Below are 57,671 nucleotides of genomic sequence, written 5' to 3'. Positions count from 1 at the left end.
ACCGGTGGCGCGGCTCAGCGGATGGCCGTGGCCCTCATGGCCGAGGATGTACTCGACGGTCACCTTCGAGCAGTCGATCGGGTTGTCCTCGGCGTCGGTCACCTCGACCTTGAACGGGACCATGTCGCCGAAGCTGAACACGCTGCCGTTGAGCGGCGTCTTCAGCGTGACCACCGGCGCGGTGTTGCCGACGGTGACCACCACGCTCGCCGAACCGGTCAGCCCGGTGGAGTCGGTGACCGACAGCTTCGCGGTGTACTGGCCGTTCGCGGCGTAGGTGTGGGAAACCGGGGTGGCCTCGGTGGAATCGGTCGTGCCGTTCCCGTCGAAGTCCCAGGCGTAGGTGAGCGCTCCGCCGTCGGGATCGTTCGTCCCGGCCGGGTCGAACTTGACGGTCAGCGGCGCCTGGCCCGACGTCTTGTCCGCGGCCATCTTGGCGACCGGCGTGCGGCGGCCCTTGGTGTAGTCGACGCGGTAGACGGCGGATTCCTTGGAGCCGCCGAAGTAGCCGGTGCCGTAGTCGAGGACGTAGAGCGCGCCGTCCGGGCCGAATTCGAGGTTCATCGGGCGGACGAGGTCCATCGAGTCGAAGAACGGCTTGATGGCGCCGCGTTCACCGTTCGGTCCGACGGTGATCTCCTTGATCCAGCCGCGTTCCCATTCGTAGGCGAAGGTCTTGCCGTTGAAGTACTCCGGGAACTTGGTCTGCGACGGGTTCTTCGCGTCGAACTGGTAGACCGGGCCGCCCATCGGCGACTCGGGACCGGTGCCGAACTCCGGCAGCGAACCGCCGTCGTAGGGGATCCACGCCTTCTCGACCGGCGGCAGATCGGTCAGCCCGGTGTTGCGCGGGCTGGTGTTCTTCGGCTTGGCGCAGTCGAACGCGGCGCCGGACTGCTTGGTGGCGAAGTCGTAGTCGATGAACGGCTGGTTGTCACCGATGCAGTACGGCCAGCCGAAGTTGCCGGGCTTCTTGATCAGGTTGAATTCGACCGTGCCGCCGGGACCGCGCTTCGGGTCGGCCGCGCCGGCGTCGGGACCGTAGTCGGCCAGGTGGATCCAGCCGGTCTTGCGGTCGACGGCGAACCGGAACGGGTTACGGAAGCCCATCGCGTAGATCTCGGGCTTGGTCTTGGCCGTGCCGCGCGGGAACAGGTTGCCCTTGGGGATCGTGTACTTGCCACCCGCGCCGACCTTGATCCGCAGCACCTTGCCGCGCAGGTCGTTGGTGTTGGCCGAGGTGCGCTGCGCGTCGTAGACCGGGTTGCGGTCGGCGCGTTCGTCGATCGGGGTGAAGCCGTCGGAGGCGAACGGGTTGGAATCGTCCCCTGTGGACAGATACAGGTTGCCCTGCGCGTCGAAGTCGATCTCGCCGCCGGCGTGGCAGCAGATCCCGCGTTCGGCCGGGACCTGCAGGATCTTCTGCTCGCTCGCGAGGTCGAGCTTGTTGTCCGTGCCCAGCTTGAACCGCGAGAGCTGGTTGTAGCCCTTGAACGGCTCGAAGTCGGCCGGGGTGCCGTTTTCCGGCGCGTCACCGGCCGGGGTGTTCAGCTTGGGCGCGTAGTACAGGTAGACCCAGCGGTTCTTGGCGAAGTCCGGGTCGATGGCGACACCCTGCAGGCCGTCCTCGTCGTGGTTGTACACGGGGATCTGCCCGGCCAGCGTCGTCGTCGCCGACGAACTGGTGTACCAGACGCGGCCGTCGCGCGACGTGTGCAGGACGTCGCGGTTGGGCAGCACGGACAGCGCGATCGGCTCGCCGGTCTTCTCCTCGCCCTTGGCCAGGGTGATCTGGTCGAAGTCCGCGTCGACCGGGTCTTCCTGGGTCTTGGCGCAGCCCGCCTCGCTCAGCTTGGTGGCGTACTTGATACCGCCGGCCAGATGCTTGAGGAAGGCCGGTTCGGCGTAGGAGGCCTTGGTGTGCCCGCCGCCGGTGTACCAGGAGCGGCCGCCGGAATTCTCATGGCACCAGGCGATCGGATGGTCGCCCATCGCGCCGTCGCCGGGCTGGTAGCTCTTCTCGTCGAGGCTCGCGAGCACGTGGACTTCACTCCGCGGGTTCTCGCGGTAGTTGTACCACTCGTCGGTCCGCGGCCAGGTCTCCGGAAGATCCACTGTGGACACGTGCTCGTGGTCCTCGACCTTGACGTTCGCCTGCTGGATCTGCGGGTGGGACTTGAAGTACGCCCCGACCAGCTCGCCGTACCAGGGCCAGTCGTACTCGGTGTCGGAGGCGGCGTGCACGCCGACGTACCCGCCGCCTCCCTTCACGTACCGCTCGAACGCGGCCTGCTGGTCCGCGTTCAGCACGTCACCGGTGGTGGAAAGCCAGACCACCGCGTTGAAACGCTTGAGGTTCGCGTCGGTGAAGGCCGCCGCGTCCTCGGTGGCCTCCACCGCGAAGTGGTTCTGCGCACCCAGTTCCTTGATCGCCTTGATGCCGTCGGGGATCGAATCGTGCCGGAAGCCCGCGGTCTTGGAGAACACGAGCACCGTCGCCGCTTCGTGCGCCGATGCGGTCCGCATCGGTAGCGCGACGCCTGTCAGAGCCGTGACCATGGCTGTGACGAGCACACCCAATCGTCGTTTCAAAGACATAGCAGTAGCGATCCTTTCGATGAGCGACAGCGATCAAGGAACGGAAGCCGGTGAAACGCGCCTTTCTATTTGAGGCCCTGCAGCGACAACAACAGCGGATGCACGTCGGTCGCACCGACGCGACCGGACGGCTGGAAGGCCGGATCCGAACAGAGCAGCACGGGACCGTCCTCCGCGGAATCCGGTAGCCGTCCGTGCGAGCCGCGCACCCAGCGCGGATCGGTGGGGACGACGTCCATCGCGTACCGGAGCCCGGCGAACTTCTTCGCCAGGTTGAGCCCGGCCCGCGCCTTGGCGAACTTGTCCTCCGGGTCGAAGAACAGTTCGGCGGGGTCGTAGCCCGGTTTGCGGTGGATCTCGACGCCGCGGGCGAAGTCGGGCTTCCGCGCGTCGTCGAGCCAGTAGTAGTAGGTGAACCACGAGTCCGGCTCGGCGACCGCGACGAGTTCGCCGGCGCGTTCATGGTCGATCCCGTAACGAGCCTGCGCCTCGCGGTCGAGCACCTCGTCGACGCCGGTCAGCTCGCCGACGACTCCGCGCACCCGTTCGATGTCGGCCGGGTCGCGGACGTAGACGTGCGCGACCTGGTGGTCGGCGACGGCGAACGCGCGGGACGCCCATGGGTCGAGGTATTCCATACCCGCCTGGGTGTAGACCTCCAGCAGGCCCTCGCGCCGCAGCGCCCGGTTGATGTCGACCGGCCGGTGCACGTTGGTGATCCCGTATTCGCTGAGCGCGACCACGGTCGCCCCGGCGTTGCGGGCGTCGTCGAGCAGCGGCGCGAGCGCGTTGTCCAGTTCCCGTGCCGCTTTCCGAGCCTGCGGCGCGTCGGGGCCGAAGCGCTGCAGGTCGTAGTCGAGATGCGGGACGTAGGTCAGCAGCAGATCCGGCCGCTTCTCGCGCAGGATCTGCCGCGACGCCCCGATCACCCATTTGCTCGACTTGAGCGAAGCCGTCGGGCCCCAGTACTGGAAGAGCGGGAACTCCCCCAGCGCGCCGGTCAGCTGATCGTGCAACTCGGGCGGGCGCACGTAGGCGTCCGGCGACTTGCGGCCGTCGGCGTGGTAGATCGGCCGCGGGGTCACCGTGACGTCGGTGCTCATCCCCATCGCGTACCACCAGCACACGTTCGCCGACGTGTAGCCGGGGTGCGCCGCCCGCGCGGTCTCCCACAGCTTCTCCCCGCCGACGAGCCGGTTGTGCTGGCGCCACAGGAAGATCTCGCCGAGTTCGCGGAAGTACCAGCCGTTGCCGACGATCCCGTGTCGCGCGGGCATGAGCCCGGTGAGGAAGGTCGACTGCGCGCTGCAGGTGACGGCGGGCAGCACCGTGCCCAGTTCGGCCTGCCAGCCGTCGCGGGCGACGGCGGACAGTTTCGGCATGTCCCGCAACGCCTTCGGGGTCAGCCCGACGACGTCGATGACGACCAAGGGTTTCACGCGGACACCCCTTCCTTGACGAGGTTCGCCTGTGCCCATTCGAGTTCGGCGGCGATCCCGCCGACGAGGTCGCCCGCGTCCGGGAGCACGCTCCAGGTGTAGGTCTCGACTTCGATATGCGGTTCGCCGGGCAGCCCGGCGGCGACGGTGCGCAGGACGTCGGTCGTGGTGGACAGCGGCGCGGCCGGGGCCTGGTGCAGGGGCATGTGGAAGTGCACGCGCCACGGCCCCTCCCCCGGCAGGTCGGTCCACGCCCCGGGCAGGTCGTCGGCCTTGTGCACGACGCCACCCGAGAACTCGCGGACCTGGTGCAGGTACCGCGGTTCGGCGAACGCCGCCAGCGCGTCACGGGCTTCGGCCGGGTCTTCGACGTGCAACGCGGCGGAAGCCTGCACCTTCACGATGTCCACATCGGACTCGGCGATCGCCTTGAGGGTCTCCGCCGGATCGGCGAACGACACCGCGAGGTGACAGGTGTCCAGGCACAGCCCGACGTACTCCGGGTCGACGCGACCGGACAGCCAGCCGAGCGCGTCGGCCACGGTGTCGAGCACGCAGCCGGGTTCGGGTTCGACGGCCAGTTTGATCGGCCGGTCACCGATCGCGCGGACGACCTGACCGAAGGCCTCGGCCGCCCGGCGGTCGTCCTGTTCGTCCCACGGTTCACGCCAAGCCAACGGCAGCGTCGATATGCTGCCGTAGGAAGCATCCTCGGCGAGCAGGTCGGAAAGCACGTTCACGCAGTCGATCGTGTACGCGACCCGATCCGGGTGTGTCCACTCAGGACGGTAGACCGCGTGCTTGACGACGTCGTCGTGGAAGCCGCCGTACGGGAAGGCGTTGAGCGTGTACACCGACAGCCCGCGGGCGTCGAGTTCGGCACGGAAAAGCTTGCGCGCCTCGATGTCTTCGGCGAGCCCGCGCGCGACCGGCGCGGAAAGCCACAGTCCGACGCCGAGTTTGTCGGCGCCCAGCCGCTCACGCACCGGGAGCGCGTACCGCTCCAGCTGCGTGACGATGCCGTCGACGTCTTCGGCCGGGTGGACGTTCGTACAGTAGGAGATCATTTGCGGGCACCTCGCAGCACCGAATTGCCCTCGAAGGTCACGGCTTCGCCGGTGAACCCGGGCAGCGGGTCGAGCGTGAGCCTGCCGCTGAGCCCGTAGAAGTCGACAGGGTTCTGCCACAGCACCTTGTCGACGTCGGCCTCGGTGAACCCGCCGTCGAGCATCGCCTGCCCGGTTTTGGCGGTCTTCAACGGATCGGACCGGCCCCAGTCGGCGGCCGAGTTGACGATCATCTGCTCCAGCCCGTACTGGCGCAGGATCTCGACCATCCGGTGCTCGTCCATCTTGGTGTCCGGGTAGATGGAGAACCCCATCCAGGCGCCGGAATCCTTGACCAGCTTGACGGTGACCTCGTTGAGGTGGTCGACGACCACGCGCTCCGGTGCGACGCCTGCCTCACGCACGACGTCGAGGGTGCGCTTGGTGCCTTCCAGCTTGTCGCGGTGCGGGGTGTGCACCAGCACCGGGAGGTCGTGCTCCAGCGCCATCGCCAGCTGCTGGGAGAAGACCTCGTCCTCTTCCTTGGTCATCGAGTCGTAGCCGACCTCGCCGACCGCGACCACGCCGTCCTTCGCCAGATACCTCGGGAGCACGTCGAGCACCTCGCGGCAGCGGGGGTCGTTGGCCTCCTTGGGGTTCAGCGCGATCGTGCAGTGGTGCCGGATGCCGAACTGGGCGGCGCGGAAGCGTTCCCAGCCGATGAGCGCGTCGAAGTAGTCGGTGTACGAGCCGACGCTGGTACGCGGCTGCCCCAGCCAGAACGCGGGCTCGACCAGCGCGCGGACACCGGCCGCGTACATGGCTTCGTAGTCGTCGGTGGTCCGGGAGGACATGTGGATGTGGGGATCGAAGATACGCACGGTCAGCGGCCTTCCTTGAGCAATGAGAGGGCGTCGGCGGGTACGTCACGTCCGGCCGCCCTGCGTTCGTCGGCGAAATCGGCGAGCATTCTTCGAAGCTCGTCGTCCGCGCGGGAAGTGAGGTCCGCGACGGCGGCCAGCGGCACACCGACGAAGACGCATTTGAGGACGCCGTGGCGCCACGTGTGGTCGTCCAGGAACCGGGCGAAGGCACCCATGGCGGCGGCGACCAGCCTGATGTCATTGGCACGCAAGGCGTCTTCGACCAGTTTGATCCCGGCGTCGGTGACTTCGGCGCCCGGCGACTCCAGCGTGGAGAGCGCCCGCAGGACCCCGCGCCGCTCGGCGTCGTCGCCGTAGCGGTAGAGATCGCGCAGTTCCGCGGCCAGTGCGGCGTCGTCGAGGACGTCGGCCAGGACCGACACGAGCCGGACCCGCGCCCGGTCGTCGACCGTGCCGTGGACCAGCCCCCGCGGATCGGTGTCCGGGTGCAGCGCTTCACGACCGACTTCGCGGCCGACGGCCGGGAAGATCGCGCCGATCACCGACGGCTTCTCCCGGATCCGGCGTTCCGCCTTGGCCTGCCACGTCTGCGGCATCGCCGCGGTGAGCGCCTCGAAGGCCCGTCGCGCGGTGTCCGGCGCGGCGTGGCTGTGCCGGGGCAGTTCGACCGCGGCCAGCCCGGTGTAGCCGATCTCCGCCAGCGCGGCGAGCGTCCCCGGCAGATCCAGATGCCCGTCGCCGAACTCCAGATGCTCGTGGACCCTCGGCAGCATGTCGTCCAGCTGCACGTTCCACAACAGCGGACCGGCGAGGCGGACGCATTCGGCCGCGTTCACCGGCTCGACCGCGACACAGTGCCCGACGTCGAGCGTGACCCCGAACAGCTCCGGTTCACCGAGTTCCTTGCGCAGGTCCAGGACCTGGCCCAGATGCTGCACGAGGTGGCCGGGCTCGGGTTCCATCGCCAGCCGCACGTTCAGCCGCGCGGCGTGCTCCAGTACCGCCGCGACCCCTTCACGCAACCGGGACCAGGCCAGGTCGTTGTCCACTGTGGACACGCCGGACCAGAACGACACGCAATCCGCTCCGAGGTCCCCGGCGATCCGCAAGGCCCGCGCCAGGAAATCGATCCGCAACGCGGGGTCGTCCGAAAGCAGCGTCGGCGAGTGCTTGCGCCACGGGTCGAGCAGGTACCGGGCGCCCGTCTCGATGACGACCCGGTTCAGGCCGAGCGCCGAAAGCCGGGAGGCCACGTGGTCGACCTGCCGGGCCAGATCGTCGGCGAACGGGTCGAGGTGGTCGTGGTCCAGCGTCAGCGCCACCCCGGTGTACCCGAGGTCGGCGATCACCGCGAGCGCGTCGTCGAGGCGGTGGTTGGAGAAGCCGTTGGTGCCGTATCCCAAGGAGAACGTCATGTGGGGCTCACCTTCCTCGAAAGCCTGCGGGCGATCGGCAGCGCGGCCGCGACCAGCGCCGCCCCCAGTACGGAGCCCTTCGCCGTGACCGCCGCCTGCAGCGGGACCATGCCGTGGATGCCGTTCTTGGTCGCCGACCGCACGGACTTCGCCGACGGGTCACGGACGGCGTCCGCCTGCGCCCTGCCGACGAGACCCGCGTAACCCGAACCGGCGGCCATCGAGGCGGCGCGGTGCCAGCCCCCACGTGCCGGTCCGGTCAATGCCAACGTTGTCGCCGCGCAGCTGGTGGCCAGTGCGGCGCGGGCGGTCGCCGGGTTCGCGCCGTGGACCTCCCCGGTGGAGAGCACTGTGACGCCGAGTGTGTGGACGCCGACAGCCGCCGCGGCGGTGGCCGCCTTCTTCGGTGAGTCACCGGCGCCCAGCAGGACGTCGAGCGTGCGGCACGCCGCCATCGCCACCGGTCCGGCCGGGGTCGGCTTGAGCACGGTGTCGTAAGCCCACACCGACGCCGCGAGCGGGACCGCGACGCGTATCGCCCGGCGGCCGCCACCGAGCGCTGCCAGGCCAAGTCCGGCAGCGGTCAGCGCGGCCCCGGTGGTGAGCGCCGCGCCGGCACTCACCCGCCCGGACGGGATCGGCCGCTCGGGACGCTCCACGGCGTCGAGCTTCCGGTCCGCCCAGTCGTTGAGGGCCATCCCGGCCCAGTAGAAGGCGACCGAGGACAGCGGCAGCAGCAGCCGTCGCCCGGTCATCTTGAGCCCGGCCGCGGCGGATCCGGCGACCGTGTCGCCGAGCACCGTCAGCGCCGCGGGCGCCCGGACGAGTTCCACGTAAGCCTTCACAGGTCGGCCGCCCAGGCGACCAGGCGGGCGGTCTGCTCGGCGAAGCGGTGTTCGTCGCTGCCCAGCGGATCCTTGAAGAAGAACCCGAGTTCGGTCAGCGCGCCGCTCTGGCCGCCGGCGTGCGCCGCAGTCACCAACCTCGCGAGGTCCAGGATCAGCGGCGCCGCGAGCGCGGAGTCGTAACCGGTCCAGGTGAACTGCAGGCTCATGCGCGCGCCGAGGAAACCCTCGAACGACACGTGGTCCCACGCGGTCTTGATCTCGCCGAGGTCGGGCACGTTGTCGATGTGCAGCGGCGCGGTGACATCCTCGCCGAGCAGCGCCGCGAGCCCGCGCGCCTTGGATTCCAGCTTGCTGTTCGCGGTCACCGGGTCGGCGAGGGTCTCGCCGTCGCCGCCGCCCAGCAGGTTGGTGCCCGCCCAGGAGCGGACCTTCAGCGCCCGCGCGCTGAACATCGGCGCGAGGACGGTGCGCAGCAGCGTCTCACCGGTCTTGCCGTCGCAACCCGCGTACGGCAGGCCTTCCCGCTCGGCGAGCTTCCGCAGCGCGAGCAAGGTGATTCCGGCGGACGGCGTGAACTCGACGTACGGGCTTCCCGCCTTCAAGGCCGCGTAGGCCGACAGGGAACTCGACGGGAGCACCGCCCGCGCGGGGTCGGCGAGCGCCGCTTCGAGAGCGTCGAGGTCGTCGTGTTCGGGCAGGTGGGGGCACGGGGCCTCGGTGGAGGACACGTTGACCACCACGACCCTGGCGAGGTCGTGCCGGTCGGCGAAAGCTCGGATGTCCGCCGTGAGCCGGGCGGCCGCGTCGGCCTGGGCACCGGTATGCGTCGCCGGGTGGTAGCCGTCGCGGATCTCGGCGTCCACTTCGGCCAGACCGGACCGGACCGCGGAGAACACCGAGTGCCCGAAGACCCCGGCGTGCGCCAGCTGTTCGGCGCGCTTCTCCAGCGGGGTGTGCACGATGTCGTGCCCGCCGAGGACCAGATCGTCCCAGCCCGGCAACGGAACCCCGGCGAACGCGGGCAGCTCGGTGACACAGCCGCCACCGCCGGCCACCCCCGCGCGCAGCGCGAGGAGCCCTACCGCGGCGGTAGTGGCGACAGACCCCCTCGCCCCGGTCAACCAGATGCCCGTACGCTCGTGAGCAGGCATTTCTCCACCTTTCAAGAACCCGAGAACCCCGACCTCCGATGGTCGGATGTTTCGGATCGAACCAAGTCGCAGTGATAGCCGTCATGCGACTTTCGGCTGGATCTCCACAGCCGTTACCACTCCGCCTCGTCCTCGATCTTCTCCAAGTCCTCAGCTACTTCCCTTCGCGGTGACACCGGGCACAGTGGTCCATCGCGCCTCGTCGGACGCGCTGCGCTCGACCGCGTCCAAGACCTGCTGAACCCTCAACCCGTCCTCGAAGGACGGTTCGGGATCCTTGCCTTCGCCGATCGCGGTGAGCAGATCGGCGACCTCGTTGGTGAAGGTGTGCTCGTAGCCGAGGAGGTGGCCCGGCGGCCACCACACCCCGACATACGGGTGCTCGGGTTCGGTGACCAGGATCCGGCGGAACCCGGCCTCGGTGGCGGGCTGGCCACCGTCGAAGAAGGACAGTTCGTTCATCGACTCGAAGTCGAACGCGAGGCTCGCCTTCGATCCGTTGATCTCCAGCCGCATCGCGTTCTTGCGGCCCAGCGCGAACCGGGTCGCCTCGAAACTCGCCACCGCCCCGCCGCTGAACCTGCCGAGGAACAGCGCGGTGTCGTCGACCGTCACCCGCCCGGTGCCGCCGTCGCCGTCCGGCCGCTCCTTGACGAAGGTGTCGGTCAGCGCGGAAACCCCGGTGATCGTGTCGCCGGTGACGAACTGGGCGGCGTCGACGATATGCGCGCCGAGGTCGCCCAGCGCGCCGGAGCCCGCCTTGTCCTTGTGCAGCCGCCAGGTCATCGGCGCCTGGGCGTCGGACAGCCAGTCCTGCAGGTAGACCGACCGCACGTGGCGGATCTCGCCGAGCGCCCCGCTCGCGACCAGTTTCCTGGCGTGCGCGAGCGCGGGCACCCGGCGATAGTTGAACGCCACCATGGACCGGACGCCGTTGGCCCGTGCCTTCGCCGCCGCCTGTGCCATCGCTTCGGCCTCGGCGAGGGTGTTGGCCAGCGGCTTCTCGCACAGCACGTGCTTGCCCGCTTCGAGCGCGGCGATCGCGATCTCGGCGTGGCTGTCGCCCGGCGTGCAGATGTCGACCAGGTCGACGTCGTCACGGGCGATCAGCACGCGCCAGTCGGTCTCGACGTCTTCCCAGCCGAACCGTTCCGCCGCGGCCTTCGCCCGCACCTCGTCACGGCCGCCGAGCACGGCGAGTCGCGGGATCAGCGGTGGCGTGAAGAACCGGTGCACGCTGCGCCAGGCGTGCGAATGCACCGCACCCATGAACGCGTGGCCCACCATGCCGATCCCGATCGTTTCCGTTGCCGTGCTCAATACCCCTCCTATGTCTCCGCTTGCGTGTGTCGGGTACGCGGGTCTACGAGTCGAAGCCGACGTCCATGTACTTGTCGACGTTCTCCTTGGTGACCACCGCGGAGTACGTGGTGATCTCGGCGGGGATCTCGTGCTCGGCGAAGTCGCCGGCGCCCTTGCCCTGGCCGAGCAGGCGCGCGAGCGAGATCGCCGAGGACGCCATCGACGGGCTGTAGAGCACCGTCGCCTTCAGCGGTTCGGCGTCGGACTTGATCAGGTTCATCGCGTTCTTCGATCCCGCGCCGCCGACCATCAGGAAGTTCTTGCGGTTGGCGTTGTTGATCGCCGCGATGACGCCGACCCCCTGGTCGTCGTCGTGGTTCCACAGAGCGTCCAATTTGGACGCCGACTGCAGCAGGTTCGAGGTCTGCTGCTCGCCCGACTCCGGGGTGAACTGCGCCGAGACGCGCGGTCCGACCGTGAAACCCTGACGGGTCAAGGCGTCCTTGAAGCCCTTGCTGCGTTCCTGGGTCAGCGGCAGCGAGTCGATACCCGCGACCTCGCCGATCACCGGACTGGCGATGTTCTTCGCCTTCATCTGCTGGGCGATGTAGTTGCCGGCATTGACACCCATGCGGTAGTTGTCGCCGCCGATCCAGGTGCGGTACGCGAGCGGGGTGTCGAAGACCCGGTCCAGGTTGATCACCTGGATACCGGCGTCCATCGCCTGCTGGCCGACCGCGGTCAGTGCCTTGCCGTCGAACGGCAGGATCACCAGCACGTTGACCTTGGCGTTGATCAAGGTCTCCACCTGGGAGATCTGCTGGTTGACGTCGTTGGTGCCCTCGGTCGCGTTGAGCGTGACCTCACTGAACTTCTGCGCCTGCGCGCGGGCGTTCTTGGTGATGGCCGCCATCCAGCCGTGGTCCGCGGCGGGAGCTGAAAACCCAATTGTCACTGGACTTCCGGGCTGCGAGTTCGCTCCGGCGTTGGCCACGTTGGCCGCGTTGTTCTGCGCCGGTGCCTCGTTCGAGGTGCACGCGGTCAGCAGCGCACCCGCTCCGACGGCCGCGCCTCCCAGCAGGAAACGGCGGCGATGCAGGGATTGTTCGGTCATGACGACTCTCCATCCACGGTGACGGGGGTGACCACTAAGTACTCGTCTTGGTTTTCTTTACGGAGCGGAACTGCAGCAGCGCGGCCAGCACGATGATCACGCCCTTGGCGATGTTCTGGATGTCGGTGTCCAGGTTGTTGAGCGTGAAGATGTTGGACAGCACGGTGAAGATCAGCACGCCGATCAGGGTGCCGATGAGCGAGCCGCGGCCACCGGTGAGCAGGGTGCCGCCGATGACGACCGCCGCGATGGCGTCGAGTTCGTAGAGCATGCCGTTGGTCGAGGCGCCCGCGGTGGTGCGGGCGACGACCATCAGCGCCGCGATACCGCAGCACAGACCGGCGACTCCGTAGACGAGTGCGGTGTGCCGTTTGACGTTGATGCCCGCCAGCCGCGACGCCTCGGCGTTGCCGCCGACGGCGAAGGTGCGCCGGCCGAACGTGGTGCGGTTCAGCACCACCCAGCCGACCGCGAACACCAGCGCGAACATCCAGATCAGCACCGGGATGCCGAGCAGGTCACCGCGGAAGAAGTCCAGGAAGCCTGCCTCCGACACCACCTGCGTGCGGCGGCCGCTGATACGTTCCGCGAGACCGCGGGCCGAGACGTACATCGCCAGTGTCGCGATGAACGGCACGATCTTCCCGTAGGAGACCAGGATCCCGTTGATCAGCCCGCAGCCGAGGCCGACCAGGAGTCCACAGAGGATCATCACGAACGGGCCGTAGGACTGGGTGGCCAGGGTGGTCAGCCAGACACTGGACAACGCCACGATCGACCCGACCGAGAGGTCGATGCCGCCCGCGATGATCACGAACGTCATCCCGACGCTGACCACCCCGATGGCCGCGGCGAGCCGCAGGATCGTGGAGATGTTGCCATCGGTGAAGAACTGGTCGGGCCGGGTGACCTGGCCGACGACGCACAGGATCACCAGCACCCCGGTCAGCCCGAGCAGCCGGGGATCGGCGGTGAACTTGAAGCCTGTTTTCTTGCGAGGTAAGGGTTCCGCGGCGCTCTCCGTACGCACCGATTCGGCTTGGTCGGTCACGCCGCACTCCCTTCGAGAATCACGTCGAGCACTTCCGCCTCTGTCAGCTCCGCGGACGGCTTTTCAGCCAGGACACGTCCTTCACGCAGCACCAGCACCCGGTCGGACAGGCCGAGCACTTCGGGGATCTCGCTGCTGACGAGCACGATCGCGACGCCGGTCGCGGCCAGTTCCTCGATCAGCCGGTACAGCTCCGCCCGCGCGCCGACGTCGACCCCTCGCGTCGGCTCGTCCAGCAGCAGGACCCGGCAGCCGCGGACCAGCCAGCGCGCCAGCACCGCCTTCTGCTGGTTGCCGCCGGACAGCGTGCGGATGATCCGGTGCGGGTCGGCGGGCCGGAGATCGAGGCGCCGCAGGCTTTCCCCGGCGTCGTCGAGCTCCCTGCCCCGCTCGGTGAACCCGAACGTCGCGTACTTGCTCAAACTCGCCAGGGTCACGTTCTGCACGACCGGCAGGTCCAGCAGCAGCCCCTGGCTCTTGCGTTCCTCCGGCGCCAGGCCGATCCCGGCCTTGACCGCCGCGGACACGCTGCCCGGCCGGACCGGCTCGCCGTCGACCGACACCGAACCCGTGTCCTGTTTGCGCGCGCCGAAGATCGTCTCCAGCAGTTCGCTGCGGCCCGAGCCGACGAGACCCGCGATCCCGACGACCTCGCCGGCGTGCACGGTGAAGTTCACGTTCTCGAACTCGCCGACGGTGGTCAGGTTCTCCACCTTGAGGACCTCGTTGTCCGGGTCGACGTGTTCCTGGTGGCGCGGGCCGAACACGGTCTCGACCTTGCGGCCCGCCATCAGCGCGACGAGGTCGGCGGTCGGCGTCTCCTTGGCGTCGAGTCCGGTGGACACGGTCTTGCCGTCCTTGAGCACGGTGACGCGGTGGCCGATCCGGCGCAGTTCTTCGAGCCGGTGGGAGATGTAGACGATCGCGACACCTTCGGCGGTCAGCTCGCCGACGATGCGGAACAGGTTGTCGACCTCTTCGCCCGCCAGAGCCGCGGTGGGTTCGTCCATCACGAGCAGCTTCGCGTCGTAGGCGAGCGCCCGCGCCATCGAGACCAGCTGCTGACCCGCGGCGGACAACTTGCCGACCTCGGTCGACGGCGCGATCTCGGGATGCCCGAGCCGCGCCATCAGCTTGGCGGCCTTGTTCCGGGACTCGCTGATCCGCGTGAACCCGAACGTCGCCCGCTCGCGGCCGAGGAAGATGTTGTCCGCCACGGAAAGCCCGGGCACGAGGTCGAGTTCCTGGTACATGGTCGCGATGCCGATCTTCAGCGCGGCGACCGGCGAGGGCAGCGTGACCGGCTCGCCCTGCCAGAAGATCTCGCCACCGTCGGGACGGTGGGCTCCGGCGAGCGTCTTGATCAGCGTGGATTTGCCCGCGCCGTTCTGGCCGAGCAGGCAGTGCACCTCGCCGGGTTCGACGTCGAAGTCGACCCCGTCCAGCGCACGCACCCCCGGGAACGTCTTCACGATCCCCCGGACGGATAGCAGGGTCATGCCGGAGCCTCCTCGGCCGAGTTGGGAACTAGCGTCGGATCGGCGAAAAGCCGTTCGGTGGCGAGATGTGCGGCGCCGCGCAGCGGGGCGGTGGTGCCCAGCGGCGACGGCTCGACGCGGCAGGCGGGCTCGTGCCCGAGCGGACGCGCGGACAGTTCGCGGCGCACCGGCTCGACCAGCCATTCGCCCAGTTCGGCGAAATAGCCGCCGAGTACGACGACGTCCGGGTCGAGCACGTCGACCACGGTGGACACCGCGATGCCGAGCGCGACCCCGAGTTCGGAGACCGCCGCGACCGCGCGCTGGTCACCGCGCTGCACGCGGTGCTTGAGCAGCCCGACCCGGCCGTCGACGCCGAGCGCGGGATCGTGCAGCGGGTCACCGGGCGAGGCGGCACCGCGCAGGACGGCGTTGAGCCCGGCCTTGGTCTCCAGGCAGCCGACCCGGCCGCAGGGGCACTGCTCGCCCGACGGGTCGACGGTGATGTGCCCGACTTCGCCCGCGAAACCCCTGGCGCCGCGCAGGATCGCGCCGCCGGACACGAGTCCGCCGCCGACGCCCGTCCCGCCACTGAGGTAGAAGAGCTCCCGCACGCCGCGGCCTGCTCCGGCGACCGACTCGCCGACCGCGCCGAGGTTGGCCTCGTTGTCGACCGTGATGGCCCCGACCGGCAGGCCGAGCCGGGCGGCGAGGAGGTCGGCGATCTCGGCGTCGCGCCAGCGCAGGGTCGGCGCGAACCGGAGGACGGCGGCGGCCGAATCGACCAGGCCGGGCACCGAGACGGTGACCCCGACGGGCTGGTCGTCGAGCAGCACGGTCCGGGCGAGGAAGGCGAGTTCGTCCATGCTCCGGTGGAGCCCGAGCGCCGCGACGTCGGCGGTCTCGGCGCGTTCGGCGACCACGCGGCCGTCGAGGTTCGTGACGACGGCGGCGAAGCGATCGGCCTCGACGCTGAGCGCGAGCCCGCACGCGCTGGCGCCGTTCAGCTCGACCAGCTGGCTGGGCCTGCCGTTGCCGCCGCCTTGGAGTCCGGCGGAGCGGACGAGGCCGCGTTCGGAGAGCTCGGTGATCAACCCGGAGACGGCCGCCTTGGTGAGCCCGCAGCGCGCCGCGAGCTGGGTCCGCGAGAGCGGCCCCTCGCGCAACGCCCGCAGGAGCGCGGCGAGGTTCGCCGTGCGTGGGCTGACCGGGTCGAGCTGCCCGGGTTCAGTCGCGGCCACACTGCCTCATCAGACGACGCCTCACTTACGAATCGGCCGTAACAAACTTTGTTACTTAGCCAGCGAAAGTAGGGTGGCGCCTGTCACCCGTCAAGGTGACAACAGGACAGAAATGTCGACTAAAGCCCGCCGTCACCCGATTAGCCGTCTCAATCGGCGCAGACTTTCGTACTTTTTGAGCGAAAGTCTGTACGATCTTGACGTTACTAATCGGAATCAGGTGAGTGCCCAACGTGCCGCCGGGTGCTCACTCAGCGCTCCCTCGGCACCCCTCCGACGAGCGCTATGAACGGACCGTTCCTTGCGAAATTTGCAAGGAACGGCCCGTTCATAGCGTGCGCGGAGAGTGAGTCAGCTGCTCAGCGTGAAGGCCCGGTCCGTAGCCGACCAAGCGGCCCCGATGACCCCGGCGGTGTCCCCCAGCTCGGACAGCACGATCGGCAGGTTCCCGGTCGCGAGCGGCAGCGACCGCCGGTAGACCGAGCTGCGGATCTCGGCGAGCAGCTGATGCCCGAGCTGCGCCACGCCACCGCCGATCACGACCATGCCGGGGTTCACGAAACTCACCAGCGAGGCGACCACCTGCCCGAGCCGCCGCCCGCCGTCGCGGATCAGGTTGACCGCGCCGAAATCGCCCGACGCCGCCGCGCGGCCGACGTCCTGCGCGGTGATCGCGCCGCGGGCCGCGACGACGTCGGCGAGGTACGTCGACCGGCCGCTGCGCGCGAGCGTCAAGCCGTCGCGGGCGAGCGCGGCGCCGCCGAAGTACGCCTCGAGGCAGCCCGTCTCGCCACAGGCACAGGTCGGCCCGTAGTCGTCGAGGCGGATGTGCCCGATGTCGCCCGCGGTGCCGGCGACGCCGCGGTACACCTTGCCGCCCAGCACGATCCCGCAGCCGATACCGGTACCGATCTTGACGAACACCAGGTCGTCGATGGAGCGGGCGACCCCGGCGTGGCGTTCCCCGAGTGCCATCGAGTTCACGTCGTTGTCGACCGTCACCGGGCAGCGCAGCAGGCCGCCGAGATGGTCGCGCACGGAGAACCGGTCCCAGCCGGGCATTATCGGCGGCGCGACCGCCATGCCCTCGGCGAAACTCACCGGCCCCGGGAGGCCGATCCCGGCGGCGATCAGCTTGCCCGGCGCCTCTTCGCGAATCTTCTCCGCAAGCGCGACGACACGCTTGAGTACGGCGTGCGGACCTTGCCGGACGTCGCAGTCCTCGACGGTGTGCACCAGCACCTCGCACGAAGCGTCGGTGAGGGCGACCCCGACCGACGTCGCGCCGACGTCGACCGACAGCACCCGCAGGTCTCCGGCCAGCCGCACCAGCGTGGACCGCCTGCCACCTCGGCTCGCCGAAGGACCCGCGGTCTCGACGAGGCCGACTTCGGCCAGCCGCGCGACCTCGGCCCCCACCCGGGCACGCGGCAGCTCCAGCCGCTCCCCCAGTTCGACCCGGGACATCGGTCCCTCATCCCGCAACAGGGTGAGCAACTGGGTCTGGTGCCGGGTTTCGACCATCGGATGCTCCGAGGTGGATGCCGTGCTCATTCACCTGAGCCTACGGCGTTGTCCACCGACTGTCCCGAATGCCACTCGAAACGTTCCCGGCCCCCGGACGGGAACAAACCCACCGGGGCTCGTCAGTCCTTTGTGGACGATTCGGCTCGGACGAGCAGCCACGACGGGACGAGCACGATCGCGGTGATCCCGGCGATCCACCAATGCGTGCCCGCGACGGCCGCCGCGGCCCCCGGAGCGGCGGCGAAACGCGCGGAGACGACCGCGGTGAGGGTCGACGTCCCGAAGGATCCACCGATCCGTTGCAGCATCGCGAAGAGCGGCATCGCGTGGGAAATTCGCTCTTTGGGCACCGACATCAGCCCGGTGGCGAGCGCCGGGGTCGTGGTCAGCCCGATGCCGCAGCCGCGCACCACCTGGACGGCCGAAAGCCACCAGTAGCTGTCGGATCCGGTGAGCAGCGCGAGCGGCACCGTCCCGATGATCGTGACGATCAGCCCGGCGAAGATCACCCGCGCGCCGCCGATCCGGTCGGTCAGCCTGCCCGCGAGCGGAAGCGCCAGCACCGTGCCGAGGGCCAGCGGCGCGGTCAGGAACCCGGTGGCGACGAGGCTTTCGTGCCGCACTTCGAGGTAGTACAGCGGCAGGACGATCATCGCGCCGAACAGCGCGATCCCCATCCCGAAGATCACGGCGGCGGCCGAGGAGAACGTCCGGTCCCGGAACAGCCGCAGGTCGAGCAGCGGTGCCGGCGACCTCAGCGCAGTGAGCGCGAAGACGGCGAGCAGGATCGCGCCGGCAGCGGCCGCGATCGGGGCGGCTTCGGCGAAGCCGTACACGAGCAACGGCAACCCGGTCACGGTGAGCACCAAGCCGCGCCAATCCAGCGGGCGGGTGTCGACGGGGCCTTCCCTCGGCAACCGTTTCCCGCCCAGCAGCAGGCAGAGCAGCGCGAGCGGCACGTTCACCAGGAACAGCCACGGCACGCCGAACCGCTCGGCGAGCACGCTGCCCGCCAGGGTGCCGAGTACGGGAGCGAGGTAGATCGGGATGCTCAGCACGGCCATCATCCGGCCGAGCCGCTTCGGCCCCACCGTCGTCGCGAACAGGATCTGTCCCGCCGGGACCAGCAGACCGCCCGCGGCGCCTTGCAGGACACGGAAAGCGATCAGCGCCTCGACCGACGTGGCCGTCGCGCAGAGCGCGGAGAAGATCGCGAACAGACCGACGCACACCAGCCACAGCCGTGTCGTCCCGAAGCGACGGCTCGCCCAGCCGCTCACCGGCACCATCGCGGCGAGCGCGAGCAGGTAGCCGGTCGCTGTCCACTGGGCGGTACCGAGCGGTGCACGGAATCCGGCCGCGATCGTGCCGAGCGCGACGGTGACGACGGTCGACGTGAACATCGACAGGAATCCGCCGAGGGTCAGGATCGAAGCCATTCCCCACAACGCCGAGGTCGAACGCTCCTCGTCGGGACTTCCGATCATCCTACCTGCCGATCTTATCGATGTTAAGATCTTAACAGTGATAAGATCCTGCCGAGTTGTCAAGTCCGATACGGACCGGCGAAGGTGTGCGCATGGTCGTGAGACGGGATGGCTACGTTCGAGCCGCGCTGGAGCTCCTCGACGAGGTCGGGCTGGACGGATTGAGCCTGCGTAAGCTCGGAGAGAAGCTCGGCGTGCGCGGTCCCGCGCTCTACACGCACTTCAAGAGCAAGCAGGCGTTGCTCGACCAAATGGCCGAAACCATGCTGGACGACCGGCTCGCCCCGCTCGACGATCCCCCGGCGACGGACGACTGGGCCGAGTGGCTGGCCCGGCGCGCCCGCACCATCCGCAGCACGCTGCTGTCCTACCGGGACGGCGCCCGCCTGCACGCGGGCTCCCGCCCGACCGAGGGGTCGGCGATGACGCCACTGATCAAACCGTTGCTGCGGGCCGGTTTCACCGAAGAGGACGCGACACACGCGATCCTCGCGATCAGCCGGTACACCCTCGGCTGCGCGATCGACGAACAGCAGCACATCGAGGGCGACCACGAAGAGGATCCGGCCGCGTCGTTCGAGTACGGTCTCGCGTGCCTGATCGCCGGGCTCCGCGCCGAGGTCGAGGTCGCGAATCCGCCGGACCAGGACGTCGCCTAGCCGCATTCAGAGGACTGAATGCGGTCAGGACCAGAGGTAGCGGCGTTCGGGCCGTCCCGTCCCGCCGTACTTGAGCGTCACCTCGGCCTTTCCCGTCGCCACGAAATGCTCCAGGTACCGGCGCGCGCTCACCCGCGCGACCCCGGTCGCCTCGGCGCATTCGCTCGCCGATATCCCGCCGGGCGCGCCCCGGAGCGCGGTCTCCACCAGCCGCGCGGTCTCGGCGGTGAGCCCCTTGGGCAGCACGGGTTTCGCACTCGGACGAGCGCCGAAGACCTGGTCGACGTCGGCCTGCCCGGCCTCGGCGAGGCGGTCCAGCCGCCGGTGCAACGACGCGAAATGAGTGAGCTGATCGCGCAGCGACGCGTACTCGAACGGCTTGATCAGATAGTGCAGCACCCCGCCCCGCATCGCCTGCCGCACGGTTTCCACGTCGGTCGCGGCGGTGATCAGGATGACGTCGACGTCCTCGGTCGCGCGCAGCTCCCGCAGCACCGAAAGGCCGTCGAGATCGGGAAGGTAGACGTCCAGCAGCACCAGATCCGGTTTCAGTTCCCGCGCCAGGCGGATCGCGTCGGCGCCGGTGTGCGCGACCCCGACCACGGCGAACCCCTCCGTGCGCGTGACGTATCCACTGTGGACTTTCGCGACCATGAAATCGTCGTCGACGACGAGCACCTTGATCATCGCGGCAGCCTCGCCGTGAACACCGCGCCGCCGGAGTTGTGCACCTCGACCGAACCGCCTCGCCGTACACACGCCTGCCGGATCAGCGCGAGCCCGAGGCCACGCTGGCCGTGCGCGGCGGCCTTCGTGGTGAAGCCGTGCTCGAACACCTCTTCCGCGATCTCCGGGGCGACTCCCGGCCCGGAGTCACGGACCTCCACCCGCACTTCGTCCTCCTCCTGCCACACCCCGACCTCGATCCAGCCCTGCTCACCACCCAGCGCGTCCAAGGCGTTGTCGACAAGATTTCCCAGCACTGTCACCAAATCCGTGGAAAGGGCGTCTTCGACGCGGTCCAGTTCGCTGTCCGGGGCCATGCGCAGCCCGACCCCGCGTTCCGCGGCGAGCGACGCCTTCGCGATCAGCAACGCCGCCACGGCGGGGTCGCCGACGCGCGAGCCGACCTCCGCGCGCCACTCCCCCTGCGCCGAACTGATCCGGCTGACGTAGCCGCGAACCTCTTCGTATTCCCCGAGTTCCAGCAGTCCGGAGATGGTGTGCAGCCGGTTGCTGAATTCGTGCGCCTGCGCCCGCAACGTGTCGGTCGCGTGCCTGCTGGCGTCGAGTTCGTCCCGCAGGGTCATCAGATCGGTGCGGTCCCGCAGGGTGACCACGGCTCCCCGCACGTCGATCGGCATCCGGTTCAGCGTGAGCACCTTTCCTTGCCGCAGCACGATCTGGTCGGCCCCGGTCGCGCGGCCGGTGAGCAGGTCGCGGATCCGTTCGTTGAGGTCGAGGTCCTCGACCGACCGGCCGACGGCGTCGGCCGGCAGCGCCAGCAGTTCGCGGGCCTGATCGTTCACCAGGGTGATCCGGTGCTGCGGGTCCAGGCCGACGACGCCCTCCTTGATGCCGTGCAGGAGCGCCTCCCGGTTCTCGACCAGCGCGGTGATCTCGTGCGGTTCCAGGCCGAGCGTCTGGTTCTTCACCCTCCGCGCCAGCAGCAGCGAACCGCTCACGCCGATCACCAGCGCGACACCCAGCACCCGCAGGGCGTTGTCCGGCGATTCGAGCACGCCCGCGAAGAACCCGGGCGACTTCGAGCCCGCCGCGACCATGCGGACCACCTTGCCGCCCTTTTCGTCGAGCACCGGGACGTGCGCCACGATCGAGCCGTCGAGTTCGCCGACCCACGACCGTCCGGAAAGGACGGTGCTGTCGCCGATGTCGAGCAGCGTACGGAGCTGATCCGGATACGGCGACGCGAGCACGTAACGATCGGCGCCCGCGATGACGACGAAATCCACCCCGGAGAGGCTCCGCGCGGTCTCCGCGGGCGCGTTCAGTTCGAACGGGCCGTTTTCGAGGTCGCCCACGATGTCCTGCGCGGCGACACTCTCCGCGACCGAAAGCGCGCGGCGTCCTTCGGTGGTGCGGAAGTTGTTCCCCGCCTGGGTGACAGCCAGGACGCCCACCGCGCACAGTAGGCAGGTGACGACTACCAGTTGCCACACAAGGAGCTGGCGGGCCAGTGAACCACGAGCACCCATCGCCACCTCCGCGTGACCACAAAGAACAAAAGAACCCTTAGGCGTCTAAGCGAGACATCTCTGTTTACACGAGTGCAACATGTCCAACCACGCGGCAGAGAGGCGGGGATCACAGTGAAGCCCAGTAGCTGGTTGGCCATCGCGGCGGCGCTTGTCGCCGTTTTGCTGGTGCCACCGTTGCTCACCCCGGGCAGCGAGGCCGACGAGGGCTCGCAGATCCGGTCGTTGCGGGTACTCGTGCCCAACGCGCCCGGCGGCGGTTACGACATCACGGCGCGGACCGCGACCAAGGCCATGGAGGACGCCGACCTGCTCGGCAACGCGGAGGTGTTCAACCTTCCCGGGGCCGGCGGCACGGTCGGTCTCGGCCGCACGGTGGCCGAACGCGGCAACGGCAAGCTCGTCATGTCGATGGGGCTCGGCGTCGTCGGCAGCGTGTTCACGAACAAGTCGCCGTCTTCGCTGCTCGACACCACACCGGTGGCGAAGCTGATCGAAGAGTCGGACATCGTCGTGGTCGGCAAGGACTCGCCGTACCAGAACATCGGCCAGCTGCTCGAGGCCTGGAAGAAGGACCCGGGCACGGTCCAGGTCGGCGGCGGTTCGTCGCCCGGCGGGCCGGACCACCTGGCGCCGATGCTGATGGCGAAGGCGATCGGGCTCGCGCCGAAGACGGTCAACTACGTCCAGTACGACGGCGGCGGCGAGCTGCTCGCCTCGGTACTCGGCGGCAAGGTCGCGTTCGGCGTCTCCGGTGTCGGCGAGTACCGCGACCAGATCGCGGCGGGCACGCTCCGGGTCCTGGCGGTGACGAGCGAGAAACGGCTCCCCGGGATCGACGCTCCGACGCTGACGGAGTCCGGTGTGGACGTGAAGTTCACGAACTGGCGCGGCATCGTCGCGCCGCCGGGCATCACCGAGTCGGACCGCGCGAAGCTGGTGAGCCTGTTCGAGCGGTTGCAGAAGACGCCGCAGTGGCAGGAAGCCTTGCAGCGCAACGGATGGACCGGCGCGTTCGCGCCAGGTGAGCAGTTCGGTTCGTTTCTCAAAGAGGAGAACACGCGAGTGGCAACGGTGCTGAAAGAGCTGGGTCTGGCATGACCACGTGGCTGAAAGGACGCTCCGAACTCGGAGTGAGCGTGGTGCTCGTGGTGCTCGGCGTGCTGGTGCTGACCGACGCGCTGAGCATTCCCACCGATTTCGCCCAGCGCGGTCCCGTGGGACCGAAGGCGGTCCCGGTGCTGGTCGGCTCGCTGCTGCTGATCGTCGCGGTGCTACTGGCACGCGACGTCCTGCGCGGCGGCAAGGGCGAGGCCGAGGGCGGCGAGGACATCGACCTCACCGCGCCCGCCGACCTGCGCACGGTCCTGCTGCTGTGCGGTGCCTTCCTCGCCAACGCGGCGCTGATCGGCCTCGTCGGGTTCCCGATCTCGGGTGCGATCCTGTTCTGGGGCGCGGCGTTCGCCCTCGGCAGCCGCAACCTGGTGCGTGACCCGCTGATCGCGGCGGGCATGTCGATCGCGACCTTCCTGATCTTCAACAACCTGCTCGGTGTCCCGCTGCCCGGTGGCCCGTTGATGGAGGTGTTCTGATGCTGCAGCAACTCATCGACGGGTTCGGCACCGCGCTGACCCCGACCCACCTCGCGCTCGCCGCGCTCGGTGTGCTGCTGGGCACCGCGATCGGTGTGCTGCCGGGGATCGGCCCCGCGATGGCGGTGGCCCTGCTGCTGCCGGTGACCTACGGCATGGAGCCGACGGCGGCGTTCATCATGTTCGCCGGCATCTACTACGGCGGCATGTTCGGCGGCTCGACGACGTCGATCCTGCTGAACACCCCGGGTGAGAGCTTCTCCGTGGTCGCCGCGATCGACGGCAACCCGATGGCTCGCAAGGGCCGGGGCGCCCAAGCGCTGGCGGCGGCCGCGATCGGGCACTTCGTCGGCGGCATCCTCGGCACGATGGCGCTGGTGCTGCTGGCGCCGATCATCGCGAAGTACGCGGTGGACATCGGCGCACCGGATCTGTTCGCGATCATGGTGCTGGCGTTCATCGGGGTGACCTCGGTGCTCGGCAACTCGCGGATCCGCGGTGTCGCGTCCCTGCTGATCGGTCTCACCATCGGACTCGTCGGCCTGGACGAGATGACCGGCCAGTCCCGCCTGACCTTCGGGTCGCTGCATCTGGCCGACGGCATCGACGTGGTGATCGTGGCGGTCGCGCTGTTCGCCGTCGGCGAGTCGCTGTGGGTCGCCGCGCATCTGCGGCGCAACACCTTCAAGCCGATCCCGGTCGGCAGGCCGTGGCTTTCCCGCGCCGATCTGAAGCGGACCTGGAAGCCGTGGCTGCGTGGTCCGGTGATCGGGTTCCCGTTCGGTGCCATCCCGGCGGGTGGCGCGGAGATCCCGACGTTCCTTTCGTACCTGACCGAAAAGCGGCTGTCGAAGCACAAGGACGAGTTCGGCAAGGGCGCCATCGAAGGGGTCGCGGGTCCGGAAGCGGCCGCGTCGTCCTCGGCGGCGGGCACGCTGGTCTCGATGCTGACGCTGGGCCTGCCGACCACCGCGACCGCGGCCGTGATGCTGGCGGCGTTCCAGCAGTACGGTATCCAGCCGGGACCGCTGCTGTTCGAACGCGAGTCGAAGCTGGTGTGGGGCCTGATCGCCTCGCTGTTCGTCGGCCTGACGCTGCTGCTGGTGCTGAACCTGCCGCTGGCGCCGCTGTGGGCGAAGCTGCTGCGCATCCCGCGGCCGTACCTCTACGCGGGCATCCTGTTCTTCGCCAGCGTCGGCGCGTACGCGGTCAACGCGGACATCTTCGATCTGCTGGTGATGTTCGTGATCGGCCTGATCGGGTTCGCGATGCGCCGCTACGGGTTGCCGGTGCTGCCGGCGATCATCGGTGTCATCCTCGGCCCGGCCGCCGAACAGCAGATGCGGCGCGCACTGCAGCTCAGTGACGGCTCGCTGACCGGGCTGGTCAACACCCCGTTCGCGATCGTGGTCTACGTGATCATCCTGGTGATCCTGTTCTTCCCGTTGATCAAGCGTTTCCTTCCTGCCCGTCCCACCGCCACCGAGGCGGAGCCCAAGGACAAGGTGGACGTCTGACCAGTGGGAATCCGGCCCGGCCTCGACTGCCCCGAGGCCGGGCCCGCTCCCTCTCCAGGAGGAGGGAACTTGTCCGCGCGAGTGATCTTTCCGGCGCCCCACGGCGACAGGATCAGCCTCATGAAGATCCTTCACCGTCCTCCGGCCCTCAGCGACACCGAGCGACCGGTTCCCCGCTGGGCGATGCGCCTGGCCTACGCGCTTCCCTGGCTCCTGCTGCCTTCGTGCCTGTGGCGGCTGCCCTTCGCCGTCCACTTCGAAATGGGCCAGATCCACGATCGCGGAATGCCGGACTATTGGTTGAGCATCCCGTACGTGCTCACGCTCAGCGTGCTTTCCGAAGTGATCGCGCTCCTGGCCATCGGGCTGGTCCGAGGCTGGGGCGAGGTGGTGCCCCGATGGATCCCGTTCCTCGGCGGCAAAGCCGTCCGGCCGATGGCGGCCGTCGTTCCCGCCGTGACCGGCGGCTTGATCCTCACCGCGCTCTTCGGCTCGATCCCCCTCGGTGACGGTCGCCACCTCACCGTGTTCGGCGTCGCCGAAAACACCGCTTACGTCAACGAAGGCTGGGAAACCCTGGCCGCTGTCTGCATCGCCCCGCTCGCCTTGTGGGGGCCGATCACCATCGTTCTCGGGCTCGCTTACCACCGCCGTCGAAAGGTAACAAAAGCATAACGGCGAGGTCGCGTTTTGAACCGGGCACCTGTCGGGGCCGTTTCAGCCAACGCGGAGTCAGTGACGCCGGCGCTGCCGGCGCCGCATCCCCCGGGCTTCGCGCAACGACACCGAACGAGGTGAACAAGTTCATGCCCCGTAACCAAAGAACCGCCGGCCGCCATCGCATGGCACGCCGCACCAAGGTCGCCACGGGCGCCACCGCACTCGCCCTCGCCGTCGGCGGGATCGTCGTGGTCAACACGACCGGAACCCCCGACGCCGCCCGGGCCGACGGAGCGGACAAATCGTTCTTCATCGACATCACGAAGGTCCCTCGCGGCAACAACGTCAACCTCGACCTCGCGAAACGAGGCGCACGAGGGACGTTCACCGTGGACTGTGGCCGCAACGAGAACGGCCACTTCAACGGCGACAACTTCATCGCGCAGCCCGGCGTCCGCAACGGGGCCGAGCATCTGCACGACTACGTCGGGAACCTTTCGACCAACGCGGATTCGAACAACAAGAGCCTGCTGCGCGCGGGCACCACCTGCAAGAACGGGGACAAGTCGGCCTACTTCTGGCCGGTCGTCCGGATCAACACCGAGGAAGAGGAAGAGAACGAGGCGGCGAACGAGGAGAAACTCGCCGCCGATCGCGTCGACGCGGCCAAGGACGAGGCGGGGGCCCAGGTCGATTGCCCCGACGTCGCGAGCGAGCTCGAAGAGGTGCCCGACCAGGCCATGCCCGCGGTCGACGAGAACCTCGACAAACTAGACCGGGCGTCCGAGAACGCGAACAACCAGCTGGCGCAAGGAAAACAAGCCGGCCAGGTGCTCGACGAGCTGAAGAACAAGCGGAAGCCGTCGATCAAGCAGATCGGCGACACCATGCGGCAGGCGGGCAAGCCGGTCGCGAAGAACGAAGACCAGCTCGCCGGCTGCGCGGTGAAGCAGAACGGCAAGGGCGGCCTCGACAACGGCGGCGACAACAGCAACGTCAACGCCGCGGGCGACGCCGAGAAGAAGAAGTCCGACGGCAAGGCCGCCGACCTGCCGGGCGCGAACGACAACAACGAAATCGGCAACAACGAAGGCGAGATCCAGCGCGCCGAGAAGGTCGACCTGACCTTCACCAGCGGCGGCGCCCGCCGTGTCGTCGCGATGCCGAAGTTCCTGCGCGTGCTCTACGGCGACGCCAAACAGAGCACCAACGGCCCGGCCAACGCCCGCCCCAGCTGGACCTGCACCGGCCTCGAGGACCGGCTCACCGAGCTGTACCCGATCTGCCCCCGGGGCAGCAAGGTCACCCGCGTCCACTCGTTCCCGAACTGCTGGGACGGAAAGAACACCGACAGCGCCAACCACCGCACGCATATCGTGTTCTCCGACCGCAACGGGAAATGCCCGCGCGGCTTCAAGAACGTGCCGCAGCTGCGGATCACGCTGGTGTACGACATCCCGGCGGACATCCAGGCCGCCGGGCAATACGCGGTCGACGCTTTCGCGCAGGAGAAGCACAACCCGCGCTCCGATCACGACGACTTCGCGAACGTCATGTCGCAGCGGCTGATGAACCAGCTGGTGAAGTGCATCAACAGCGGTAAGAGGTGCCGCCAGTAGATAGGTCAGGAAAGGGTCGTTCAGGACGAACAGCGCTGATCAAAGCGTGTCTTGAACGACCCTTTCCTGACATCGAGTATGCGAGGGGGCGCGGCGGGGATGACCCGCGCCCCCACCCCCCGCGCCGGGGGTCCGGTTCCCGGCCCGGCGTAGGGGTACCGGGCCGGGAACCGGCGAGCGATACGGTTTTCCCTCCCTGGAAACCGGACCGCCCGGTCTGGGTCAGGCCGTCGTGGACAACCGGCTCACCCGGTCGAACACGAGCGGCACCGCGACGGCGGGGTTCAGTTCGGCGAGGACCGCTTCCGCGTCCAAGCCGGGCAAGTGGATCCACGCGCTGTCGGCGAAGTCCGGGGTCGTGACGCTGATCCGGGCACAGCGGGCAGGCGGGACCAGCGCGACCCCGAACGGCTCGACCACGTTGCGCCACACGGATTGCGAGACGATCATCCCGGCGCCGAACTTGTCGCCCGTCGGATCCGAACGGCACCAGTAGCCGACGGCGTCGTTGAAGGTCGAGGCGCACAGCAGCCGCGTCAGCGTGATGTACGTGCGGTGGTAGCGATGGTTGTCCGCCATCGGTCCCATGTGGACCGCCACCCGCGCCCGCATCGGGACCCTGGCGTAGCGGTTGCGAGTCCGGAGCAGATGGTCCAGGTGGAACGCGACCTCGCAGAGCTGCCCGACGGCGTGGTCCGGATACGCGACCATCAGCCCGTCCCCGGTCTCCCGGAAGTGACGCGCTTCCCCCGGAACGAGCCCCACCGCGTTGAACGAGCGGGACACCAGCGTTTCCATCTCGGTCTTCATCGGGTCCAGCAGGTCGTCACTGGCCTTGGACGAACCGACGATGTCGACGGAAAGCACGGCGTGGGTGTGCGCGTTGTATCGGCCTGAGGTCAGCACCTGCATCTCTGCGACCCCTCCCCTGATCGGTGAAAACTGGCGGCAGGAAGCAGTGTTCCCACTCCTCACCGGAAGTTCTGTTCGGAACCGAACAAAACGTGACCTCGCGCTGGTCAACGCCAGTGAGCTAAGTCACACCTTTTTCCGTGATCACCCGCAATGCGTCGCGATCGATGACGGTGATCGCACGGCGCGAACTGGCCACGACTCCCGCCTTCCGGAGCTTGTCCAACGCCTGCGCGACCATGGTCCGGCCCATCGGGATGAACTGCGCGAGTTCGTCCTGGCTCAACGGGATCCCGATCCGCCAGCCGGCGGGCGTCCGGATGCCACAGACGTCGACCAGGTAGTCCAGCCGGGTCGCGACCCGCGCCACCGCCTGCGGTTTCCACGATTGGGTCCGCTGCCGCTGGGCGAGCACGAACCGGCGGGCGACGCTGACGAGCACCTCGCGCATCGCCGCCGGATGATCCAGCAGGAACCGGTTGAACTCGCTCGCCGCGATGCGCCGGACGTGCACCTCCTCGATGGCGACCACGTCGGCCATCCGGATGCCGCCCGCGATCACCGCGATCTCGCCGTGCAGATCACCGGGCACCCCGACGTCGAGGATGACCGTCGCGCCCATCCGGTCGGCGCTGGTCACCTTCACGTAGCCGTGCCGCAGCAACATGACGAAGTCGCCGGGCTCGCCCGCCCGCATCAGCGCCTGTCTGCCCTCGTAGGTCTGCGGGGTCCCCATCTCCAGCAACCGGGCGCGGACCGGTTCGTCCAGTCGCTCCAGGAACGGACGTTCTCTCTCTTCGGCGGCCTCCTGGCCCAAACCCACGAAACACCCTCCCAGGCAGTCGTGAACACCTATCGCGGAGAGTAACCGAGTCGGCCACCCGATCCGGCGGCGGAACCGTCGTGGGTGGTGAAGATGCCCAGCCGGACCAGTTCCGATCTGATCCACTCGGCCAACCGGTGCAACGGCCCGTCTTCGGCCTCGACGAAATAGCTGTCCACGATCTGGTGTCGCCTATCGGCGTGCTTCGCCGCATAGAGCAGCGCTGACCGTACCTCCGACACCTTCAGCGGAGCGACCTTGATTCCTGGAGCAGGCCGCACGGTGCTTTTGGCGGCCATCACCGCCAGCACGGCCTCCTCCAGGCTGAACCGGTGCTCCACCGGCACGACCACATGTTCCACGCCCTCGACAACCCGGCGCCCGATCAACGGCATGCTGTCAGATCAGCATGACGCACGGCCGTAGTCTGTTCGGCACCGAACACTCACCCCGGTTCGACCGCCCTGAGGGCGTCTTCGAGCGTTTCCCGGTACAGCCCCATCCGTTCGACGAGCATCACCGGATCGGGGTTCTCGTCGCCCGCGTGTCGTTCCAGCCTCTCGGTGGTCTGCTTCACCGTCACCCGCAGTTCGACGACTTCGGGAGTGTCCCGGTTCTTGTGTTCTTCGAGTCGTGCCACCGCCCGCCGGAAGGCTCCGGAAAGCTCCGTCTCGCCAGGCCGCACCGTTTCGATGGCCGTCAGCGCCCGGCCGAGCAGGCTGAAGTGGTCGTAGGGGGTGGATCGCGGCACATGGCCCGTCCCCGGCCGTGGCCCCCGCCGCCTGCGGTTCAGCACGAAGAACGCGGTTTCGGCCGGAACCAGCACGGCCAGCGCGGCGACCGCGCCGAACAGCCAGGCCTGCGGATGCGGATAGGTGACCGCGCGGCCGATCATCCCGGCGATCAGGCCGAGCATCACCGCGACGACGTGGAACGGCCGGTTGTCGTACTCGGCCATGTCAGAAGTTGCTGAAGACGTTGACGAACATCTTGTCGATGCCGTGCGGGTCGACGGCCTGATAGCTGCGGGCCTTGGACTTCTGCGCGATCTCGTCGAGGACGCGGCTGTCGGCCTGTGCGCCGTAGGCCATGGTGAAGATCCGGACGGAGTTGTCCAGCCGCTCGGCGTCGACGTTCTGCAGCACCTGCTCCCTCGTCCCGGCTTCGGTGTTTTCGCCGTCGGTCAGGAAGACGACGGCGTTGATCAGGTTCGGGTCGAACTCGCGCCGCATCTTGTCGTTGGCCGCCATCACCGTCTGGTACAGCGCCGTATCCCCTTTCGGGGTCAGGTTCTCGACCAGCTGGAGCATCGGGCCGCGAACGTTCTTGACCTTGCCGATCGCCATCTTTTCCTCATACCCGTCCGAGAACGTCCACAGCCCGACCTCGTCTTCGGGATGCAGGTACTCGAGCTGTGTCCGGATCGCGGGTTTCAGCAGCGCGATCCGGCTCTCGGAGTACGGCTTGTCCTTGCGGTTCTTGTCGAACGGTTCGTTCATCGAACCGGACAGGTCCAGCACCAGCAGGATCCGGCCGCGCCGCTGCGTGTACTCCCAGCCGTCCAGCATCTTCTGGATCTGCTCGCCGGTGGGGACGCCGATCTTCGGGGTCTCCTGGGTCCCCTGGGTGCCCACGATCCTGGCCAGGTCCGGGCCTGGCCTGCCCTCGGGGTCACGGAACCCCAGATCGCGGAACCGGTTCTGCTGGCCGGCTTCCAGCAGGAAGTCGTAGAAGTCCGTGGCCGCGGCCTGCTGCTCCGGCGACGCGCTCGCGGTGGTCAGGAAGGGGTGGTCGATCAGCATCGTCCCCTCCTTGGGCGGAACGGCGACGAGCGGGCGCAGCGGCGCGACGGGGTTCGCGTTCAGCTGCGCCGGATCCCCGGTCGGCACACCGCGGTTGTAGAGGTAGACCATCTGCTCCTGCATCGCCATCGCACTGATGTAGGGCGTGGGTTTCTTGCGGTCCTCTTCGTACAGCGTCTTGAGGAAGGCCACCGAATCGTCGCTGTAGTAGGCGACAGAGGCCTCGATCCCGCGGACGAACTGCACGGTCTCCGCGGTTCCGATCTTGCCGTAGTCGCCGCCGGTCGCCGCGAAGTAGGTCGCGATGGTCGCCGCGAGCCCGGACGTCGACCGCCGCGGATTGTCCTTGCCGAGTGTGAAGTTCCCCCACTGGGCGTATGCCGCGCCCCTCGAAGCCCAGCCACCGTCCCGGTTCACGTCCAGCACGTCACTCCAGCCGAGCGCCCTTCCCGGCCAGCCCATCGCCTTGGCCATCGGTTCCGGCATCGCGATCACCATCGGGCTGGTCGCGAGCGAGGTCTTCGGCCCGGACTTGATCCGCTCACCCTTCCCCCGCTGGCGCAGCAGATCGAGCCAGAGCGAGGAACTCGGCAGCCAGACCTGGGGCTCGGGCCGATGTTCGTCGACGTCGTTCCAGCCGTCGGCGATGAGGTCGAGCGCGGCGCCCGAGGTCTTCTTGTACGCCTCGACCTTCGCGCACCGGCCGCCGTCGAACGTCCGGCCGGTGTCGTTGTACCGCCCGGCCAGTTCGGCGATCAGGTCGCCCTTCTCTGTGGAGGAACTAATGACCAGCCGGACGCAGTCGGTCCTGGACGCCTTCGACGGCGCGGTGACCGTGGTCGCGAGCAGAACGATCACCGCCGTCCCGACGAGCGCGCCGAAGACGAGCGAAAGCCAGCCTGATCTCCGCATGCGCCGCCCCCTCGCTCGCCGTCGTAGCGGGCAAGTGTAGCTACAACGTGGATCCCGGTTCCGTCTCCTCGGTAACGAGATCGTAGGTTTCGAAACTGAAGCGGGCGAGAGTGCCCACCCAATTCCGATAAACCTGTAGATCATCGAAGGATTCGACGTCTAGCCGCCATTCAGGTGGAAAGGCGTCACGCGACGATTCCCCGGCGGAAAGCGCGATGAACGTCGCACGCGCGGCGTCCGGATCGGCGACCAGCAGGGCCAGCAGGACGAGCACCGCGCGATAGGGGCCGCCGACGAACGCCTCCAGCTCCGCGTCGGGGATTCCGATGCGGACGAGCCGGTAGAGGTTGACCAGTTTCCGGATCTCGCGCGGTGTGTTCAGTCTTTTCCGCAGCACGTGGACGAAATCGCGTTCGACCTCGGTGAGCCGCAACCGATCCGGCCGCATGTTGTAGAACGTCGGCGGGGCCGTGTCCTGGACCACCACCTCCGCCGGTTCACCGCGTCCGGGGGCGCTCTCGTCCTCCGGCCATTCTTCGTGCGCGGGCGTCCGCGGTTCCCGTTCCCCGATCGGCATCAGGGCGTCGATCAGCTCGTCCGCCGCGCTTCCCATGGGGCGCAGGGCGAACACGATCTGGAAGATCTTGTCGAGATACTCCGTCCGGCGTGTCTCCCCCGCACCGAACGGCTCCTCGTGCTGGTCGAGGCATCGCCGCAACCACCGCGGGTCGACCGCCACCACCACGACGAACGCGGGCAGGGCCAGCAGCAGATGGACCGCGGCCAGCACTTCGATCACCTTCGCCGGCGGGCAGCGGTCGAGGTCGTCGATGTAGAGCACGATCCGCTCCAGCGGCGGCTTTCCCTTTCCGCCCGCCAGCAGCCATTGCTCCCGCGCGTCGGCCAGATCGGCGCTCAGCTCCGCGAGATCCTCCCGGACCCGGGCGAAAACCCCCTGGTAGTCCCCGTATCTTCCGGCCTTCGCCTCCTCGATCAGATCGCCGAGCCTGCCTGCCGCGTCCAACCGCCGGAGCCGTTCCTCGGTCTCCCGCACCTCGGTTTCGAACCGTTCCTCGCGTTTGTCGACGTCGTGCCGCAGTTTGTCCAATGTGGACTTCACCGGCGCGAGGGCGGCCCTGGCGGTGGTGAGCGCCGGGGTCAGCACGGCGCCGAGCGCGACGACGGCGCCCGCGGCGGCGAGAATCGCGTTGTGCCACAAGGCCCAGCCGGTGATCGCCGCGGCGATGCCGAGCACTCCCGCCACCGCGTAGCCCGCGACCGCGAGCCGTCGCCGCCGTCGTTCGGCCCGGTCCACACCGGATACCAAGAGCCGCCAGCGCCAAGTGAGCGGAGAGTCCGCCTTGACGGCCTTCAGCCCCGCGAGCCGGGTCCGCAGCTCTTCGCGTTCGGCGTGGACCTCGCGGGCGTCCGCATGCGCCTCGGGCGCGCCGAGGTTGCGGAACAGATGGTCCACCAGCCCGACCCACAGATGATCGTCGTGGTACTGCCAGGCGTTGAACCGGATCTGCCGGATCTCGCCGGCGAACACGCTGTTGGCGGCGTCGCCGCGGGACCGGTGGGCCAATTCGGCCACCCGGTCCGTCACCTGCCGGACGAAACTCGACTTGCCGGACCCCCAGGGCCCCAGCAGCGCGATACACAGCGGCGGGCTGGTCTCGCGGTCGGCGATGACCGCGGCGAGAGTGCGCACGTCGTCGTGGAAACCGATCAGATCGACCGGGCTTTCGACGTCGGGTGTGATCCGCGGCCGCGCCCGGCCCGGTTTGGGCTCGACGAAACCGGTGCCGTCGATCTGGTTGCCGAAGCGGTCCCACACCCGGATGGTGCGGTCGTCCCCGACCGTGACGATCTTTTCGTCGCCCGCGGTGCAGGCGATCGCCCGGACGTTCCCCTGATGCCCCTTGAGGAGCGTGTACTCCCGCGGATCGTCGATCTCGCGGACACGGACCTCGCCGTCGGAACCGCCGGAGAGCACCAGTTTGCCGTCCGCGCCGAAGGCCAGCGCCCGCACCACCCCGGTATGCGCGGGGAAGACGAGGGCGGGATCGCCGTTGCGCCCCCACAACCGGACCGTCTCGCCGTCGGCGGACAGCACCTGCTCGCCGTCGGGCGAGATCGCGATCACGTGGATCGCGCCCACCCCACCGAACCGGTAGTGGGAAACGACTTCCCTGTTCCACAGCCGCACACCGCCGGCGTCGTCCCCGGCGACGACGAACCGGCCGTCCGGGGTCACCGCGACCGATTCGATCTCCGGGCCGCCGGTGCGCAGACTCCGCACCGCCCCGCCGTCCAGCCGCCTGACCTCGACGGCGCTCCCCGCGCCGGAGACGACGAAATCCTTCGCCACCGCGACCGCCACGGTCCGCTTGGTGGTCTGAACCTCCGGAGGATGGGCCCCGGTGCCGTCGATCCGCCAGCTCCGCACCGTCGCCCCATCGCAACCGACCACGTGCTGACCCGAGATACCCACCGCCAGCACCGGCCGATCATGGCCGCTCAGCGCGAATTTCTGCGCTCCGGTCTCCAGGTCCCAGACCCGGACCGTCCGATCCGCACCCCCGGTGACCAGCCGGTTCCCCTTCACCGCGACCGCGAGGATCGGTTCTTCGTGTCCGGTGAAACGCGCCGTCGTCATAACGGCACAGTCTCCCGGTCGCGTCAAGATCATGGTTAACGACAGGCGACTATCGGCGGGTACCCCGACCGCCTCGACAGGTTCAGTGTCGACACTGCTCCGATATTCCAGCACGCCTTAACGCGAGGAGTTCAACGTGCTTCGACGTACCTTCGCCGCGGTGCTCACCGGCGCCGCGCTCTCCGTCTCGGTGCTCTCGGCACCCTCCGCCGGTGCCGCCGAGATCATGGCGACCACCCTGACCTACGACGACAGCCAGGCCGCGGAGTTCAAGGAGGCGGTGGCCGCCGGCGTCAACGTCTGGAACACCAACGTCACCAACGTCCGCATCGTGAAGGCGACGCCGGGGCAACGGGTCAACATCCGGGTCATCGCCGACAACGGCTGGCCGCGCGCCACGCTCGGCCCGGTCCGCCCGGGCGGCACGGTCACCGTGTGGATGGGCAGGCAGGCCGTCCAGCAGGGCTATCACACGCCCCGGATCGCTTCCCACGAACTCGGGCACAGCCTGGGCCTGCCCGATGTGAAGCCCGGGCCGTGCTCGTCGCTGATGTCCGGCTCGACCGGCGGTGTCAGCTGCACCAACGTGAACCCCAACGCCCAGGAGAAGGCCAGGGTCCAGCAGCTCTACGCCGGCACCGCCGTGCAGAGCGCCGACGCGGGCAAGGTCCTCGTGGACGTCGGCTGATCCCCGTGCCAGGGGGTGCCCGCCCGGCACCCCCTGGTTTGGGGTTTTTCAGGCGTTCGCCGTGATCGCCGCCGCCGGGCACAACTGCACGGCGTCGCCGATCTCGGCCGGTTCCGGATCCAGCAACCGGACCCGGCCGTCTTCCTCGTCCTGCCCGAACACCTCGGGCGCGGTCAGCACGCACATTCCGGCGCCCACACAGCGTTCCCGGTCCACTTCGAGTTTCATCGCGATCAGTCCCAGGCCACCGGGAGCGCGTACACCCCGTAGATGTCGGAGTCCGTCCGCAGCGGGATGTCGGCGGCCGGAACGGCCAGGCGCAGCTTCGGGAACCTGGTGAGCAGCCCGGTGAAGGCGACCTTCATCTGCACGCGCGCGAGCTGCTGGCCGAGGCATTGGTGCACCCCGTGCCCGAAGGCGGCGTGCCCGGCGGTGTTCCGGTGAACGTCGAGCCGGTCGGGTTCCGGGAACTTCAGCGGATCACGGTTCGCGGCCTGGACCGCCAGCGCGACCGCTTCCCCGGCCTTGACGAGCTGACCGCCGATCTCGACGTCTTCCAGCGCGGTGCGCGCACCGGTGTGCGTGATGGTCAGATAACGCAGCAGTTCCTCGATCGCGCCGTCGATGAGCTCCGGGTCCTCGCGCAGGGCCGCGAGCTGATCCGGGTGTTGCAGGAGGGCGAAAGTGCCCAGCGCGAGCATGTTGGCCGTGGTGTCCAGACCGGCTCCCAGCAACAGGAACGCGATACTGGTCAGTTCCTCGTCCGTGAGTTCGGTGGTCGTCAGCTCGCCGAGGATGTCATCGGTCGGGGCGGCCCGCTTCGCCACGATGAGCTTGTAGAGGTACTCCCCCAACGCGTTGATGGCGGCTCCCTGCTCCTCGGCCGAAGCGTCCGGCAGGTTCAGCGGCATGACGTTGCGGCGGAAGAACTCGTGGTCTTCGTAGGGGACACCGAGCAGCTCGCAGATCATCAGCGCCGGAATGGGCTGCGCGAAGGCCGTCACCAGATCGGCCGTCGTTCCCTGCCGCTCCATCGCGTCGAGGTACTCGGTGGTCACCTGCTCGACCCGCTCGCCGAGCAGTCGCATCCGGCGGACGGTGAACTTGCCGGTGAGCAGCTTGCGGTAGCGGCCGTGTTCGGGGTCGTCCATCTTGATGAACATCCCCGGTGCGGCGGGCGGCATCTCCGTCATCGCCGCCGCACCCGGCAGTGGCGAGTGCATCAGCTCCTGGCGGGCGCTGAACCGGGGATCCGCGAGGACCGCCCTGGCGATCGCGTGGCCGGTCGCGAGCCAGCCTTCGTGCCCGTCGGGGAACGTCAGCCGGACGAGCGGATGCTCGTCGCGCAGCGTGCCGAGCTCGGCGGGCGGGTCGAACGGGCAGCCCTTCGGCCGTTCGAGGGGCAGCTCGGTGAGATGTGGGACCGAGGTGGTCATTTCTGTTCCTCCCAGTTTCAGCGATATCCAAAGGCTACGTTGCATTTACATCTTCTTCAAAGCTCGGCACTGGCATTTTGGCTGTTATAGCTGGTAGATTTCCGGAAATCGTTGCAACGATCATGCCAGTGAATGCAACGAAGCATTGCAATGACATGAGAGTGAACGCACAGGAGGTGCCCATGCCGGGCGGCAGACTGACCCAGGAGGACCGTCGGCTGATCGCGACCTGGCTCAAGGACGGCCTGGGTTACGCCGAGATCGCGCGGCGGCTCGGGCGTCCGACGTCGACGATCAGCCGCGAGGTCGCGCGCAACAGCGGCCGGTCCGGCTACCGCGCCGAAGAAGCCAACCGCGTGACCGGAGAACGCGCTCGACGCCGCAAACCCCAGCCGCGCGCCGTCCCCGTCGTCGAAAACGGCTACGGCCGCGACCCCGAAGCCGTGCGCGCCTTCGAAACCGAGTTCGCCGAAATGATCGTCGAGACCGGCCTGCCCCGGATGACCGCCCGGCTGCTCGCGTGTTTGGCGGTCAGCGACGACGGTGTGCTCAGCGCCGCCGAACTCGCCCGGCGGCTCCAGGTCAGCCCCGCCTCGATCTCGAACGCCGTCGCCTACCTCGAGTCGCAAGCGATGCTCAGACGGGAACGGGACGGACGGCGGGAGCGCTACGTCATCGACGAGGAGATGCCACAGCGGGTGTGGAACGAAAGCGTGCGGTCGAACCAGGAATGGGTGCGGGTCTCGCGCCGGGGCGCCGAAGTCCTCGGCACCTCGACACCCGCGGGGGCCCGCATGGACGACCTCTCCCGTTTCCACGCGCGTATCAACGAAATCATGCTCGACGACCGGATCGCGGTGTTCGCCGGTGACGCGCTGACCGTGCTCGCCGCACTTCTGCACGCCGGCCGTGCGTTTTCCATTTCGGCTCTCGCGGACGCTCTGGGCTGGCCGTCCGATCGGGTTACGGCCGCTCTGCGGGTGGCGGAGGAGCATCCGCATATCGCGGGACCGGTTCGGGTGGTTTCTTCCGCCGGGGAGTATCGGGCGGTTCCGTTGGTGGAACGGCTTACGGCTGGGCAGTTGGCGGCTTTGGGGTCTTGAGGTTGTGGTTGTGGTTGTGGTTTGGGTCGATGGGGAGCTGTTTTGGTGATGCGGCCGGCTTGCTTGTCGGCTTCAGGACGCGATGGGCGCGGGTGTGGGCGCTGCTCTGGGGGCGCTTTTTGGCTACGCGCCGGGGGCTGCGGCTCTTCGCGTGTAACTTGCCTGTCGCCGGTTTTTGGCGACGGGGACCGGATCGGTGAGAGTTGTCGGCGGCGGCTCCCGGCCGAAACCCAGCCCTTCATGCACCCTGCCCGTCGCCGTTCTCTGGCGACGCACAGGAACGGTGAGACTGGTCGGCGGCTGAAGCCCTTCGCACGCAACTCGCCTGTCGCCGGTTTTTGGCGACGGGGACCGGATCGGTGAGAGTTGTCGTCGGTGGCTTCTGACCGAAACCCAGCCCTGCACACACAACCCGCCCGTCGCCGTTTTCCGGCAACCCACCGGACCGGTGAGCCCGGTCGGCGGCTGAAACCCTTCGCACACAACTCACCTATCGCCGGTTTTCGGCGACAGGGACCGGATCGGTGAGAGTCGTCAACGGCGGCTCCCGGCCGAAACCCAGCCCTGCACACACAACCCGCCCGTCACCGTTTTCCGGCAACCCACCGGACCGTGAGCCCGCTCGACGGCTGAAGCCTTCGCGCACACAGCCCGTTTGTCGCCGGTTTTCGGCGACGGGCTCAGAACGGTGGTGGTTCCTCGGCTGCCGGGCGAGGTTCGTGAAGTGGCGTCGGTGTGCTGTCGTAGCGCTGCCCGGTGGGCGTGGTGATCGTGAGAGTGCCATCAGAGGCGAGGTGGTAGGTCCAGCCGGGTTCGTCTTTCAACCGGTGGTCACGGCGGCAGAGGTCGATGAGTTCGGTGTCGGAGGTGTGGCCGCCGTGTTGCCAGGGCACCGAATGGTCGATGTCGCAGGCTTGGGCGGGCCGGTGACAGCCGGGTCTTCGGCATTCCCGGTCCCGCACCCGCACGAACTCCGCCAAACCCGCGGTCGGCCGATACCGGTCCCGGCCGAGGTCAAGCACCTGCCCGGACAGCGGATCGGTGATGATCCGCCGCAACACACTGTTCCCACCGCCGGCGATCTCCCGCGCCAACGCAGCGGGGATCGTGCCATGCCCCGCCAGCTCCGCCGGATCATCATTCAACCCAAGATAGGTGAACAGATCCATATACAGGAACACTTCGCTGCGCTCACCCACCCCACCCTGGCCGCCCAGCAGCAGATCCAGCGCGACATCCGCCCGCAACTGCTCCAGAGTACGAGTCTCACCACCAACCCTGAGAGCGCGTGCTTCCCGGTCGATCCGCTGATACGCGGCAACGACCTTCTCCACCGGCCCATCCTCGACCTCAATCGACGCGACCCCGGTCTCACCATGGCGCAAGGTGAGGCGACGGCCTTCACGATGCTGCTCGGCTCGTTTACCGGCCCCCTCAGGGTCGATGGTGTTCGCCGCATGGTTCGCGGCTTTCCGGACCTGATCCGGGTTCTTGTCCGCGATCCGGTCCTCCAGCAGTGCGTCGACCGTACGGGCATCCTCGTCGGAGAGCCATACGGTCGACGAAGCGACTTTCATCGCGCTGAAACCGGCCAGCTTTCCCTCATCCATCAGGTTCAGGGTGCGAGGCAGACGAGTGGTCAACGCGTCGGCCGCGGCGACCATCGCACCGGCATGACTGTCCACAAGGGACAACTCAAGCGCGGCCTCCTGCGCCACACTCCGCGCACCATCACGATGCCGATTCAGCTGCGCCAATGCCCGGAACCTGACCGCTTCCAGGCGCGCGATCCCGGCCGACGCGGCTTGCGCCAACGCCACCGAATCCTTGTCGTCCAACAGATTCGCGGCATCATTCACCGCCGCCAGCACCGAAGGATCGGTGAGGCTTTCCAGGAGCGCCACAGGCGCGGAATGGGTATCCACCCCACGAACATACGACCCACCACCGACAATTCCCGACCCTGCAAACAAACGAGGCATTACCGATTTTCGGCAACACGCCGAGAATCGGTAATGCCTCAGTCAAAGCCGAAGAAAGCCCTACATCACATCCCGCACAACAAGCCGTTCCGAAGCCCGCTCAATAGCGGCCTCGACCGCACCCACCCGGTCCGCCAGCAAGCCCATGGCGCCGACCGCTCGGCTCATCGGGTCTTCGTCGTCGCCGCCCAGTGCTTGCGCACGCAGGTAAGCCGCCTTCACGTCCGCCCATCGCTGTGCCTCCGAGGCGCTCAGCCGTCCGCGTAGTTCGGCCAGCTTGAGCAGGTTGGCTTCGGCGCCCGAGGTCAGGGTCTGCGCTTCGCCGGCGTAGTGGTCGTCGATCAGCGCTTCCAGCTCGGCGTCGTTCATCGCGGGCACGATCCGGCCGGCGAGCTTGTTCATGTTGCGGTACGAGCCTTGCAGCTGGAACGGCGGCTCGACCCGGGAAGCGTCCGCCTGCGCCGCGGAAGCGATGTACGCCTGGTTGTTCGTGAGGACGATCCGCTGCACCTTGATCAGCTTTCGCAGCACGGCGAGGATCTGCTCCAGTTCGGTCGCCGAGTACGCGTGTTTCAGCTGATCCGCCCGCGCCGAACCGTCGCCGCGGGCGAGCCGCACCAGAACGTCCACATCGGACCGTTCCCGGGAGACCAGCGGAGCGAGCACGGTATTGGCGGTGAGCGAGTTTTCGATGTAGCTCAGCGCGAACAGGTCTTCCTTGCCCGACAGTACATCGCCGAGGTTCCACACGTCCGCGCGGTTGGCGAGCATGTCCGGGATCCGGAACCGCTTGCCCTGCTCGGTGTACGGGTTGCCCGCCATGCAGACCGCGAACCGCTTGCCCCGCAGGTCATACGTCCGCGTCCGGCCTTCCCACACGCCTTCCATCCGCCGCTGGGCGTCGCACAGCGAGATGAACTTCTGCAGCAATTCCGGCGAGGTGTGCTGGATGTCATCCAGATACAACAGCACGTTGTTGCCCTGCTCCAGCGCGAACGAGATCTTCTCGACCTCTTGCCGCGCCGTCGCGTTGGGCGCGTCCGCCGGATCCACCGACGTGACCTCGTGCCCGAGCGCCGGCCCGTTCACCTTCACGAACACCAGCCCGAGACGGCTCGCGACGTACTCCATGAGTGTCGTCTTGCCGTAGCCGGGCGGCGAGATGAGCAGCAGCAGACCGGACTGGTCGGTACGCCGCGCGTCGCCCGTCGCGCCGAGCTGTTTCGCGAGGTTGTCGCCGATCAGCGGCAGGTAGACCTCGTCGAGCAGCCTGTTGCGCACGAAGGCGCTCATCACCTTTGGTTTGTATTCCGCCAGCCTCAGCCTGTCCCGTTCGGCCGCCACCAGGTCGTTGCGCAACCGTTGGTACGCCCGGAAACCCGGCACCCGGTCGCGCCGGAACCGCAGCGTCCTGGCGAGCGTCTCGTCGAGCCGCAGGGTCAGTGACCGGTTGACGATCCGCGGATGCGAACCGAGCAGACCGTCCACAGTGGCCGAAAGCTCCGCGGACGAGTCGTAGCGAGGCAGGTCGGCCAGTTCGATCGCGACGGCCTCCGCCAGCTCGGCGTCCGGCAGCCCAACGGAGTCCACAAAGGACCGCAGCCATGCCTCGGCGAGCTGATGACGATCCACGAGATCTTCGAGCGCACGCAGATCTTCGGCGAAGCTCCGGCGGTCCAGCCGGAACTTGTCGAGCAGTGTTCGCGCGCCGCCGCTGGTGACGAAGCCCGGCGAGGCGTCGGCCAATTCCTCGAACAGGTACTCGCCGGCGAGTTCGAGATCCAGCACCAGCCCCGAGGACGTCGCGAACGCGGCCATCGCCTCGGTGAGTTCCCGCGCCAGCGCGTCGATCGCCGTGGTGTGCCCGAACGCTTCCCGCACTCGCGCGAGCGACGCGGCACGCGTCGTCCATGAGGACTTCGCCGCCTCTTCGGCACCGAACGCCCAGAACAGCTGGGCGGCGGCCCGGGCGGCGGGCGGATACCGCAGCAGCCCGGCGGCGGAACGCAGGCGCAACAGCACTGCCAGGATCGCGGCGGCATCGTGGTCGTGCACGCCGCGCGCGTAACCCTCGTCGTAACGATCGCCCGCGACGCGCCGGACGACCTCCAGCAGATCACCGTCCGGCAGATCCGGTCGTTCGGCCAGGATCGACGTCGCCAGATACTCGGCGCGGTAGACCTCGGCCGTTTCCGAGACCAGCAGCTGATCCCAATACGGCCGCGTCTCCTCGAACGAGGGATCCCGCACCGGTGAGCGATAGTCGGTGCCGGTGATCGCGAACTTCATCCCGCCGTCGTGCGGCACCAGGGTGAGGTCGATGTCCTGGGTGTTGACCGCGAAGGTGTTGCGGCCCAGGCGGATCGTCTCCCCGCCCTCGCCGTAGAGGTCCAGCCTGTCGCGCAGGGCACGGCCGGCTTCCTGGCGCGCGGCCTTGACCCGGCCCTCCAGTTCTTCAGCGCGCACCTGGTCGCCGAGGTCGCGCAGTTCGGCGACGACACTGCGCAGCTTGGCGACCATCGGGTCGGAGGCGAAGTAGGTGTTGATCTCGTCGACCGAGCCGAGCGTGCCCACCCGGCGGGTCACGCTCGTGAGGATCCGCTCGGCCGAATCGACCAGCCGGTCCGCGCGGCGCGCCCGCTCGTCGAGCAGCGCCTGCTTGCGCGAGGAGAAGGCCTCGTAGACGTCGGTGCGCTTCTCGCCGAGCGACGCCAGGAAGTCGTCGAACTCCCCGAACCGCGATTCGAGGTTTTCCAGCTGCAGCAGCAATCGGCCGAGCTGCTCGTCGCAGCGGTCCGGCGTGTCCGCGACCGCGAGCCCGCCGGTGATGGCCTGCGCGAGCAGCGCGAACTCGGCGGCGAACTCCGCCCGGCCCTCGGTCTCCAGCAGTTCCTTGCGGCGTGCGTCGAGGGTCGCGCGAGCCCGGTTGACCGCGCCGATGACCTCGCCGACGCGTTCGAGGATCTTCGTCCGCACCACGGCGTCCGCGATCTCCAGCCCGCCGACGACGTCGGTGAGGACTTCGAGCCCGCCGGACTGCTCGTCCAGCTGTTCGGCGACCGGAACCGCTTCGGCGACGGTGGAGATCGTGCCCGCCGCCTCGATGAGGCCGTCGACCTCGGCGTGATAGCTCGTGAACGCGTCCTCGCCCTGCAGGAAGCGGACGGCCCGCTGCGCGGCCTCGCCGAACTCCGTGTCGAGATCGGCGATCAGCTTGTCGACACGGCCGGTGTCGACGTACCGCAGCTCCCGCACCGTGACGAGATGTCCGCGGGCGCGGTGCATCTCCGCGAGCCGGCGCACCCACGCGTCGGCCGCGTTCAGTGCCTCGCCGCGAACCTTCCGCACGAGCGACGCGGTCTCCGCGGCCGCTTCTTCGACGGCTTCGGCCGCCTGCGCGGTGAGCGAGGTGACCGTCTCGAATTCGTCGAGCACCTGTTCGGCGGTGACCCGGACGTCCGACAGCGGCGACCGCAGATCGCCGAGTTCGGCCTCGCCGAGCCAGTGGTAGTGGTCGAAGACCCGCGCGCACGCGGCGATCAGGGCCTCGAACACCGCCGCCGACGGCGCCATCTCCTCGACCATGCGGCCGATCGAGAGGCAGTCGGAGATGCCGCGGACCAGATCGGCGTTGCCGACCCGCTCCAGCGGCCCTGTCCCGGCCGGCTGCGAAGCGGCGTACGTATCCGATTGGAACGGCGTCCGCCACACCTGCATCGGGTGCACACGGCTCGGCTCGTCGGACAGCGCGCGGAACAGCACCATCGTGCCGTCGTCGAACAGCGAGTACCCGTGGCACGGGATCGGGTTCGAGACCTCTTTGCGGATCACGTTGTACGGCAGGAGCAGCGAGCGTCCGTCGGCCCGCGCGTGGAAGGCGTACAGCACGTCCTCGCCGTTGGGCGAGCGGATCACGCGCTCGAATTCGAGACCGTCCACGGTGGTGTCGAACGTCTTGCTGACACCCGTGTCGAGGTAGTAGCCGCCGGGGAAGATGATCCCGTGGTCCTCGGGCAGCCGCTGGCACGCCTGCCCGATCCCGTCGAGGCGCACCACGTTCCGGGTGCGGGTGTTGAACACCAGGTACCGGTACTCGGTCTCCTTGTACGGCAGTATCCGCAGCAGGATCAGCGGACCGACCCTGGCGTAGGAGACCTCGGCGTCGGCCAGGCTCTGCAAGGGCTCGTCGACCGGTTCGGCGTAGACGCCCTCACCGGTTTCGGTGTTGTTCTCGACCTTGATCGTCAGGTTGCCGCCGACGGTCTCGACGAACACCTCGTCCTCGATCGAGATATGCGGATGCCGCCCGAGGACGTGCTGCTCGCGGCCGGTCTCGATCCATTCGAAATCGTGCGACGGCGGGAAGACGTGGTCGCGTTCCCCTCGGCTGTCCACATAGGACACCTTGCCGTCGGCGGCCACCCCCCAGCGCAGCACGCGGATGTCTTCGGTCCGCGGGCCGATCTGGAACACCGCGAGCAGTTTGCCCTCGACCCGCCGCAGCTGCAGCAGCTTCGCCTGCCGGTAGTACCGGTACAGCTCGGCGAAATCGCGGACGAACTGCTCGTCACGCAGCAGCTCCGGCAGCTCCTCGGCGGGCACGTCGTCGAAGCGGAACGCCTCGGCGTCATGGCTGAAACCGTGCAGCGAGAAGACGTCGTCGACCGTCGTCTCCGGCTTGAGGCCGATGAAGACGTTGTAGCCGAACAACATCCGCCCGCCGACCGACACGACGTCCCGCGGCACGCAGTTGTTCGCGGTGCGGATCCGCTCCGTGCCGATCAGCGCGAGCTGTGCGCTGCCGAAGACCCCGAGCCGCGCGGTGTTGAGTTCGTCCGCGCGTTTCGCCAGTTCGGCGGCCTGTGCGGCGAGCCGGGCGCGGAGCACCTCGTAGGTGCCCGCGTCCAGCTGCTCCGTTCCTGCCGCCGGTTCGGTCGCCGTCACTGCTTCGCGGGGGCGAGGGCGGCGACGGACTTGTCAGCCAGGCCGAGCCGCTGCGCCATGGCCAGCAGCTCCTGCACCTTGCCGCTGTCCGGGCCACCCGCCTGCAGCTGCTTGGCCAGGAAGGCCGACAGCGTCAGGTTCTTCACGTCCTCCGTGCTCACCGACGAGACCAGCTTGGTCAGGTCGTCCGTGAAGCTGCCCGAACCGTCGAGCCACGATTTCCCGAGGGTCTGGACGACGTCCGAGTGCTCGACGAATCCGTCGACGCTCTTGCCGAGCCCGATCGAGCCGATGACCTTCTCGAAGAACATCGTCTCGCCGCCGACGATGTCGATGTCGGCCTTCTCCAGCCCGATGCCCAGCACCGTGGCCTGTGCCTCGGCCACCTCACGCTGCACGTTGAGCGCGGCGAGCCGGATCTCCTTCTCGGCCTCCAGGCGCAGGCGGTACTCCTCGTGCTGGCGGCTGGCGGAGTCGAGGGCGGCCATCGCGGCGGCCTTCTCGGTGAGACCTTCGGCCTCGCCCTTGAGCTTGTCGCGCATCGCGTCGGCGAGCACGATCGCCTTCTCGCGTTCGACGATGGCCTCGGCGCGGCCGACCTTCTCCAGCGCGTCGGCGTCGCGTTCCTTGACCTGCGCCGCGGCCAGCCCGGCGGCGGCCTCCTCGGCCTGGATGCCTTCGGCGAGGCGGATCTTCGCCCTGGTCTCCAGCTCGGCGGCCTGCTGGCGCGCCTCGGCCAGGGTCAGCTCCTCGCGAGCCTTGTGCTTGGCGGCCGCCTCGGCGGCTTCCGCGGCCTTGATGTCCTTGACCAGGTTCTCCTGCGCCTCGCCTTCGGCCCGGATGATGGTGGCCTCGCGCTGGCGCTGCGCCTCTTCGACGACGCGGAGCTTCTTGATGTTCTCTTCCTGCTCCGCCACGGTCTTCTCGACCGCGATCCGCTCGCGGATGACCTCGGCGATGGACCGCTTCTCGGTCTCGACTTCCTTGTCCTTGGCGATCCGGGACAGCTCGGTCTCGCGTTCGCGGCCGATGACCTCGAGCAGCCGGTCCTTCTCGATGCGCTCGGTCTCGATGGCGATCACGCGCTCACGGTTCTTGCCCGCGACCTCGATCTCACGCTGCTGGTTCTGGTGCTGGATGCCGAGCTGCTCGTCCGTGCGCAGTCCGGCGGCCTGCGACTTGAGCCGCTCCTCCGCCTGAACCTTGGCGATCTCGGCCTCTTCGCGGGCACGCATGGTCTCGACCTCGCGGCGCTGCTTGATCTCCGCGTCGGCCTGCCGCCGCTCCAGTTCGAGGATCGCCTCCTTGGCGTCCACGTTCTGGCGGGTGATCTCTTTTTCCTCGCTGCGGCGGAACTCGTTGGTGCGCACGTGCTCGATCGCGGTCAGCTCGGTGATCTTGCGGATACCCTGCGCGTCGAGGATGTTCGCGGAGTCGAGCTGCGCCATCGGCGTCTGCTCGAGGTAGTCGATGGCCGCGTCCTCCAGGCTGTACCCGTTGAGGTCGGTGCCGATGACGCGGATGATCTGGTCGCGGAATTCGTGGCGTTTGGTGTAGAGGTCCACGAAGTCCAGCTGCTTGCCGACGGTTTTCAACGCCTCGGAGAACTTGGCGTTGAACAGCTCCTGCAGGGTCGCCTCGTCGCTGGCGCGTTCGGTGCCGATGGCCTGCGCGACCTTGATCACGTCCTCGACGGTCTTGTTGACCCGCACGAAGAACGAGATTCGGATGTCGGCGCGGATGTTGTCCCGGCAGATCAGGCCCTCGCGGCCGGTCCGGGTGATCTCCATGGCCTTGACGGAAGTGTCCATGATCTCGGCCTTGTGCAGCACCGGCAGGACGATCGCGCCGGTGAACGTCACGTCGACGCGGCGGACCTTCGAAATGATCAGTGCCTTACCCTGCGGCACCTTCTTGAACAATCTGGTGATCGTGAAGAGCAAGACCAGGAGGATGACAACTATCACGGCGATCAGAACGCCGGCCCCCACGCTGATGGCACCCATAGTGTTCCTTTTCTGCTTCAGATGTCCAAAGACTCGACCCAGAAGAACTCGCGTTCGGAGTCGTAGTCATAGAGAACTACGCGGCTGCCCGCCGTCAGGTTGCCTTGACCCGCCTGCCGAACGTCCACAATGGCCGTCGACCCGTCGGCGGCGGCGACTTCGGCCTGACCGAAGTCATGGGTGACCGACGAGGTGCGGATGACCGCGGCCCTGCCGACGAAGTCCTTCCTGCTCGGTTCCCTCGCGGGACCGAACACCCGGCGCAGTGGCACCACGATCACCCTCGTCCCGAGTGTGCCGAGGACGAGCGCGACGGCGAGCACGCCGACCCCGAGCCCGATCCTCCATGGTGTCGAAAGCTCCAGGTCATCGAGAAGAACCGTCCCTACCAGGCTGGCGAACCAGGTGAATGCGATCAGTAAAGAGAGCGAAATGGACAGTGGGACGCCGCCGAAGCCCGCCAAGAGCCCGTCGCCGCCGTCGAACTCGTCGACGTCCACGGCACCGAGCAACGCCAGCAACCAATAGCCGATCACCACGATCAGCAGGAAGCTGAAGAGCACGGCCGGGAACCCCAGAGCCGCGGTGACGAACCCGCCCATCGCCGTCGTTCCCTCCCCATTACCCCGGGTCAGGACTATAACCAGCGCGTGACGTCCGGCGGGCCGTTTTCGGCTACGACTGGGTCACGGTGTGCGGAAGCGTGCGGCACGGGGCATTACCCCGACCGGCCGCCCGGAAGCCATCCGGTTGGACCTGTCGCGCCGCCGGAGCGAGCCCTACTCTCCAGTATTGAGAGTGACACAGGACACACCACGGTCTTGGGAGGCTCCATTGGGTTGGCACGTTCGCGAGACGATCGACGAGGATCAGCGCGAACGGCGGATCCGCCACGTCACCCGATGCCTGAGTTGCACGCTCACCTGCGTCCATTGCGGACTCCCCGCGAGATTCTCCGTGCCCGCCGGACATCCCGGCCTCGGCGTCGTCGAACACCTCCCCGGCGTGACCTCCCCCGGCCTCCCCGATCTCGCGCTGCTGCACCGATTCTGCCGGGACAACCTCGCCGCGGAGCCGGGGATCGCGCTCAGGCGCGCCTATCTCGGCCTGGCGACCGAACTCTTCGAAACGGGACGGCGGATCCGCCGTCATCGCAGACTCGGCGTGCATCCGCCACGGCCGGGACATCTCGAGGCCTACCGAAAACGGTGGCGAGTGGCCAAAATGCGGTACGCCTGCAAGGCGTGCCGGTACTACACCGGCTCTCACTGAGCCGATTCTCCCCCGGAGGACTCGTGCTCGTTCGTCTCATCCTCGGTCTGCTCATCACCGTCGCCGGCCTCGCCTTCGCCGCCCGTCGCGCCGCCTGGCTCTACAAACTGATCCGCTCCGGCCAGCCGGACGAAAAACGCTCCGACGTCATGGCCGTCCGCGCGAAAACGCATCTGGCCGAGGTCTTCGGGCAGCGCAAACTGCTCAAGTGGTCCGTCCCCGGGCTCGCGCATCTGTTCACCTTCTGGGGTTTCGTGATCCTCGGCTCGGTCTATGTCGAGGCGTACGGCGCCTTGTTCGACCACGACTTCCACATCCCGCTCATCGGACACTGGGCGGTCCTCGGATTCCTGCAGGATTTCATCGCGGTCGCGGTGCTCGTCTCGCTCGCGGTTTTCGCGGTCATCCGGATCCGCCAGGCACCCGAACGGAAGGACCGCGCGTCGCGCTTCTTCGGCTCGCACACCGGCGGCGCCTGGCTGATCCTGTTCATGATCTTCAACGTGATCTGGACGATGTTCCTCTTCCGCGGCGCTTCGGCGGCGGTCGGCGTCTTCCCGTACAAGTCGGGCGCGTGGGTCTCCCTCGGCGTGGGCGAGCTCCTGGAGCCGCTGGGTCTCCCGGTCACCGAGCCGCTGGAGACCGTCGGGCTGCTGCTGCACATCGGCGTGATGCTGGCGTTCCTGTCGATCGTGCTCTACTCCAAGCACCTGCACATCTTCCTGGCGCCGGTCAACGTCACCGCGAAACGGCTCCCGGACGGCCTCGGCCCGCTGCTGCCGATGGAATCCGGCGGCAAGCCGATCGACTTCGAGGATCCGGGCGAGGACGACACGTTCGGCCGCGGCAAGATCGAGGACTTCACCTGGAAGGGCATGCTCGACTTCGCCACGTGCACCGAATGCGGCCGCTGCCAGTCGCAGTGCCCGGCGTGGAACACCGGCAAACCGTTGTCCCCCAAGCTGTTGATCATGGATCTGCGAGACCACCTCTTCGAGAAGGCGCCGTACATCCTGGACGGGAAGGAAGCCCCCGAAGAGCGACCGCTCGTCGGTACCAAGGAGGACTTCGGGGTCATCGATCCGGACGTCCTCTGGTCGTGCACCACCTGCGGCGCGTGCGTGGAGCAGTGCCCGGTCGACATCGAGCACGTGGACCACGTCGTGGACATGCGCCGCTACCAGGTGATGATCGAGTCGGCCTTCCCGAGCGAGCTCGGGGTGCTGTTCAAGAACCTCGAAACCAAGGGGAATCCCTGGGGCCAGAACAACTCCGACCGCCTCGCCTGGACGAAGGACCTCGGCTTCGAAGTGCCGATCTTCGACGGCGAACTCGCCGACGACGTCGAGTACGTCTACTGGGTCGGGTGCGCGGGCGCGTTCGACGACAACGCCCGCAAGACCGTCCGCGCCACGGCGGAACTCCTGCATCTCGCCGGGGTGAAGTACACGATCCTCGGCACCGACGAGTCGTGCACCGGCGATCCGGCGCGCCGATCCGGCAACGAGTTCCTCTTCCAGATGCTCGCGCAGCAGACCGTCGAGACCCTGAACGCGGTGTTCGAGGGCCGCGAACCGGGTACGCGCAAGATCGTCACCACCTGCCCGCACTGCCTGAACACCCTCGGGCGCGAGTACCCGCAACTGGACGGGCACTACGAGGTCCTGCACCACACGCAACTGCTGAACCGCCTCGTGCGCGCGGGCAAGCTCACGCCGGTCAAACCGGTCGACGCCGGCCCGGTGACCTACCACGACCCGTGCTACCTCGGCCGCCACAACAAGGTCTACGAGCCGCCGCGCGAACTCGTCGGCGCGACGGGCGCCACGCTCAGCGAGATGCCCCGGCACGCGGACCGCTCGCTGTGCTGCGGGGCAGGCGGCGCGCGGATGTGGATGGAGGAGCAGATCGGCAAGCGCATCAACCTCGAACGCGTCGACGAGGCACTCGGCACGGACGCCGAAACCATCGTCACCGGCTGCCCGTTCTGCCGCGTGATGCTGAACGACGGTCTCGTGCAGCGGCAAAGCGAGCAGCGTGGCGAGAACGTCACCGTGCGCGACGTCTCGCAGCTACTGCTGGAATCCGTGCGGGAACGAGACAGGACCGCGACAGAGATTTAAGGCACACGGGAGTTGGAAGTTCGGCATACCGAACTCTAGACTCACGGGATGGCGAATCTGCGCAAGACCGTATGCGCGCTGGCAGCGTCGACGACACTCGTCCTGTCCGCGTGCGGCGGCGCCGGCGACGCGACGAGCGGCACGGACGACAAGCGGCCCGTGGTGCTGACGACGTTCACGGTCCTGGCGGACATCGCCTCGAACGTCGCGGGCGACAAGCTGAAGGTCGAGTCGATCACCAAGCCCGGCGCCGAGATCCACGGCTACGAGCCCACGCCGGACGACATCAAGAAGGCCGCGAAGGCCGACTTGATCCTCGACAACGGGCTGAACCTGGAGGCGTGGTTCGCCCGGTTCGTCAAGGAGAGCGACGCGCCGCACAAGGTGGTCAGCGAAGGCGTCCAGCCGATCGCCATCGGTGAAGACGCCTATCAGGGCAAGCCGAACCCGCACGCGTGGATGTCCCCGAAGAACGTGGGGATCTACGTGGACAACATGGTGAAGGCGTTCAGCGATCTCTCCTCCGGCGACGCCGCCGTGTTCAAGGCCAACGGCGACGCCTACAAGGCGAAACTGCAGCAGGTGCAGGACGAGATGACGAACGCGCTGAGCGCCCTGCCGAAGAACGAGCGCGCGCTGGTCACCTGCGAAGGCGCCTTCTCCTACCTCGCGCGCGACACCGGCCTCACCGAGCGGTACATCTGGGCGGTCAACGCCGAACAGCAGGCGACCCCGCAGCAGATCACCCGCGCCATCGAGTTCGTCAAGGAGAACAAGGTCCCCGCGGTGTTCTGCGAGTCGACCGTCTCCGACGCCCCGATGCGGCAGGTCGTCTCGGCGACCGGTGCCGCGTTCGGCGGCGTCCTCTTCGTCGATTCCCTGTCCGCTCCCGGCGGCCCGGTGCCGACCTATCTCGATCTCATCCGCCACGACTCGAAGACGATCGTCGCCGCGCTCACCGGGGCGAAGCCGTGACGGCCGCGATCCGCGTCGAAGGCGTCACCGTCCACTACGGCGACGTCCTCGCGCTCGACGGCGTGGACGTCACCCTCGACCACGGCCGCGTCTGCGGGCTCGTCGGCATGAACGGCTCCGGCAAGTCGACGCTGTTCAAGACGATCATGGGCATGGTCCGACCGGACACCGGCACGGTGTCGATCGACGGCGGCACCCCGGCCCGCGCCCGTAAGACCGGCGTGATCGGCTATGTACCGCAGAGCGAGGACGTCGACTGGTCGTTCCCGCTGTCCGTGCGGGATGTCGTGATGACCGGCCGCTACGGACGGCTCGGGTTCACCCGCCGCCCGCGCCGCGCCGACCACGAAGCCGTCGACCACGCGCTGGAGCGGGTCGAGCTGACCGAACTCGCCGGACGCCAGATCGGCCAGTTGTCCGGCGGACAGCGCAAACGCGCGTTCGTCGCGCGCGGGATCGCCCAGGGCGCCCGCGTTTTGCTGCTGGACGAGCCGTTCGCCGGCGTGGACAAGCGATCCGAAGCCACGATCACCCGGCTGCTCAAGGAACTCGCGGCCGACGGCGCCGCGGTCCTGATCTCCACCCACGACCTGCACGCGCTGCCCGGCCTGGCAGACGAGGCGATCCTGCTGATGCGCAAGGTGCTCGCGCACGGCTCTCCCGACGAGGTGCTCCGGCCCGAGAACCTCGCGCTGGCCTTCGGACTCGATGTCCTGCAACGGGAAGAAGAACTCGCGTGAGTCTGTACGACCTGTTCCTCGAACCACTGAGCTACGACTTCATGGTGCGGGCGCTGGCGTCCACGGTCATCGCGTCCGCGGTCTGCGCGGTGCTCTCGTGCTGGCTGGTGCTGATCGGCTGGTCGCTGATGGGCGACGCGGTCTCGCACGCGGTGCTGCCCGGGGTCGTGCTCGCCTACGTCCTCGGCGCGCCCTTCGCGCTGGGCGCCGTGGTGTTCGGTTTCCTCGCCGTGGCGCTGATCGGCGTCGTCCGGGACACCAGCAGGGTCAAGGAGGACGCCGCGATCGGCATCGTGTTCACCACGTTGTTCGCGCTCGGGCTCGTGCTGATCTCGGTGACACCGAGCCAGACCGACCTGAACCACATCATCTTCGGCAACCTGCTCGGCGTCGACACCTCGGATCTGATCCAGATCGGCGTCCTCGGCGCGATCACGCTCACCCTGCTGGTGCTCAAACGCCGCGATTTCACCTTGTACGCCTTCGATCCCACGCACGCGCACGCGATCGGGCTCAACCCGCGGGTGCTCGGCGCCGCGCTGCTCGGCCTGCTCGCGCTGACCGCGGTGGTGGCGTTGCAGGTGGTCGGCGTGATCCTGGTGGTGGCGATGCTGATCATCCCCGGCGCGACGGCGTACCTGCTGACCGACCGGTTCGGCCACATGCTCGTGATCGCGCCGTCGTTCTCGGTGCTCGCGGCGGTGGCCGGGCTGTACCTGAGCTACCACCTCGACACCGCGTCCGGCGGGATGATCGTGCTGGTGCAGGGCGCCGGGTTCACGCTGGTGTACCTGTTCGGGCCGCGGCACGGGATCGTCGGGAAGCGGCTGGCCAAGCGGCGGCGAGAGACGGCCCGGGCGGCGTAACCGGGCAATCACCCCGCGCTTTGTGTCTCTCGTGACATGGGGACGAGGCAGACCTTAGGTTAGGCTCCCCTCATGTCTACGGAAGACGCGCTGCTCACCGGCCATGACCTGGTGCTCGCGCACCAAGAGCGGGCCGTGGTGGACGGGGTGTCCCTGTCTTTGCGCGCCGGTACGGTGACCGCGCTGGTCGGGCCGAACGGCTCCGGCAAGTCGACGCTCCTGCGTTCGCTGGCCCGGCTGCACAAGCCCCGCGAGGGCAGCGTCCGGCTCGGAGAGCGCACCGTCTGGGGCGGCAACGCGTTGTCCGGCAAGGAATTCGCCCGCCAGGTCACGCTGCTGACCCAGCACCGGCCCACCCCGAGCGGGGTCTCCGTGCGCGACGTCGTCTCCTACGGCCGGTATCCGTACCGTTCCGGCTGGCGCGGGGTCGACATCGACGGCGCCGCCGCGGTGCGCCGCGCGATGGAACTCACCGGCGTGACGGCGATGGCCGAACGCGGTGTCGACGAGCTCTCCGGCGGCGAGCTCCAGCGCGTCTGGCTCGCTTCCTGCCTCGCGCAGCAGACCTCGGTGCTGCTGCTCGACGAGCCCACCAACCATCTCGACCTGCGCTATCAGGTCGAGATCCTCGACGTCGTCCGCGATCTGGCCAACGAAGGCGTCGCGGTCGGCGTGGTGCTGCACGACCTCGACCACGCGGCGATCATCGCCGACGAGGTGGTCCTGCTGAGCGAGGGAACCATCGTGGCCACGGGCGACATCGGGCAGGTGCTCACCTCCGAACACCTCTCCCAGGCCTACGGCGTCACCGTCCACGTCGCGAACGACCCGGTGACGGGCGCGATCCACTGCAGGCCACTCGGGCGGCATTCGCCCAGGCCCGCCTGAGAAATCCAGGAAGAACGATGCGTTTGCTGACCCCTGCCGCCCTCGTCGCGGCGACGGCCCTGCTGTTGTCCGCCTGCGGTACCACGGAGAACACCGCGGCCGCGCCGAGCGAATCCGGCGCCGCGAGCGGACCGGTCACGGTGACCGACGCGCGCGGCAAGGCCGTCACCCTCAAGGCCCCGGCGAAGCGCGTCGTCGCGCTGGAGTGGGGCGAGGCCGAGATGGTCGCTTCGCTCGGCGTCATGCCGGTCGGCGCCGCGGACGTCGCGGGCTACAACGTCTGGGACAAGGCCGCCCCGCTGACCGCCGAGGTCAAGGACGTCGGCAAGCGCAACGAGCCCAGCGTCGACGCGATCGCCGCCCTGAACCCCGACGTCGTCATCATCGCCGACGAACGCGACTCGACCCTGGTCCCGCAGATCGAGAAGTACGCCCCGGTCGTGGTGACCAAGTCCAGCGACGCGAGCCGGAACTTCAACCGCCTGCGCGAGGACTTCAAGCTGATCGCCAAGACGGTCGGCAAGGAGGCCGAGGCGGAGAAGCAACTGTCCGAAATGGACGGCAAGCTCGCCGAGGGCAAGAAGGCCGTCGAGGCCAAGGGCGCCGCGGGCACCCCGTTCCTGATGGCCGACGGCTACCTCGAAGGCAGCACCGTCAGCATCCGCCCGTTCGGCAAGGGTTCGCTGGTCTCCGACACCGCCGAGGCCGTCGGCCTGAAGAACGCCTGGACCGGCAAGGTCGACCCGCAGTGGGGTCTCGGCCAGACCGACGTCGAGGGCCTGACCGCGATCACCGACCCGAAGACCGTGCTGTTCTACAGCGCGTCCGAAGAAGACGTCTTCACCACCGGGCTCGCGCAGAACGCCGTCTACCAGCGGCTGCCGTTCGTGGTGTCGAAGAAGGTCCACAAGCTCGACGCGGGCACGTGGACCTTCGGCGGACCGAAGTCGATCATCATGACCGCCGACCAGATCGTGAAGGCAGTCACGGCCTGATGCGTGCCCGCACCATCGCGGTGTCGGCGGGACTGGTGGTGCTCATCGCCGTCCTCGCCGGCGTCCACCTGACCCAGGGCACTTCGACGTCCGGTCCCCTGGACGTGGTGAAGGCGCTCTTCGGTCACGGCGACGCGCAAACCCTCGCGGTACTGGAGGGTGCGCGCGTCCCGCGACTGCTCGCCGCGTTGCTCCTCGGCGTCGCGCTCGGCGTCGCGGGCGCGGGAATGCAGTCCGTGGCACGGAATCCGCTCGCCTCGCCCGACACGCTCGCGGTCAACGCGGGCGCGCATTTCGCCGTGGTCGCCATCTCCGCGTTCGGTCTCTCGCTGCCGCTCGTGCCGGTGGGCGGCGCCGCGTTCGCGGGCGGGCTCGCCGCGGCCGTCGCCGTACTCGGCCTCGCGGGCGGCGGTTCCGCGAGCCCGCGGCTGGTGCTCGTCGGTTCGGCGATGCTGCTGGCGCTCCAGTCGGTGACCGTCCTGCTGCTGCTCTTGTTCGAGGAGGAGACGAGCGGGCTGTTCGCCTGGGGCAGTGGCTCGCTCACCGTCGCCGATCTGCGCGCGACCGGCCAGATGACGCCGATCGTGGTGATCGCGGTGGCGGCGCTCATCGCGATGGGCCGCCGGCTCGACGTCCTCGCCCTCGGCGACGACAACGCGACCGTGCTCGGCCTGCGGGTCCGCCGTACGCGGGTCACCGCGGTCGTGCTGACCGTCGCGCTGACCGCGGCGGCGGTGACCGTCGCCGGGCCGGTCGGGTTCGTCGGGCTGAGCGCACCGGTGATCACGCGGCTGTTGCTGCCGATCGCCAAACATCGCGCCCTGCTGCCGGTTTCCGGGCTCGTCGGGGTCGTCACGGTGCTCGGCGCCGACGTGCTCCTGCGGGCGATCATGGGTTCGGCCGCCGCCGTGCGGGTGCCGACCGGGGTGGTGACCACCATCGTCGGCGCCGTCGTGATGGTGTGGCTGGCGCGGCGCGGCCGGGGAAGCGGCTCGCGTCGTCCGGCACCGGCCGGGCGGGTCGGGGTCGCCGGATCGACCCGGCGGCTCGTGGTCATCTCCGTCGTACTGGTGGCGCTGCTCGCCGTCGTCCCGGTGGTGGGCCTGATGCTGGGCGACCGGATGGTGCTGCTCGGCGATCTCGCGAACTGGGTCACCGGCAACACCGGGACCGCGCTCACTTTCGTGCTGGACCAACGACTTCCGCGGGTGCTGGCCGCGCTGCTCGCCGGCGCCGCGCTGGCCGTGTCCGGCTGCGGGATCCAGTCGGTCAGCCGCAACCCGCTCGCCGAACCCGGGTTGCTCGGCATCACCGCGGGCGCCGGGCTCGGCGCGATCACGCTGATCACCATCGTCCCCGCGGTCGGCGCCTGGTCGATCGCCGGTGCCGCCGGTGTCGGCGCGACCGTGGTGTTCCTGCTGGTCTACGGGCTGGCATGGCGGTCGGGGCTGGATTCGGACCGGCTGGTGATCATCGGCATCGCGGTCTGGTCGGCCGGCATGGCACTGATCACGCTCCTGATCGTGGTCTCCGACCCGTGGAACTCGGCCAAGGCGCTGACCTGGCTTTCCGGGTCGACCTACGGCCGCACACTGGAGCAGGTCGTGCCGGTGGCGCTCGCGCTCGTCGCGCTGACGCCGTTGCTGTGGCTCAAGCACCGCGAACTCGACCTGCACGCCCTCGACGAGGACACCCCGCGTGTGCTCGGGATGCGCATCGAACGGTCACGGCTGCTGGTGCTGGGAGCTTCCGGGATCCTGGCGGCCACCGCGGTGTCCGCCATCGGCGTGGTCGTCTTCGTCGGTCTGGTCGCTCCGCATCTGGCGCGTTCGCTGGTCGGGGGACGGCACGGCCGGGTCGTCCCGGTGGCCGCGGCGCTCGGTGCGCTGCTGGTGAGTGTCGCGGACACCCTGGGGCGGACGGTCATCGCGCCCGCCCAGATCCCGGCGGGTCTGGTCATCGCGATGGTCGGGACACCGTATTTCGTGCTGGTGCTCTGGAAGACCAGGCCGTAGCGAGCCGTCAGGGTGCCGGGTCCACCTCCCAATCCGGGTGGCCCGGCATCGGCGGCAAGGTGCCGGAGGCGTACAGCCAGCTCCGCAGGAACGGGCCGAGGTCCTGGCCCGCCACCCTGGACGCGGTCGCGATGAACTGCCCGGTGCCGGCGACCTTGTCGTGGTTCTCGGCGACCCAGGCCCGCTCGATCCGTTGGAAGGTCTCGGCGCCGACCTGCTGTCGCAGCGCGTACAACGTCAGCGCTCCGCCTTGATAGACCCCGGATCCGAACGGGCGGTTGTCGCCGGGCCCGAAACTCGCCGGATCCGGAGCGGCGACCGGACCGTTCTCGGTGAGCCAGGAGCGATGGGAGCGATAGGAACTCCGCGCCGAGGCGTCCAGCGCGTTCCCATGGTGCGCTTCACTCCACAGCCATTCGTAGAAGACCGCGTGCCCCTCGCTCAGCCACAGATCGCCCCACATCGCCGGGGACACGGAGTTCCCGAACCATTCGTGGGCGAGTTCGTGCGCGATGACGTTGTCCGCCCCGCTCTGGTCGAAGTTCTCCGGCGTGAGCTGATCCGAGTTCAGCCAGGTGAGCCCCTGGGTCTCGGTCGCCCCGCCCGAGGGCGTCGCGTAGGCGCCCGCGACCCGGCCAGGGAACGGGCCGAGCCGCTGCCCGAGGAACTCGATGGCCGTCCGGTACGTGTCGTCGAGCCGGGGCAGGATCTCCGCGCATTTGTCCGTGGGCAGCGCGTATCGCAGGTCGATCCCGCCCGGTCCCCGCCGATGGGTGACGGTGAGCGGGCCGACGCCGACCTGGAGCAGTTGGGTGGCGATCGGTCGCGGCTCGTCGAAGACACGGGTGGTGCGGCCGCCGACCGTGGCGGCGGCGACCAACCGTCCATTCGCGACGGATGTGGCAGGCCCGGACGTGGTGATCTCGGTCGTGGTGGGCGCTTTCGCCGACGGATGATCGCTCACCGCCAGCACGCGCCGCGCACCGGTGGGCTGGGTGTGCAGCTGGATGTAGTCACCGGCGCGCCAGAGACCGTTGGCGGGGTTCTCGGGTGGATTCGCCAGCAGATCGGGGGCCGTGTTGAACACCGTGACGGCGACGGTGAATCGCGTTCCGTCCCGCACCGGCCGAGCCGGGGTGATGACCAGCTCCCCGTCCGGAGTGGTCCGCCAGGCCGCCGGTTTCCCTTCCACCGCGACGGAACGGACCTGGGGGCCGAGCAGGTCCAGGTCGAATTGCGACAACGACTGTGTCGCGCGAAGGCTCAGCCGCGACGTCGCCGTGTACGAAGCGAGGTCCGGCGCGAAATCGAAGGACAGCCGCTGCCGCTCGACCCGGTAGCCGCCGTTGCCGGCGGTCGGCCAGAACGGGTCTCCGACGCCAGGCGCGCCGGGGGACGGCGCGGCGGACGCGGCGATGGCGGGTGGCCCGGCGAGCAGCAGCGTCACCGCGAGGGCGGTGACGGCGAAGGTCCGTGCTTTGTGGTGCATACCGCCAGCCTGGCCCGATCCGCGCCGAAGCGGATCAACCGTTCGGCCGATACGGGGTCGACCGCATGGCTCCGAAGTACATGAAGGCCCCCTTCCTGTACCGGCGGATTCTTGGGGTCCTCGCAACACCTGATGGCCTATGTGGTCGTCAGTAGATTACGCATGCGCTCGGCTGGTGTTGACCAGTCGAGCGTTTT

At 68.5% G+C, this 57,671-nt stretch carries 45 protein-coding genes (1 of these 45 running past the window's edge); 16 read left to right on the top strand and 29 right to left on the bottom strand.

Annotated elements, in window-relative coordinates:
- From ACIBTM_RS22140 to ACIBTM_RS22075, 14 genes are all read right to left on the bottom strand, one after another.
- Positions 1 to 2,559, bottom strand: partial view of a ThuA domain-containing protein gene (locus ACIBTM_RS22140; RefSeq protein WP_395879396.1) — the 5' portion only. The gene continues 534 nt to the left of window position 1, outside the view; only the first 2,559 of its 3,093 coding nucleotides appear in the window; it begins with the start codon at positions 2,557 to 2,559; its stop codon lies beyond the left edge, outside the window.
- 104 nt (positions 2,560 to 2,663) lie between these two features.
- Entirely contained in the window at positions 2,664 to 4,037 is a 1,374-nt protein-coding gene (locus ACIBTM_RS22135; protein WP_395878958.1) for an alkaline phosphatase family protein, read from the bottom strand.
- Positions 4,034 to 5,104, bottom strand: a complete 1,071-nt coding sequence (gene eboE / locus ACIBTM_RS22130; RefSeq protein ID WP_395878957.1) for a metabolite traffic protein EboE — start codon at positions 5,102 to 5,104, stop codon at positions 4,034 to 4,036. The genes ACIBTM_RS22135 and eboE overlap by 4 nt, the downstream gene beginning before the upstream one ends.
- A complete protein-coding gene (locus tag ACIBTM_RS22125) occupies positions 5,101 to 5,964 on the bottom strand; it encodes a TatD family hydrolase (protein WP_395878956.1) in 864 nt (287 codons plus the stop codon). Before ACIBTM_RS22125 ends, eboE begins: the two co-directional genes overlap by 4 nt.
- 2 nt (positions 5,965 to 5,966) lie before the next feature.
- Positions 5,967 to 7,382, bottom strand: coding sequence for an EboA domain-containing protein (locus tag ACIBTM_RS22120; RefSeq protein WP_395878955.1), 1,416 nt, complete (start codon positions 7,380 to 7,382; stop codon positions 5,967 to 5,969).
- Positions 7,379 to 8,227, bottom strand: a complete 849-nt coding sequence (locus ACIBTM_RS22115; protein ID WP_395878954.1) for an SCO3242 family prenyltransferase — start codon at positions 8,225 to 8,227, stop codon at positions 7,379 to 7,381. Before ACIBTM_RS22115 ends, ACIBTM_RS22120 begins: the two co-directional genes overlap by 4 nt.
- Positions 8,224 to 9,381 carry an inositol-3-phosphate synthase gene (locus ACIBTM_RS22110; RefSeq protein WP_395878953.1) on the bottom strand — a complete coding sequence of 386 codons (1,158 nt, stop codon included), beginning with the start codon at positions 9,379 to 9,381 and terminating at the stop codon, positions 8,224 to 8,226. Before ACIBTM_RS22110 ends, ACIBTM_RS22115 begins: the two co-directional genes overlap by 4 nt.
- A gap of 150 nt (positions 9,382 to 9,531) precedes the next feature.
- On the bottom strand, positions 9,532 to 10,701 hold the full coding sequence (locus tag ACIBTM_RS22105) for a Gfo/Idh/MocA family protein (RefSeq protein ID WP_395878952.1): 1,170 nt from the start codon (positions 10,699 to 10,701) through the stop codon (positions 9,532 to 9,534).
- 43 nt (positions 10,702 to 10,744) lie between these two features.
- Complete coding sequence (locus ACIBTM_RS22100) at positions 10,745 to 11,797, bottom strand: substrate-binding domain-containing protein (RefSeq protein WP_395878951.1); 1,053 nt, start codon at positions 11,795 to 11,797, stop codon at positions 10,745 to 10,747.
- Positions 11,798 to 11,831: 34 nt separating this feature from the next.
- The gene (locus tag ACIBTM_RS22095) at positions 11,832 to 12,848 is read right to left on the bottom strand and encodes an ABC transporter permease (RefSeq protein WP_395878950.1); all 1,017 of its coding nucleotides are present in this window, start codon (positions 12,846 to 12,848) and stop codon (positions 11,832 to 11,834) included.
- On the bottom strand, positions 12,845 to 14,347 hold the full coding sequence (locus ACIBTM_RS22090) for a sugar ABC transporter ATP-binding protein (protein WP_395878949.1): 1,503 nt from the start codon (positions 14,345 to 14,347) through the stop codon (positions 12,845 to 12,847). Before ACIBTM_RS22090 ends, ACIBTM_RS22095 begins: the two co-directional genes overlap by 4 nt.
- The gene (locus ACIBTM_RS22085) at positions 14,344 to 15,567 is read right to left on the bottom strand and encodes an ROK family protein (RefSeq protein ID WP_395878948.1); all 1,224 of its coding nucleotides are present in this window, start codon (positions 15,565 to 15,567) and stop codon (positions 14,344 to 14,346) included. Before ACIBTM_RS22085 ends, ACIBTM_RS22090 begins: the two co-directional genes overlap by 4 nt.
- Before the next feature lie 351 nt (positions 15,568 to 15,918).
- Complete coding sequence (locus tag ACIBTM_RS22080; protein ID WP_007034224.1) at positions 15,919 to 17,121, bottom strand: ROK family transcriptional regulator; 1,203 nt, start codon at positions 17,119 to 17,121, stop codon at positions 15,919 to 15,921.
- 92 nt (positions 17,122 to 17,213) lie between these two features.
- On the bottom strand, positions 17,214 to 18,581 hold the full coding sequence (locus ACIBTM_RS22075) for a DHA2 family efflux MFS transporter permease subunit (RefSeq protein WP_395878947.1): 1,368 nt from the start codon (positions 18,579 to 18,581) through the stop codon (positions 17,214 to 17,216).
- 92 nt (positions 18,582 to 18,673) lie between these two features.
- Here ACIBTM_RS22075 and ACIBTM_RS22070 point away from each other — a divergent pair, with 92 nt between their 5' ends.
- The gene (locus ACIBTM_RS22070; protein ID WP_395878946.1) at positions 18,674 to 19,240 is read left to right on the top strand and encodes a TetR/AcrR family transcriptional regulator C-terminal domain-containing protein; all 567 of its coding nucleotides are present in this window, start codon (positions 18,674 to 18,676) and stop codon (positions 19,238 to 19,240) included.
- A gap of 24 nt (positions 19,241 to 19,264) precedes the next feature.
- Here the strand turns inward: ACIBTM_RS22070 and ACIBTM_RS22065 are convergent, their stop codons facing one another.
- Both ACIBTM_RS22065 and ACIBTM_RS22060 read right to left on the bottom strand, forming a co-directional pair.
- A complete protein-coding gene (locus ACIBTM_RS22065; protein WP_395878944.1) occupies positions 19,265 to 19,927 on the bottom strand; it encodes a response regulator in 663 nt (220 codons plus the stop codon).
- On the bottom strand, positions 19,924 to 21,456 hold the full coding sequence (locus ACIBTM_RS22060; RefSeq protein WP_395878943.1) for an ATP-binding protein: 1,533 nt from the start codon (positions 21,454 to 21,456) through the stop codon (positions 19,924 to 19,926). The genes ACIBTM_RS22065 and ACIBTM_RS22060 overlap by 4 nt, the downstream gene beginning before the upstream one ends.
- A gap of 132 nt (positions 21,457 to 21,588) precedes the next feature.
- On the opposite strand from ACIBTM_RS22060, the gene ACIBTM_RS22055 reads away from it, so the two are divergent.
- The 5 genes from ACIBTM_RS22055 to ACIBTM_RS22035 all read left to right on the top strand — a co-directional run bounded on the left by ACIBTM_RS22055 (position 21,589) and on the right by ACIBTM_RS22035 (position 26,844).
- Entirely contained in the window at positions 21,589 to 22,557 is a 969-nt protein-coding gene (locus ACIBTM_RS22055) for a Bug family tripartite tricarboxylate transporter substrate binding protein (protein ID WP_395879395.1), read from the top strand.
- Entirely contained in the window at positions 22,554 to 23,048 is a 495-nt protein-coding gene (locus ACIBTM_RS22050) for a tripartite tricarboxylate transporter TctB family protein (RefSeq protein WP_395878942.1), read from the top strand. Before ACIBTM_RS22055 ends, ACIBTM_RS22050 begins: the two co-directional genes overlap by 4 nt.
- Positions 23,048 to 24,565 (top strand): tripartite tricarboxylate transporter permease, encoded by a 1,518-nt coding sequence (locus ACIBTM_RS22045; protein WP_395878941.1) that lies wholly within the window; start codon positions 23,048 to 23,050, stop codon positions 24,563 to 24,565. Before ACIBTM_RS22050 ends, ACIBTM_RS22045 begins: the two co-directional genes overlap by 1 nt.
- A 120-nt stretch (positions 24,566 to 24,685) precedes the next feature.
- Positions 24,686 to 25,240 carry a hypothetical protein gene (locus ACIBTM_RS22040; RefSeq protein ID WP_395878940.1) on the top strand — a complete coding sequence of 185 codons (555 nt, stop codon included), beginning with the start codon at positions 24,686 to 24,688 and terminating at the stop codon, positions 25,238 to 25,240.
- Positions 25,241 to 25,407: 167 nt separating this feature from the next.
- A complete protein-coding gene (locus ACIBTM_RS22035; RefSeq protein ID WP_395879394.1) occupies positions 25,408 to 26,844 on the top strand; it encodes a DUF1996 domain-containing protein in 1,437 nt (478 codons plus the stop codon).
- Positions 26,845 to 27,066: 222 nt separating this feature from the next.
- Here the strand turns inward: ACIBTM_RS22035 and ACIBTM_RS22030 are convergent, their stop codons facing one another.
- The 6 genes from ACIBTM_RS22030 to ACIBTM_RS22005 form a co-directional block, all read right to left on the bottom strand.
- Complete coding sequence (locus ACIBTM_RS22030) at positions 27,067 to 27,756, bottom strand: hypothetical protein (protein WP_395878939.1); 690 nt, start codon at positions 27,754 to 27,756, stop codon at positions 27,067 to 27,069.
- Between the two features lie 121 nt (positions 27,757 to 27,877).
- Positions 27,878 to 28,579 carry a Crp/Fnr family transcriptional regulator gene (locus ACIBTM_RS22025; RefSeq protein WP_395878938.1) on the bottom strand — a complete coding sequence of 234 codons (702 nt, stop codon included), beginning with the start codon at positions 28,577 to 28,579 and terminating at the stop codon, positions 27,878 to 27,880.
- Positions 28,580 to 28,608: 29 nt separating this feature from the next.
- The gene (locus tag ACIBTM_RS22020; RefSeq protein ID WP_016331763.1) at positions 28,609 to 28,974 is read right to left on the bottom strand and encodes a hypothetical protein; all 366 of its coding nucleotides are present in this window, start codon (positions 28,972 to 28,974) and stop codon (positions 28,609 to 28,611) included.
- Positions 28,975 to 29,024: 50 nt separating this feature from the next.
- Entirely contained in the window at positions 29,025 to 29,537 is a 513-nt protein-coding gene (locus ACIBTM_RS22015; protein WP_395878937.1) for a hypothetical protein, read from the bottom strand.
- 1 nt (position 29,538) lies between these two features.
- Positions 29,539 to 31,293, bottom strand: a complete 1,755-nt coding sequence (locus ACIBTM_RS22010) for a substrate-binding domain-containing protein (protein ID WP_395878936.1) — start codon at positions 31,291 to 31,293, stop codon at positions 29,539 to 29,541.
- A 40-nt stretch (positions 31,294 to 31,333) separates the two neighbouring features.
- Positions 31,334 to 33,952: a P-loop NTPase fold protein gene (locus ACIBTM_RS22005; RefSeq protein ID WP_395878935.1), complete on the bottom strand. Its 2,619-nt coding sequence runs from the start codon at positions 33,950 to 33,952 to the stop codon at positions 31,334 to 31,336.
- A 136-nt stretch (positions 33,953 to 34,088) separates the two neighbouring features.
- On the opposite strand from ACIBTM_RS22005, the gene ACIBTM_RS22000 reads away from it, so the two are divergent.
- Positions 34,089 to 34,640 (top strand): snapalysin family zinc-dependent metalloprotease, encoded by a 552-nt coding sequence (locus ACIBTM_RS22000; protein ID WP_395878934.1) that lies wholly within the window; start codon positions 34,089 to 34,091, stop codon positions 34,638 to 34,640.
- A gap of 48 nt (positions 34,641 to 34,688) precedes the next feature.
- On the opposite strand, the gene ACIBTM_RS21995 is transcribed toward ACIBTM_RS22000, so the two are convergent.
- Positions 34,689 to 34,868, bottom strand: a complete 180-nt coding sequence (locus tag ACIBTM_RS21995) for a ferredoxin (protein ID WP_395878933.1) — start codon at positions 34,866 to 34,868, stop codon at positions 34,689 to 34,691.
- Between the two features lie 5 nt (positions 34,869 to 34,873).
- Positions 34,874 to 36,076 carry a cytochrome P450 gene (locus ACIBTM_RS21990; protein ID WP_395878932.1) on the bottom strand — a complete coding sequence of 401 codons (1,203 nt, stop codon included), beginning with the start codon at positions 36,074 to 36,076 and terminating at the stop codon, positions 34,874 to 34,876.
- 182 nt (positions 36,077 to 36,258) lie between these two features.
- On the opposite strand from ACIBTM_RS21990, the gene ACIBTM_RS21985 reads away from it, so the two are divergent.
- On the top strand, positions 36,259 to 37,179 hold the full coding sequence (locus ACIBTM_RS21985; RefSeq protein WP_395878931.1) for a helix-turn-helix domain-containing protein: 921 nt from the start codon (positions 36,259 to 36,261) through the stop codon (positions 37,177 to 37,179).
- A 680-nt stretch (positions 37,180 to 37,859) separates the two neighbouring features.
- Here the strand turns inward: ACIBTM_RS21985 and ACIBTM_RS21980 are convergent.
- The 4 genes from ACIBTM_RS21980 to ACIBTM_RS21965 form a co-directional block, all read right to left on the bottom strand.
- Positions 37,860 to 39,083 (bottom strand): DUF222 domain-containing protein, encoded by a 1,224-nt coding sequence (locus tag ACIBTM_RS21980; RefSeq protein WP_395879393.1) that lies wholly within the window; start codon positions 39,081 to 39,083, stop codon positions 37,860 to 37,862.
- A 138-nt stretch (positions 39,084 to 39,221) separates the two neighbouring features.
- On the bottom strand, positions 39,222 to 44,105 hold the full coding sequence (locus ACIBTM_RS21975; protein ID WP_395878930.1) for a DNA repair ATPase: 4,884 nt from the start codon (positions 44,103 to 44,105) through the stop codon (positions 39,222 to 39,224).
- Positions 44,102 to 46,048: a flotillin family protein gene (locus ACIBTM_RS21970; RefSeq protein ID WP_395878929.1), complete on the bottom strand. Its 1,947-nt coding sequence runs from the start codon at positions 46,046 to 46,048 to the stop codon at positions 44,102 to 44,104. Before ACIBTM_RS21970 ends, ACIBTM_RS21975 begins: the two co-directional genes overlap by 4 nt.
- Positions 46,049 to 46,128: 80 nt before the next feature.
- Positions 46,129 to 46,713: a hypothetical protein gene (locus ACIBTM_RS21965; protein ID WP_395878928.1), complete on the bottom strand. Its 585-nt coding sequence runs from the start codon at positions 46,711 to 46,713 to the stop codon at positions 46,129 to 46,131.
- 232 nt (positions 46,714 to 46,945) lie between these two features.
- Here ACIBTM_RS21965 and ACIBTM_RS21960 point away from each other — a divergent pair, with 232 nt between their 5' ends.
- The 8 genes from ACIBTM_RS21960 (at position 46,946) to ACIBTM_RS21925 (ending at position 55,985) form a co-directional block, all read left to right on the top strand.
- A complete protein-coding gene (locus tag ACIBTM_RS21960; RefSeq protein ID WP_038518537.1) occupies positions 46,946 to 47,383 on the top strand; it encodes a hypothetical protein in 438 nt (145 codons plus the stop codon).
- A 23-nt stretch (positions 47,384 to 47,406) separates the two neighbouring features.
- Complete coding sequence (locus ACIBTM_RS21955) at positions 47,407 to 49,506, top strand: (Fe-S)-binding protein (RefSeq protein ID WP_395878927.1); 2,100 nt, start codon at positions 47,407 to 47,409, stop codon at positions 49,504 to 49,506.
- A gap of 48 nt (positions 49,507 to 49,554) precedes the next feature.
- Complete coding sequence (locus ACIBTM_RS21950) at positions 49,555 to 50,481, top strand: metal ABC transporter substrate-binding protein (RefSeq protein ID WP_395878926.1); 927 nt, start codon at positions 49,555 to 49,557, stop codon at positions 50,479 to 50,481.
- Complete coding sequence (locus ACIBTM_RS21945) at positions 50,478 to 51,221, top strand: metal ABC transporter ATP-binding protein (RefSeq protein ID WP_395878925.1); 744 nt, start codon at positions 50,478 to 50,480, stop codon at positions 51,219 to 51,221. The genes ACIBTM_RS21950 and ACIBTM_RS21945 overlap by 4 nt, the downstream gene beginning before the upstream one ends.
- Positions 51,218 to 52,087, top strand: coding sequence for a metal ABC transporter permease (locus ACIBTM_RS21940; protein WP_395878924.1), 870 nt, complete (start codon positions 51,218 to 51,220; stop codon positions 52,085 to 52,087). Before ACIBTM_RS21945 ends, ACIBTM_RS21940 begins: the two co-directional genes overlap by 4 nt.
- A 72-nt stretch (positions 52,088 to 52,159) precedes the next feature.
- Positions 52,160 to 52,975, top strand: coding sequence for an ABC transporter ATP-binding protein (locus ACIBTM_RS21935; protein WP_395878923.1), 816 nt, complete (start codon positions 52,160 to 52,162; stop codon positions 52,973 to 52,975).
- Positions 52,976 to 52,992: 17 nt separating this feature from the next.
- Positions 52,993 to 53,970, top strand: coding sequence for an ABC transporter substrate-binding protein (locus ACIBTM_RS21930; RefSeq protein WP_395878922.1), 978 nt, complete (start codon positions 52,993 to 52,995; stop codon positions 53,968 to 53,970).
- Positions 53,970 to 55,985 carry an iron ABC transporter permease gene (locus tag ACIBTM_RS21925; RefSeq protein ID WP_395878921.1) on the top strand — a complete coding sequence of 672 codons (2,016 nt, stop codon included), beginning with the start codon at positions 53,970 to 53,972 and terminating at the stop codon, positions 55,983 to 55,985. Before ACIBTM_RS21930 ends, ACIBTM_RS21925 begins: the two co-directional genes overlap by 1 nt.
- A gap of 7 nt (positions 55,986 to 55,992) precedes the next feature.
- Here ACIBTM_RS21925 and ACIBTM_RS21920 read toward each other — a convergent pair whose 3' ends face one another.
- Entirely contained in the window at positions 55,993 to 57,474 is a 1,482-nt protein-coding gene (locus tag ACIBTM_RS21920) for a M1 family metallopeptidase (protein WP_395878920.1), read from the bottom strand.
- Between the last annotated feature and the right edge of the window lie 197 nt (positions 57,475 to 57,671).

The sequence above is a fragment of the Amycolatopsis sp. NPDC049868 genome (assembly GCF_044461365.1).
In the GTDB taxonomy this organism is placed as follows: Bacteria; Actinomycetota; Actinomycetes; order Mycobacteriales; family Pseudonocardiaceae; genus Amycolatopsis.
Note: the sequence above shows the minus strand (reverse complement) of the source record. Positions and strands in the feature narration are given on the sequence as shown.

What these genes read in the sequence shown, in the direction of transcription:
- eboE (WP_395878957.1), bottom strand. Translation starts at nt 5,104, where the DNA reads ATGATCTCCTACTGTACGAACGTCCACCCGGCCGAAGACGTCGACGGC.
- ACIBTM_RS22120 (WP_395878955.1), bottom strand. Translation starts at nt 7,382, where the DNA reads ATGACGTTCTCCTTGGGATACGGCACCAACGGCTTCTCCAACCACCGC.
- ACIBTM_RS22110 (WP_395878953.1), bottom strand. Translation starts at nt 9,381, where the DNA reads ATGCCTGCTCACGAGCGTACGGGCATCTGGTTGACCGGGGCGAGGGGG.
- ACIBTM_RS22100 (WP_395878951.1), bottom strand. Translation starts at nt 11,797, where the DNA reads ATGACCGAACAATCCCTGCATCGCCGCCGTTTCCTGCTGGGAGGCGCG.
- ACIBTM_RS22090 (WP_395878949.1), bottom strand. Translation starts at nt 14,347, where the DNA reads ATGACCCTGCTATCCGTCCGGGGGATCGTGAAGACGTTCCCGGGGGTG.
- ACIBTM_RS22080 (WP_007034224.1), bottom strand. Translation starts at nt 17,121, where the DNA reads ATGAGCACGGCATCCACCTCGGAGCATCCGATGGTCGAAACCCGGCAC.
- ACIBTM_RS22075 (WP_395878947.1), bottom strand. Translation starts at nt 18,581, where the DNA reads ATGATCGGAAGTCCCGACGAGGAGCGTTCGACCTCGGCGTTGTGGGGA.
- ACIBTM_RS22070 (WP_395878946.1), top strand. Translation starts at nt 18,674, where the DNA reads ATGGTCGTGAGACGGGATGGCTACGTTCGAGCCGCGCTGGAGCTCCTC.
- ACIBTM_RS22065 (WP_395878944.1), bottom strand. Translation starts at nt 19,927, where the DNA reads ATGATCAAGGTGCTCGTCGTCGACGACGATTTCATGGTCGCGAAAGTC.
- ACIBTM_RS22060 (WP_395878943.1), bottom strand. Translation starts at nt 21,456, where the DNA reads ATGGGTGCTCGTGGTTCACTGGCCCGCCAGCTCCTTGTGTGGCAACTG.
- ACIBTM_RS22050 (WP_395878942.1), top strand. Translation starts at nt 22,554, where the DNA reads ATGACCACGTGGCTGAAAGGACGCTCCGAACTCGGAGTGAGCGTGGTG.
- ACIBTM_RS22045 (WP_395878941.1), top strand. Translation starts at nt 23,048, where the DNA reads ATGCTGCAGCAACTCATCGACGGGTTCGGCACCGCGCTGACCCCGACC.
- ACIBTM_RS22040 (WP_395878940.1), top strand. Translation starts at nt 24,686, where the DNA reads ATGAAGATCCTTCACCGTCCTCCGGCCCTCAGCGACACCGAGCGACCG.
- ACIBTM_RS22035 (WP_395879394.1), top strand. Translation starts at nt 25,408, where the DNA reads ATGGCACGCCGCACCAAGGTCGCCACGGGCGCCACCGCACTCGCCCTC.
- ACIBTM_RS22030 (WP_395878939.1), bottom strand. Translation starts at nt 27,756, where the DNA reads ATGCAGGTGCTGACCTCAGGCCGATACAACGCGCACACCCACGCCGTG.
- ACIBTM_RS22020 (WP_016331763.1), bottom strand. Translation starts at nt 28,974, where the DNA reads ATGCCGTTGATCGGGCGCCGGGTTGTCGAGGGCGTGGAACATGTGGTC.
- ACIBTM_RS22015 (WP_395878937.1), bottom strand. Translation starts at nt 29,537, where the DNA reads ATGGCCGAGTACGACAACCGGCCGTTCCACGTCGTCGCGGTGATGCTC.
- ACIBTM_RS22010 (WP_395878936.1), bottom strand. Translation starts at nt 31,293, where the DNA reads ATGCGGAGATCAGGCTGGCTTTCGCTCGTCTTCGGCGCGCTCGTCGGG.
- ACIBTM_RS22005 (WP_395878935.1), bottom strand. Translation starts at nt 33,952, where the DNA reads ATGACGACGGCGCGTTTCACCGGACACGAAGAACCGATCCTCGCGGTC.
- ACIBTM_RS21995 (WP_395878933.1), bottom strand. Translation starts at nt 34,868, where the DNA reads ATGAAACTCGAAGTGGACCGGGAACGCTGTGTGGGCGCCGGAATGTGC.
- ACIBTM_RS21990 (WP_395878932.1), bottom strand. Translation starts at nt 36,076, where the DNA reads ATGACCACCTCGGTCCCACATCTCACCGAGCTGCCCCTCGAACGGCCG.
- ACIBTM_RS21985 (WP_395878931.1), top strand. Translation starts at nt 36,259, where the DNA reads ATGCCGGGCGGCAGACTGACCCAGGAGGACCGTCGGCTGATCGCGACC.
- ACIBTM_RS21965 (WP_395878928.1), bottom strand. Translation starts at nt 46,713, where the DNA reads ATGGGCGGGTTCGTCACCGCGGCTCTGGGGTTCCCGGCCGTGCTCTTC.
- ACIBTM_RS21950 (WP_395878926.1), top strand. Translation starts at nt 49,555, where the DNA reads ATGGCGAATCTGCGCAAGACCGTATGCGCGCTGGCAGCGTCGACGACA.
- ACIBTM_RS21935 (WP_395878923.1), top strand. Translation starts at nt 52,160, where the DNA reads ATGTCTACGGAAGACGCGCTGCTCACCGGCCATGACCTGGTGCTCGCG.
- ACIBTM_RS21930 (WP_395878922.1), top strand. Translation starts at nt 52,993, where the DNA reads ATGCGTTTGCTGACCCCTGCCGCCCTCGTCGCGGCGACGGCCCTGCTG.
- ACIBTM_RS21925 (WP_395878921.1), top strand. Translation starts at nt 53,970, where the DNA reads ATGCGTGCCCGCACCATCGCGGTGTCGGCGGGACTGGTGGTGCTCATC.
- ACIBTM_RS21920 (WP_395878920.1), bottom strand. Translation starts at nt 57,474, where the DNA reads ATGCACCACAAAGCACGGACCTTCGCCGTCACCGCCCTCGCGGTGACG.